At 58.6% G+C, this 57,671-nt stretch carries 53 protein-coding genes and 3 pseudogenes (1 of these 56 running past the window's edge); 29 read left to right on the forward strand and 27 right to left on the reverse strand.

Annotation, left to right across the window (positions count from 1 at the left end):
* The 3 genes from pcaG to WB650_RS00015 all read left to right on the forward strand — a co-directional run.
* Nucleotides 1-495, forward strand: a 495-nt coding sequence (gene pcaG / locus WB650_RS00005; RefSeq protein ID WP_423958949.1) for a protocatechuate 3,4-dioxygenase subunit alpha, incomplete at its 5' end; no start/stop codon positions are given.
* On the forward strand, nt 492-1,847 hold the full coding sequence (gene pcaB / locus WB650_RS00010) for a 3-carboxy-cis,cis-muconate cycloisomerase (RefSeq protein ID WP_422301279.1): 1,356 nt from the start codon (nt 492-494) through the stop codon (nt 1,845-1,847). The genes pcaG and pcaB, both read left to right, overlap by 4 nt.
* Nucleotides 1,848-1,872: 25 nt before the next feature.
* Nucleotides 1,873-3,006, forward strand: a complete 1,134-nt coding sequence (locus WB650_RS00015) for a 5-methyltetrahydropteroyltriglutamate--homocysteine S-methyltransferase (RefSeq protein WP_422301277.1) — start codon at nt 1,873-1,875, stop codon at nt 3,004-3,006.
* 13 nt (nt 3,007-3,019) lie between these two features.
* Here WB650_RS00015 and WB650_RS00020 read toward each other — a convergent pair whose 3' ends face one another.
* A complete protein-coding gene (locus WB650_RS00020) occupies nt 3,020-3,751 on the reverse strand; it encodes an SDR family NAD(P)-dependent oxidoreductase (RefSeq protein WP_422301275.1) in 732 nt (243 codons plus the stop codon).
* Between the two features lie 224 nt (nt 3,752-3,975).
* On the opposite strand from WB650_RS00020, the gene WB650_RS00025 reads away from it, so the two are divergent.
* Together WB650_RS00025 and WB650_RS00030 are read left to right on the forward strand one after the other, a co-directional pair.
* Complete coding sequence (locus tag WB650_RS00025) at nt 3,976-7,362, forward strand: ATP-binding protein (protein ID WP_422301273.1); 3,387 nt, start codon at nt 3,976-3,978, stop codon at nt 7,360-7,362.
* A 14-nt stretch (nt 7,363-7,376) separates the two neighbouring features.
* On the forward strand, nt 7,377-8,378 hold the full coding sequence (locus WB650_RS00030; protein WP_422301271.1) for an NAD-dependent epimerase/dehydratase family protein: 1,002 nt from the start codon (nt 7,377-7,379) through the stop codon (nt 8,376-8,378).
* A 26-nt stretch (nt 8,379-8,404) separates the two neighbouring features.
* On the opposite strand, the gene WB650_RS00035 is transcribed toward WB650_RS00030, so the two are convergent.
* From WB650_RS00035 to WB650_RS00070, 8 genes and pseudogenes are all read right to left on the reverse strand, one after another.
* A complete protein-coding gene (locus WB650_RS00035; RefSeq protein ID WP_423958952.1) occupies nt 8,405-10,723 on the reverse strand; it encodes a hypothetical protein in 2,319 nt (772 codons plus the stop codon).
* Between the two features lie 9 nt (nt 10,724-10,732).
* Nucleotides 10,733-11,731 (reverse strand): polyprenyl synthetase family protein, encoded by a 999-nt coding sequence (locus WB650_RS00040; protein ID WP_422301363.1) that lies wholly within the window; start codon nt 11,729-11,731, stop codon nt 10,733-10,735.
* A gap of 51 nt (nt 11,732-11,782) precedes the next feature.
* A complete protein-coding gene (locus WB650_RS00045) occupies nt 11,783-12,502 on the reverse strand; it encodes a hypothetical protein (protein WP_422301268.1) in 720 nt (239 codons plus the stop codon).
* 18 nt (nt 12,503-12,520) lie between these two features.
* Nucleotides 12,521-14,728 (reverse strand): FAD-dependent oxidoreductase, encoded by a 2,208-nt coding sequence (locus WB650_RS00050; protein WP_423958954.1) that lies wholly within the window; start codon nt 14,726-14,728, stop codon nt 12,521-12,523.
* A gap of 9 nt (nt 14,729-14,737) precedes the next feature.
* A complete protein-coding gene (locus WB650_RS00055; RefSeq protein ID WP_422301367.1) occupies nt 14,738-15,220 on the reverse strand; it encodes a hypothetical protein in 483 nt (160 codons plus the stop codon).
* 12 nt (nt 15,221-15,232) lie between these two features.
* A pseudogene (locus tag WB650_RS00060) lies at nt 15,233-15,328 on the reverse strand (hypothetical protein); the annotation flags it as partial.
* The gene (locus WB650_RS00065) at nt 15,294-15,863 is read right to left on the reverse strand and encodes a DUF1329 domain-containing protein (protein ID WP_422301264.1); all 570 of its coding nucleotides are present in this window, start codon (nt 15,861-15,863) and stop codon (nt 15,294-15,296) included. The gene WB650_RS00065 and the pseudogene WB650_RS00060, both read right to left, overlap by 35 nt.
* Before the next feature lie 175 nt (nt 15,864-16,038).
* A pseudogene (locus tag WB650_RS00070) lies at nt 16,039-17,266 on the reverse strand (FAD-dependent monooxygenase).
* A gap of 178 nt (nt 17,267-17,444) precedes the next feature.
* Here WB650_RS00070 and WB650_RS00075 point away from each other — a divergent pair.
* Nucleotides 17,445-20,816 (forward strand): adenylate/guanylate cyclase domain-containing protein, encoded by a 3,372-nt coding sequence (locus tag WB650_RS00075; protein ID WP_423958956.1) that lies wholly within the window; start codon nt 17,445-17,447, stop codon nt 20,814-20,816.
* Between the two features lie 78 nt (nt 20,817-20,894).
* Nucleotides 20,895-21,248 carry a hypothetical protein gene (locus WB650_RS00080; RefSeq protein WP_422300805.1) on the forward strand — a complete coding sequence of 118 codons (354 nt, stop codon included), beginning with the start codon at nt 20,895-20,897 and terminating at the stop codon, nt 21,246-21,248.
* A gap of 123 nt (nt 21,249-21,371) precedes the next feature.
* Here WB650_RS00080 and WB650_RS00085 read toward each other — a convergent pair whose 3' ends face one another.
* The 3 genes and pseudogenes from WB650_RS00085 to WB650_RS00095 form a co-directional block, all read right to left on the reverse strand.
* On the reverse strand, nt 21,372-22,481 hold the full coding sequence (locus WB650_RS00085; protein ID WP_423958958.1) for an LLM class flavin-dependent oxidoreductase: 1,110 nt from the start codon (nt 22,479-22,481) through the stop codon (nt 21,372-21,374).
* Between the two features lie 35 nt (nt 22,482-22,516).
* Nucleotides 22,517-22,728: pseudogene (locus WB650_RS00090) on the reverse strand (alkanesulfonate monooxygenase); the annotation flags it as partial.
* Nucleotides 22,729-23,190: 462 nt separating this feature from the next.
* Nucleotides 23,191-23,799 carry a TetR/AcrR family transcriptional regulator gene (locus tag WB650_RS00095; RefSeq protein ID WP_422300807.1) on the reverse strand — a complete coding sequence of 203 codons (609 nt, stop codon included), beginning with the start codon at nt 23,797-23,799 and terminating at the stop codon, nt 23,191-23,193.
* A gap of 150 nt (nt 23,800-23,949) precedes the next feature.
* Here WB650_RS00095 and WB650_RS00100 point away from each other — a divergent pair, with 150 nt between their 5' ends.
* The 12 genes from WB650_RS00100 (at nt 23,950) to WB650_RS00155 (ending at nt 39,596) form a co-directional block, all read left to right on the forward strand.
* Nucleotides 23,950-25,071, forward strand: coding sequence for a ferritin-like domain-containing protein (locus WB650_RS00100; protein ID WP_422300808.1), 1,122 nt, complete (start codon nt 23,950-23,952; stop codon nt 25,069-25,071).
* Nucleotides 25,071-25,556: a hypothetical protein gene (locus WB650_RS00105; RefSeq protein WP_423958960.1), complete on the forward strand. Its 486-nt coding sequence runs from the start codon at nt 25,071-25,073 to the stop codon at nt 25,554-25,556. Before WB650_RS00100 ends, WB650_RS00105 begins: the two co-directional genes overlap by 1 nt.
* Nucleotides 25,557-25,559: 3 nt before the next feature.
* On the forward strand, nt 25,560-25,844 hold the full coding sequence (locus tag WB650_RS00110; RefSeq protein ID WP_422300810.1) for an NADH-quinone oxidoreductase subunit I: 285 nt from the start codon (nt 25,560-25,562) through the stop codon (nt 25,842-25,844).
* Between the two features lie 316 nt (nt 25,845-26,160).
* Nucleotides 26,161-29,589 (forward strand): carboxyl transferase domain-containing protein, encoded by a 3,429-nt coding sequence (locus WB650_RS00115; RefSeq protein WP_422300811.1) that lies wholly within the window; start codon nt 26,161-26,163, stop codon nt 29,587-29,589.
* A 57-nt stretch (nt 29,590-29,646) separates the two neighbouring features.
* A complete protein-coding gene (locus tag WB650_RS00120; protein WP_422300812.1) occupies nt 29,647-30,138 on the forward strand; it encodes a nuclear transport factor 2 family protein in 492 nt (163 codons plus the stop codon).
* Between the two features lie 45 nt (nt 30,139-30,183).
* On the forward strand, nt 30,184-31,392 hold the full coding sequence (locus tag WB650_RS00125) for an acyl-CoA dehydrogenase family protein (RefSeq protein ID WP_422300813.1): 1,209 nt from the start codon (nt 30,184-30,186) through the stop codon (nt 31,390-31,392).
* Between the two features lie 438 nt (nt 31,393-31,830).
* Nucleotides 31,831-33,342: an aldehyde dehydrogenase family protein gene (locus WB650_RS00130; protein WP_423958963.1), complete on the forward strand. Its 1,512-nt coding sequence runs from the start codon at nt 31,831-31,833 to the stop codon at nt 33,340-33,342.
* A 67-nt stretch (nt 33,343-33,409) separates the two neighbouring features.
* Nucleotides 33,410-34,390, forward strand: coding sequence for a dimethylarginine dimethylaminohydrolase family protein (locus WB650_RS00135; protein ID WP_423958965.1), 981 nt, complete (start codon nt 33,410-33,412; stop codon nt 34,388-34,390).
* 58 nt (nt 34,391-34,448) lie between these two features.
* On the forward strand, nt 34,449-35,486 hold the full coding sequence (locus WB650_RS00140; RefSeq protein WP_422301075.1) for an arginine N-succinyltransferase: 1,038 nt from the start codon (nt 34,449-34,451) through the stop codon (nt 35,484-35,486).
* A gap of 164 nt (nt 35,487-35,650) precedes the next feature.
* Nucleotides 35,651-36,508 (forward strand): undecaprenyl-diphosphate phosphatase, encoded by an 858-nt coding sequence (locus tag WB650_RS00145; RefSeq protein WP_422301077.1) that lies wholly within the window; start codon nt 35,651-35,653, stop codon nt 36,506-36,508.
* 101 nt (nt 36,509-36,609) lie between these two features.
* Nucleotides 36,610-38,349, forward strand: coding sequence for an ABC transporter ATP-binding protein/permease (locus tag WB650_RS00150; RefSeq protein WP_423958966.1), 1,740 nt, complete (start codon nt 36,610-36,612; stop codon nt 38,347-38,349).
* 503 nt (nt 38,350-38,852) lie between these two features.
* A complete protein-coding gene (locus tag WB650_RS00155) occupies nt 38,853-39,596 on the forward strand; it encodes a DUF1614 domain-containing protein (protein ID WP_422301081.1) in 744 nt (247 codons plus the stop codon).
* Between the two features lie 52 nt (nt 39,597-39,648).
* On the opposite strand, the gene WB650_RS00160 is transcribed toward WB650_RS00155, so the two are convergent.
* Genes WB650_RS00160 through WB650_RS00230 form a run of 15 tightly spaced genes read right to left on the reverse strand, consistent with a single transcriptional unit; the run spans nt 39,649 to nt 48,278 of the window.
* Entirely contained in the window at nt 39,649-39,723 is a 75-nt protein-coding gene (locus WB650_RS00160; RefSeq protein WP_422298292.1) for an SEC-C metal-binding domain-containing protein, read from the reverse strand.
* Nucleotides 39,724-39,768: 45 nt separating this feature from the next.
* Nucleotides 39,769-40,266: an Hsp20/alpha crystallin family protein gene (locus WB650_RS00165; RefSeq protein WP_422301083.1), complete on the reverse strand. Its 498-nt coding sequence runs from the start codon at nt 40,264-40,266 to the stop codon at nt 39,769-39,771.
* A 48-nt stretch (nt 40,267-40,314) separates the two neighbouring features.
* Complete coding sequence (locus WB650_RS00170; RefSeq protein WP_422301085.1) at nt 40,315-40,926, reverse strand: HdeD family acid-resistance protein; 612 nt, start codon at nt 40,924-40,926, stop codon at nt 40,315-40,317.
* A 30-nt stretch (nt 40,927-40,956) separates the two neighbouring features.
* Nucleotides 40,957-41,802, reverse strand: coding sequence for an aldo/keto reductase (locus tag WB650_RS00175; RefSeq protein WP_422301087.1), 846 nt, complete (start codon nt 41,800-41,802; stop codon nt 40,957-40,959).
* Nucleotides 41,802-42,389, reverse strand: a complete 588-nt coding sequence (locus WB650_RS00180; protein ID WP_422301089.1) for a DsbA family protein — start codon at nt 42,387-42,389, stop codon at nt 41,802-41,804. Before WB650_RS00180 ends, WB650_RS00175 begins: the two co-directional genes overlap by 1 nt.
* The gene (locus WB650_RS00185; protein WP_423958970.1) at nt 42,386-42,961 is read right to left on the reverse strand and encodes a type 1 glutamine amidotransferase domain-containing protein; all 576 of its coding nucleotides are present in this window, start codon (nt 42,959-42,961) and stop codon (nt 42,386-42,388) included. Before WB650_RS00185 ends, WB650_RS00180 begins: the two co-directional genes overlap by 4 nt.
* Before the next feature lie 45 nt (nt 42,962-43,006).
* Nucleotides 43,007-44,053, reverse strand: coding sequence for an NADP-dependent oxidoreductase (locus WB650_RS00190; protein ID WP_423958972.1), 1,047 nt, complete (start codon nt 44,051-44,053; stop codon nt 43,007-43,009).
* 11 nt (nt 44,054-44,064) lie between these two features.
* Nucleotides 44,065-44,595 carry a redoxin domain-containing protein gene (locus tag WB650_RS00195; RefSeq protein ID WP_422303202.1) on the reverse strand — a complete coding sequence of 177 codons (531 nt, stop codon included), beginning with the start codon at nt 44,593-44,595 and terminating at the stop codon, nt 44,065-44,067.
* A gap of 22 nt (nt 44,596-44,617) precedes the next feature.
* Complete coding sequence (locus WB650_RS00200; protein ID WP_422303203.1) at nt 44,618-44,872, reverse strand: hypothetical protein; 255 nt, start codon at nt 44,870-44,872, stop codon at nt 44,618-44,620.
* Nucleotides 44,873-44,881: 9 nt separating this feature from the next.
* Nucleotides 44,882-45,529: a BON domain-containing protein gene (locus WB650_RS00205; protein WP_423958974.1), complete on the reverse strand. Its 648-nt coding sequence runs from the start codon at nt 45,527-45,529 to the stop codon at nt 44,882-44,884.
* A 28-nt stretch (nt 45,530-45,557) separates the two neighbouring features.
* Nucleotides 45,558-46,247 (reverse strand): DnaJ domain-containing protein, encoded by a 690-nt coding sequence (locus WB650_RS00210; protein ID WP_422303205.1) that lies wholly within the window; start codon nt 46,245-46,247, stop codon nt 45,558-45,560.
* Nucleotides 46,248-46,279: 32 nt separating this feature from the next.
* On the reverse strand, nt 46,280-46,843 hold the full coding sequence (locus tag WB650_RS00215) for a J domain-containing protein (RefSeq protein WP_422303206.1): 564 nt from the start codon (nt 46,841-46,843) through the stop codon (nt 46,280-46,282).
* A 15-nt stretch (nt 46,844-46,858) separates the two neighbouring features.
* Nucleotides 46,859-47,320, reverse strand: coding sequence for an Hsp20/alpha crystallin family protein (locus WB650_RS00220; RefSeq protein WP_422303207.1), 462 nt, complete (start codon nt 47,318-47,320; stop codon nt 46,859-46,861).
* Nucleotides 47,321-47,366: 46 nt separating this feature from the next.
* Complete coding sequence (locus WB650_RS00225) at nt 47,367-47,777, reverse strand: Hsp20/alpha crystallin family protein (protein ID WP_423958976.1); 411 nt, start codon at nt 47,775-47,777, stop codon at nt 47,367-47,369.
* A 54-nt stretch (nt 47,778-47,831) separates the two neighbouring features.
* On the reverse strand, nt 47,832-48,278 hold the full coding sequence (locus WB650_RS00230; protein WP_422301706.1) for an Hsp20/alpha crystallin family protein: 447 nt from the start codon (nt 48,276-48,278) through the stop codon (nt 47,832-47,834).
* Between the two features lie 281 nt (nt 48,279-48,559).
* Here WB650_RS00230 and WB650_RS00235 point away from each other — a divergent pair, with 281 nt between their 5' ends.
* The 10 genes from WB650_RS00235 to WB650_RS00280 all read left to right on the forward strand — a co-directional run.
* Nucleotides 48,560-49,852, forward strand: coding sequence for a sensor histidine kinase (locus WB650_RS00235; RefSeq protein ID WP_423958978.1), 1,293 nt, complete (start codon nt 48,560-48,562; stop codon nt 49,850-49,852).
* Nucleotides 49,849-50,490 (forward strand): response regulator transcription factor, encoded by a 642-nt coding sequence (locus WB650_RS00240; RefSeq protein ID WP_422301709.1) that lies wholly within the window; start codon nt 49,849-49,851, stop codon nt 50,488-50,490. The genes WB650_RS00235 and WB650_RS00240 overlap by 4 nt, the downstream gene beginning before the upstream one ends.
* Nucleotides 50,491-50,586: 96 nt before the next feature.
* Nucleotides 50,587-50,973 (forward strand): response regulator transcription factor, encoded by a 387-nt coding sequence (locus WB650_RS00245; protein WP_422301710.1) that lies wholly within the window; start codon nt 50,587-50,589, stop codon nt 50,971-50,973.
* A gap of 115 nt (nt 50,974-51,088) precedes the next feature.
* Nucleotides 51,089-52,288 carry a sigma-54 interaction domain-containing protein gene (locus WB650_RS00250; RefSeq protein WP_422301712.1) on the forward strand — a complete coding sequence of 400 codons (1,200 nt, stop codon included), beginning with the start codon at nt 51,089-51,091 and terminating at the stop codon, nt 52,286-52,288.
* A 185-nt stretch (nt 52,289-52,473) separates the two neighbouring features.
* The gene (locus tag WB650_RS00255) at nt 52,474-53,124 is read left to right on the forward strand and encodes a BON domain-containing protein (protein WP_423958981.1); all 651 of its coding nucleotides are present in this window, start codon (nt 52,474-52,476) and stop codon (nt 53,122-53,124) included.
* Nucleotides 53,124-53,702, forward strand: a complete 579-nt coding sequence (locus WB650_RS00260) for an HdeD family acid-resistance protein (protein WP_423958982.1) — start codon at nt 53,124-53,126, stop codon at nt 53,700-53,702. The genes WB650_RS00255 and WB650_RS00260 overlap by 1 nt, the downstream gene beginning before the upstream one ends.
* A gap of 22 nt (nt 53,703-53,724) precedes the next feature.
* The gene (locus WB650_RS00265; RefSeq protein ID WP_423958984.1) at nt 53,725-54,894 is read left to right on the forward strand and encodes a VLRF1 family aeRF1-type release factor; all 1,170 of its coding nucleotides are present in this window, start codon (nt 53,725-53,727) and stop codon (nt 54,892-54,894) included.
* 4 nt (nt 54,895-54,898) lie between these two features.
* Nucleotides 54,899-55,516 carry a hypothetical protein gene (locus WB650_RS00270; RefSeq protein ID WP_423958986.1) on the forward strand — a complete coding sequence of 206 codons (618 nt, stop codon included), beginning with the start codon at nt 54,899-54,901 and terminating at the stop codon, nt 55,514-55,516.
* A 9-nt stretch (nt 55,517-55,525) separates the two neighbouring features.
* A complete protein-coding gene (locus WB650_RS00275; RefSeq protein WP_422307644.1) occupies nt 55,526-55,879 on the forward strand; it encodes a glycine zipper domain-containing protein in 354 nt (117 codons plus the stop codon).
* Between the two features lie 500 nt (nt 55,880-56,379).
* On the forward strand, nt 56,380-57,671 hold the 5' portion of the coding sequence (locus WB650_RS00280) for an aromatic ring-hydroxylating oxygenase subunit alpha (protein ID WP_422307646.1). It continues 28 nt past the right edge of the window; 1,292 of the gene's 1,320 nt are visible here — the first part of the coding sequence; its start codon is at nt 56,380-56,382; its stop codon lies beyond the right edge, outside the window.

The following is a 57,671-nucleotide window of genomic DNA, read 5'->3' on the forward strand; positions in this document are numbered from 1 at the left end:
CAGGAATCGCTGATAACACCCAAGACTCGCGGCGAACGCATCACGATTGAAGGTCGCGTCCTCGACGGCGATAGCGCAGCCGTCAGCGACGCGATGATCGAACTGTGGCAGGCCAACGCGGACGGCCGCTACGACCATCCGGACGACTCGCAGGAAAAACTGCTCGACCCCGACTTTCACGGCTTCGGTCGCGCTGCGACTGACGAGCACGGACGATTTCGCTTTTACACGATCAAGCCCGGCCCCGTTCCCGGCCCCGCCAATCTGCTTCAGGCTCCGCACATCAACGTTTCGATTTTCGCGCGCGGACTGTTGAAGCGGCTCGTCACGAGGATCTATTTTGCTGACGAGCCGCTGAACATCACCGATGCAGTGCTGAAGACCGTCGCGCCCGAACGACGATCGACGATGATTGCGCATATCGATCAACCTGGCATCTTGCGATTCGATGTCGTGCTGCAGGGGGAGAACGAGACGGTGTTCTTCGACGTATGAGCATTCATCCGGCCGACTCTCGAATTTTTGGATCGCTCTACGGCACTGACGAAGTCCGCGAGCTGTTTTCTGACAAGGCTCATCTGCAGTTCATGCTCGATGTCGAGGCTGCCCTTGCGCGTGCTGAGTCGAAGCTTGGTTTGATTCCTGCGCCGATTGCCGACGCGATTGGCCGCGCGGCGCGGGTCGAGAACTTGCGGCTCGACTACATCGCCGATAGTACTCGCCGCGTCGGTTATCCTGTCGTCGCGATCGTGAAGGAGCTGGGCCGAATCGCAGGCGACGAAGCTGCGCGCTACATCCATCTTGGCGCGACCACTCAGGACATTCTGGACACGGCGCTCGTTCTGCAACTGCGGCGCGCGTTCGCAATAGTTCGTCGCGACCTGATCGCGATCGCGCGCGCGCTCGCCGATTCAGCGGTTAAGTTTCGCGACGTGCCGATCGCCGGCCGCACTCATCTGCAGCACGCAGTCCCAACCACGTTCGGTCTCAAGTGCGCGATGTGGGCGTCGCCGTTAGTCACTCATCTCGAGCGCCTGGATCAGGCGGCGCCGAGAATCCTGGTGGTCCAGTTTGGGGGCGCAGCGGGTACTCTGGCGGCGCTCGGCGCTGAAGGCCCAGCGGTCGTCGAAGCACTTGCGCACGAGCTCGCACTCGGCGTCCCGGACGTGCCGTGGCACGCTCAGCGCGATCGCTTTGCCGAGGCGGCCGCGCTGCTCGCGCTGATTTGCGGAAGTCTGTCGAAATTTGCGCTCGACATGACCTTGATGATGCAAACCGAAGTTGGCGAGGTGTCCGAGCCGCACGAAGAAGGTCGAGGCGGGTCGTCCACGATGCCGCAAAAGCGCAATCCAATCGCGAGCGAGTACATAATCGGGGCGACTCGTGCCGTGCAGGCGTTGGTGCCGGTGATGTTCGGGTCGATGATCGCGGATCACGAGCGCGCGACCGGACCATGGCAAAGCGAGTCGCTCGCGCTCCCGCAATGCGTGGCGCTGACCGCCTGCGCGTTGGCCCACGCGCGTTCGATTGCGGAAGGCATGACGGTCGACACCGAACGGATGCGTCGCAACCTCGAAATGACCAGTGGACTGATCATGGCTGAGGCAATCGCGACCGCGCTCGTGGACAGGCTTGGTCGTGCCGCCGCTGACGCAGCTGTTGCGCGCGCATGCGACAAGTCGATCGCCGAGCGGGTTCCGCTAGCGGAAGTCCTTCGCAACGATTCCGAGTTGCGGCCGCTCTTGACTGACGCCGAGATAGAGCGACTCATCGATCCAGCGCAATACCTTGGGTCGGCCGGCGCGTTCATCGACCGAGTCGTCGCGCGGGTCGGCGCGCTCGCATAAACACAATTCATCTAGGAGGCTTCAAATGGCCAGCGATGCACCGCACGATCCTCCTTTTCGCGCTGACCACGTCGGCAGTCTGCTGCGCCCGGCCGAATTGCTGAAGGCGCGCGCCGACCGCGCAGCCGGCAAAATCTCTGTCGAAGAATTACGCGCCATTGAAGACGCATCGATCCGGGAGGCGGTGGCGTTTCAGGAAAGTGTCGGACTTCAGTCGATCACTGACGGCGAATATCGCCGCGAGATTTTTTATTCGGACTTCTATTTCCGTGGCCTCGGCGGGGGTACGGTCGCGTACGACCCATCGTCGATCGATAAAATCTATTTCATCGACCGCGAAGGCCACAAGTTGCCGCTGTTGGTCCCGCGGGTGCAGGCGCGAATGCGCTGGCATGCCCCGATCCACGTGGACGACTTCAAATTTCTCCGTGCGGCAACCAAAAGAACGCCGAAGATCACGATTCCATCGCCGACTATCATCCACTTCCGTGCGGGCCGGGAGAATATCAGCAAGGACGCGTATCCCGACATTGATCTTTTCTGGGAGGACATCGTCGACGCATTCCACCGGGAATTGAAGGCACTGGCCGATGCCGGGTGCACGTACGTGCAAATCGATGAAACCACGCTCGCGTCATTGAGCGATCCTCGAATCTGGGAGCCGATGCGCAAGCGCGGCGACGACGCGCAGACGCTGCTGCTCGACACCTATCCAAACGTGATGAATCGCGCGTTTGCCGGACGTCCAGCGGGATTGCAGCTCTCAATGCACATTTGCCGCGGCAACAATCAGAGTCATTGGAGCGCCGAAGGCAGCTATGATCTCGTGGCGGATACGTTGTTCAACAAGATCGACGTCGACTCCTATTTTCTGGAATACGACACGCCGCGCGCCGGAAGTTTCGAACCGCTTCGGCTGGTGCCGAAAAATAAGACCATCGTGCTCGGACTGGTGTCGAGTAAATTTCCCGAGCTCGAATCGAAAGACTCACTCAAGCGCCGGATCGACGAGGCCTCGAAGTTCATCGCACTTGATCGGCTCTCGATTAGTCCGCAATGCGGATTCGCGAGCACTGCGCCCGGCAACAAGATCTCTGGAGCGGATCAGCGGGATAAGCTTGCGCTGGTGGTTGAAATCGCGAAGGAAGTTTGGGGTTGACCTGCCCTGACTTTTAGAAAAGATGACGGCCACCGTCGACTCGAATAAATTCGCCCGTCACGAAATCCGTCTCCACGAAGAACAGCACCGTCTTAGCGATCTCCTCGGCGCCGCCCCATCGCGCCAGCGGCGTTGCCTCAATCACTTGCGCATTTTCTTCGACGGTCAGATTGGGCGGCGCCAGGATGGGACCGGGCGCGATCGCGTTGACGAGAATTTCTGGCGCAAGCTGCAGCGCCAACGCCTCTGTCAGCGCTGCGACCGAAGCTTTCGAGACGTAGTACGGAATGTAGTCCTTGTAATGTGGGCGTCCGGTCACCGGCAGCCAGTCTGAAAAGTTTATTATCCGCCCCGCGCCGCCGTGCTTCATGAATGGCGCCGCGTGAATCGAATACATAAACGCGCTTTTCGCGTTCGCATCCTGGATAGCCGACCAATGTGCGCCGTCCGGATTCGGCGTTCGCTGATACACCGCTGCCATGTTGATCAAAATGTCGAGGCGTCCCAGCGACTTCAACGTCTCGTTCACGGCCGCGACGATTTCTGCCTCATTGGTCGCGTCCGCACGCAGCACGGTTGCCTTGACGCCCGCAGTGCTCGCCGCTTGCGCAGTTGCTTCGGCGGCATCGCGCGAGTCGCGGTAGGTCAACGACAGCGAGCATCCACGGTTTGCCAGGGCAGCCGCGACAACTTGTCCGATTCGTGCGCCACCTGTGATTAACGCTACCTTTCCGTTTGGATCCATAATGCCTCACGCGCCACAGCAACCAGCTATTCACGCTTTCGTTGTATATCTCAAAATGTGCCTGGCGCAGGTGCCTCTGCGCGGTTTTACACCAATCTATGTCGATGGTAGCTTCATCTTGAGATTATGTCGCTGGGGGGCGGTATCGACGCGCATCTCCAGGATTCCTCCTCGTCTCGGAATCGAATCAGGAGCTATGCGGCTGGTCGATCGAGGGGATACGAGTGGCAGAAAATGATGGCGGTTCAACCGAGCATCGAAGTCATCCCAAGTCGCGCCCAGTTACAGTCGGGCAGACTGGCATATTCGCGCGCAGCGGCGAATACTGGACCCTCGGCTACGGCAATAGCAGCTTCTCGCTGAAGGACGTAAAAGGACTCGGCTACATTCAACGGCTGCTGCAGCATCCCGGCGAAGAATTTCACTCACTGGATCTCCTGAGCAGTCCCGGAGGAAGTAGCGCTGCCGAACTCGAGAGCGCGGACAAGACTTCGCTACTCGGCGATGCGACTGTCAGCGTCGGTGGACTTGGCGATTCCGGCGAGATGCTCGACGCCAAAGCCAAGCAGGATTACCACCGCAGACTCGTCGATCTTCGCGAGGAACTCGACGACTTGCGTGAGCGCGGTGATGAGACGCGCGCCGCTCAGATTGAGTCCGAGATTGATTTTCTCCATCGCGAGATAGCTCGCGCAGTTGGTCTTGGCGGGCGAGACCGGCGCGCAGGATCGGCAGCCGAGCGCGCGCGGCTCAACGTGACCCGTGCGATCAAGTCGGCGCTCCAGAAAATTTCCGAGCATAACGGCCAACTGGGCGAATTACTGGATCGATCCATCAGGACTGGATCGTTCAGTTGTTATCTTGCCAATCCTCGTACTCCTATAACCTGGCGATTCTATCTGGATGCGGCCGCCCAGCCCCTGGCAGCCGCTGAAATCAGCGCTCCGGTTTTTTCCCGGCCCGAAACCAGCCTCGTGCAGTCGCTCGCTGAGCGCACCACATTTGTCGGCAGAGAGGCGGAGCGTTCGGTCCTGCGCCGAATGCTCGAGCGTGCACTCGGCGGCGAAGGTGGGGTCGTGATGATCGGAGGTGTGCTTGGCGTTGGCAAGACCCGAATTGCCGCCGAGTTCGCGGCCGAGGCTTCGGCTCGAGGATTCGTTACGCTGGTAGGCAGTTGTTACGATCGCGAGAATTCTCTCCCCTTCAGCCCGTTCGTCGAAATTCTAGAGTCCGCGATGGCTCAGTCGACAAGCCTGGACGCCTTCCGAACCGCACTCGGGAATGACGCGGGAGAGATGGCACGCTTGATGCCTCAGCTACGCCGCCTTTTTCCCGACATTCCGCCGCCGCTTGAACTCTCTCCGGAACAATCGCGTAGGATCCTCTTCAATGCGGTCGTGGAACTTCTAGGAAGGACTGCGGCGAGTGGTCCTATCCTGATGCTCTTCGAAGACCTGCATTGGGCCGACGAAGGTACCCTATCGCTGCTCAATCATATTGCGCGGTCGATCTCGAAACTTCCGGTTCTGATACTAGGGACCTTTCGCGATAACGAGGTCGACCCCGCCGGACCAATGGCACAAACTCTCGATGAGTTACTCCGCATCCACATGCTCGAGCGGATCAGCCTGAGAGGCCTGTCGCAGAGCGCGGTCTCTCAAATGATCAGCGCGCTAAGCGGAAAAGAGCCTCCGCAGGATATCGTGAACCTTATCTACTCGGGCACTAGCGGCAATCCTTTCTTCGTTGAAGAGCTGTTCCGCCATCTGGTTGAGCGCGGCAAGCTTATGGATGCAAGCGGGGAGTTTCGTCGCGATCTCAATATCGCCGAGGTTGACGTGCCGCAAAGCCTGCGTCTGGTAATAGGACGGCGGCTCGCCCGACTAAGCGAAGAAGCGCGAAAAATCCTCGGCCCCGCAGCGGTCATAGGTCGATCGTTCACTTTCGAGCTGCTAGAGGCCTCAACCAACATAGATGCGGACTCACTGCTGGATTCCGTCGAAGAAGTAGAAAAGTCAGGACTGATATACTCGACCTTGGGATACCCGGAGGCGAGCTTTCAATTTTCCCACGAGCTTATTCGGAATGCAGTCCTGAACGACTTATCGGCGCCGCGTCGTCAACGGCTTCATCTCAATGTAGTAAGTGCAATCGAGCGCGTTCACGCCAATGCCCTCGAGGATCAAGCCGGAAATCTCGCGCATCACCTGTGGCAAGCAGGCCGCACCGCCGATCCCGATAAGACTGTTCGGTACTTGGCGCTGGCCGCTCGACACGCACTCAAGCAGAGTGCTTATGAAGGAGCACTTCGTTACTTTCAGAATGCTCTGGAGCTGCTCAAAGTGTTGCCCTATTCACAAGAGCGAGCGCGGCGGGAACTCGATATACAAATTGACTACGGCTTGGCGCTGCTCGCCACTAAAGGTTGGTATGCCCCTGAAATGGGAAGCACCTACAGGCGTGCCCATGAGTTGTGCCAGAGCGTTGACGATGATCTCAGCCTATTCTCGGTGCTTTCCGGACTATGGAGCTATCACCTGGTTCGCGGTGAGCACACTATGGCAATCAGTTACACGGAGGAAATGACTCGTCTCGCGCCGCGCATGCAGAATGACGGGATGCTCATTCAGGCTGATTGGGCCTCGGGTTGCAGCCGATTTTTCAAGGGTCAATTCGCCGAAGCGCATGCCAGTCTCGAACGAGGTCGCGGGCTGTACGATCAGCAAAAGCACCGAGCGCTGGCGCTTCAATTCGGACAAGATCCTTGCGTGAGTTGTCACAGCTTCGACGCGATGACACTTTGGATTCTGGGCTATCCAGATCAAGCCGAGAAAAAGGCGCGAGAAGCCATCAAGCTTGCCCGCGACCTGGGATATCCATTCACCCTGACCTGGTGCCTCTCGATGATCGGGAAGTACTACTCGATGCGCCGTGACTATGCAGGCGCGGAAAGAGTAATAGCTGAAGGTCTCACGCTTACAAAAGAGTACGGATTTTCTTTTTTTGCAGAGTCGCTGATTGCGTATCGTGTGATCGGGTCGGCAGCCCAGGGAAAAATAGATCAGATGACTGCTGGCGGGGGCAGTCCAGGGGGGTTCTCTGCCGCCGGCTACGAGCTGGCGCATACCTGGGCTCGATCCGAGATAGCAGAGGCTATGGGCAATCTCGGACTCCTGGACGTAGCATCGGCATTGCTCGCCGAAGCGCGCGATTTGATGGAACGCAACGATGAGCGATACGTTGAATCTGAGATACATCGGATTCATGGTGAATTGAAGCTGAAGCAAGCGGCGCGTGGCTCTTCCACTTCAGCCATTGTAACCAAGACCGAGTCCGAGGCTGAAGAGAGTTTCCTCAAGGCTATCGAAATCGCTCGCGATCGCGGTGCGAAAACTTTGGAATTGCGCGCGGCCACCAGTCTGAGTCGCATGCTCATGAAAAACAGAAGACATTCAGAGGCACGTCGCCTGTTGCAACCGATTCATGACTGGTTCACCGAAGGATTTGATTGGCCGGAGCTCGTATCCGCGAAAGCCATTCTGGTCGATCTCAATTCAACCTCAGTGTCTGTTTCTGATACCAAGAGTCCTATTCCCACACTCGATCGCTGAAGCCGATTTACGTCGTGGCGCGACGCTCTACCATCAACGCTCTCGTTATCGGCGCATCGGGGCATATAGGTAACGCGATCGTTCGTGCTTTTCTGGATAGGAACTACCGGGTCAGCGCGTGCAGCCGTCGAAGTACTTCACCCGCAAACTTATCTGAGCTGCCGGTACGCTATCTGTCGGGAGACATTGAAACTCCGGGGCAGCTTGACAAATGGATAGCGGGCCACGACTTGGTCGTTGATGCCGCCGCACCTTATCCCCTCAATGTATTTTCGCTCCTGACCGAGGCCGGCAAGGATCCAATCTCGCATGCCGAGCGACGAACGCGACTGATGCTCGACGCGCTACGCAGGCACAAGGCTCGGCTTGTATACGTAGGATCTTTTGTTACTGGCGTGCGTCCTCGCACGAGCGCGCAGCGCTTCCAGCATCAGGCGATGCGGCTCGCGCATCCTTACTTTGAAATAAAGGAGCTGATCGAGTCGCAAATCCTTGACGCGAGTCGGCGAGGAATCCAAGTCATCATCGCTAATCCGACCTACTGCCTGGGCCCATGGGACTTGCACGATCGCCGACTTTGCACGATTCCGTTACTGCTAAGCGGGGAGATACCTTCATCCATCGGCCAGACGCTGAACGTGATCGACGTGCGCGATGTGGCTGCTGCAATCTGTGCCGCCATTGAGGGGGAACGCTACGGCGAGCCAATACAGATGAGCGGTCACGACATCTCTACCGGGGAACTGTATTCGCTGATCTGCAAGATTGGCGGTGTACCTAGCCCCAGGATGTCGACGCCGACAACTGTAGCACTTGCCGGTGCTTACGCTATGGAACTGGTGCTAGGCACGATCGGCGAGAAGACCCTGCTGCCCGCAGGAGGTATGATGATGGCCACTTTGTTCGATTACCTGGTCTCCGGCAACGAGTTACAGCAGCTTGGCATAACTCCGTGGCCTCTTACTGAGACTCTGGTGGATGCCATCAAATGGTATCGCCAGATTGGCTATTGTTGAAGCCATCACTCGGTACTGTCATGTCACTATTTCTTTTTCCCGCGCTGCGGAGTGCCTGGGGTCCGAGTATTGCCGTTTGCGATGGTCGCGTCAAATATCGTGTTGCGTCGCCAGGCGGTTCCCACACGCGAACACATTTCCTGGCCGGTATCTCCTATCATCACACCTGAGACCCAGAATGGATCGATTGGGTTCAATGTATATATCGGGTATGCGCCAGTGCTATCGCATTGCTCCGGTACAAGTCCAAGGGTTCCAACGATTGGGAAAGTTGGATAGTCGAAGACTCTGATCGACAGCGGTGCAAGCAGGCCTGTAGCCGGGTTTCCAGAAGAGTCTTTGATTCCTGTGAATTGCCGAAGCAGTGCTACCAGCGATTGGTAATTCGCCAGAGCGCAGTCTTCCGCGTCCATGACCTGTTTTAGTGATATGCTGTGAAACTCGTTTCCAGTCAGGAAGTGACTCAGCCCGAGCTGCTTCAAATAAGTTACTATTGAACCCCGAGCTGGTGTTCCCGGTGCAGAAAGAATTTCGAGCACGCGCATATCCTGTGCTTCCTGACTTCTGCCGAGTTCAGGAAAGAGCTCGGTCTCGACAGTCACTAGCGGGTCGGGTTCGGGCGACCTCGTGACTCCGACCAGCCAGGAAATATCCGGATTAACTAGTTTCGACTTGAGAGATAGCTGCCCATACACTTCGTACGACGTTACAGCATTCCAATCGGTACCTGCGAAAATATACAGCGGGATTAACGCCGGGCGCTTGATGCGAGGATTGCGCTTTTCCCACCATGACACCGGCACCGCGAAAGCCAGTTCACGATCTGAATACCTGGTGTCTTTGTCGCCGGCTGCAGTCATCCCTTCGAAGTTGGTACCTATGAGACATACGACCGAGTGTGATCCATAAGCGTCCTTGATCTGACCCGAAACTTCAAACTTGAAGAAATCATTCTGCAGGTACCTATCGACCAGGTCTTGTAGCGTGTCTTTGTTCGCTCTAAGAGGCATCACGCGGAGCGTCATTTCCGGGAAATGGTAAGGACCGCTCACCTCCTCACTTGCACCGCTTCCCAGATTCAGATACGCGATCTCTCTGCGCGGTATTTGTTTGAGCGAATCGCCACTAGACCATGTGGTGGTATTTGTGCGCCAGCATTGCGAGTAAGCCAGCCCATAGCCCAAGTCCATCTTTAGCCAGAATGGCATCGTAGGTCGCAGTGTCGATGCAGGCTTCCCTCCGATGCTCGAATATTCAGAAGTCTCAAGTCCGAGAGTCCGCACGATCGGCTGAGCTACGCTATTGAGTAGGTTGATGTAAATTCCGCCGGAAATATCACCCGCAAGCGGATCGAAAAGAGAGCCACCATCGATCGTTCTCTCGATTTGCATCCTGGATCCGACAAGGGCTTGAAAGCATGCAGCCGAGGAACTATGCACGTCGCGGATTTGCTTCATAGTGACAATGTTGAAGGGAGCTACCACAGCACCTTGATCCGAGGGCTGACGGGATGCTGCATTTTCCGGAGGTGCGCGGAAAGAACGAGGGGCAATCGAGTTCGCCAGTCCGTAAAAGCGCGACAACATCTCCTCCAGAGACTTCAGATCGCGATCGGAGTAGCCCACCGGGAAAAGGCCTGCAGTTTCGAAAATGCTGTAGGCAGCTGTTACCGAACCGGCTATTGCCCGCGGAATCGCGCTGAAAAGATCGGTCAGAGCCGAGCTTGCCGACACGAAAGCCCGGCGTTGAAAGATCTGGAGAAACTCCTCAATGTCCGAGGCTTCACCGTAGTTAGTGCCCGACGTCACGAGGCTGATGCTAGCCAGGCGGCGCGCGTTGCCCGCCTCGAAAATCGATGGGGAGGCGTCGAGCTTGATTGCAGACTTTGACCACCCATAGATCTTTCGACCACCGGATAATGAAAGTGGGTTATCCACGAATATAAATGGAAATACCATCGCCCAGTCGACGAATACCCACTCGTTCTTGTCCTTCTTGTAGCATCTAAGCGGTACGCCAAATGCCAGCTCATGCTGCGAAAACCATCCTAGATTTCTCGATGTAGTAGCCATCTCCCCGTAGTCAACGACCTGCATCAAGACCCATGGAACCGCGGGCTTGAAGTGAAGCGGTAATTCCTCGTCCAGGTTGAGATAGCTATCGCAAAATTCCTGGAGCCGGTTCATGCTGGCTTTCAGCGGAAATATCTGCGTCACCACGTCGCTGTATTTCTGCTCCAGATGCGCCGGTAGAGCTAGAAATTCACCGAGCGCCAGGTTGTATTCAGGCAGGATAGTGCCGACAGGCTTAGATCTTCGATTCGTCCGGCGCTTTTTCTTCGCCATAGATTCCCCCTAGTTCCGTTCGATCACCCACGTGGCCATTTGTTCGAGAAATCTTTTGTCGCGTGAATCGGGCAGTCCGGCGCTAACGAGTGAGTATTCGTGCAGAGCGGCGCCCGCCAATCCATGTGCTATCTGGCGCGCATACTCTGTGCATCCATACTTATCCATCAGCTTGCGTATCCACCGGACCTCCGAAGGTGCTCGTTCTTCTCTCGGCCTGCAAAGGATTTCCGATAGCCGCGCGCGCTCCTTTCTGGTTGATTCTTGTATGGTACGAATCAACATCAGCGTTCGCTTGCCTTCCCAGATATCGCCGTCAATCTCCTTGCCATAGCCGTCGTCCCCCACAAGGTTGAGCAGATCGTCCTGGATCTGAAACGCGGCACCGAGAAAAAATCCGTAACGCACGAAAGGATCCAGATCCACTGAGTCGCGGCTCCCGATCAATGCACCGACGCGAACCGGATAAATCGTCGCCAGCCAACAGGTCTTCTTCAGTACCATTTCCATGTAGTCAGCGTCGTCGATTTCAGTTGTGTTGTATCGGCGCCACCCGAGTTCCATGGCCTGCCCCTCTGCACACTCACGGGCCATTCGCTGGGTCTCTTCGATAATTCGGATGGTAAGCCGTTCGCCGATCCGGGCTCGATTGTCGAGCAACGGTTTGAAGCTCATGAGTGTCAAAGTGTCGCCGGCATTGAGCGCGAGTGGCACGCCGTGCAGAAGATGCAAAGTCGGACGGCCGCGCCGCTTCTCGCTTCCGTCTTCGATATCGTCATGGATAAGTAGCGCGTTGTGCAGCATCTCGATCGCGACTGCCGTCTGCATAGCATTCTCGAGTGGCGCGCCGAACAGACGCGCTGCCGCGATGCACATGCTAGAGCGCATCATTTTCCCGCCGCGTTGCGGATAATCACTCAGTAGATCATACAGGTAGCGCCTCGGTTCCCTGGATGGCAGGTATTTGATGAGAGCAGCGCGGGTGAGATCCCCGTATTCACGCAGCATCTCGTGGACTAGCGATGATGTGGTAGCGCTCAACGGGTTATAGCCAGTTCCTTAGTCAGCAATTCGAATGCTCAGCGTTCCTCGAACGTCGCCGCTGTTTCGATTCACGATTACGCCAGAGTAGATACCGGCAGGTTGACTGTCCAGAATTTGAAGGCGCAGTTTAATCCGGCCCGGAACCTCGTCGGGTACTAAGCTGATATCTCTCAGTGCTGGCTTGTTGGAATCGATTGCGTGCAAGCCCAGCGAAACGAGTGACTGAGCCTCGGAGTTCGGCTGGAGTTCAATTGACACCTGGACGGGTCGGACCGAGACTACTTCGATGGATACCGCCATCGTGTTGGTGTTCTTACCGTTAACAGGCGGTGGCTTGGCTTCGGGCGGCGGCGCTTGACCGTTTCGCGACGGATCTACCTTCACCAAGGTCGCCAGCGTCTCGATCCAGAGTGGAAGCATCTCAGCCTGGAACCGCAACGTGCGTTCGAGAACGTCTTGCAAATTGTCGTTTGTCGCGCGGGTCGCATAAGGCTGACTGCTGAGGCCTTGGGCGGTTCGCCGTCCCTCGGCGATATACTTGTCGATCACGCTGTACGCCAGTTCGACGCCCTTCGCCAACGGACCGCCGCCGGCTTTCCGCGGCGGATCGGCCGGGACTGGCCTGGCAGGATGAGTTCCGTTCAAGGAATCCTGACGGCTGTAGAGTTTGGAGAAATCGCGACTAGGTCCAACTCGCGCCGGATCAACGCGATGAAGTCGTTTGCGAACGCTCATGTTCCACCTGGCAAAGTCTCAAGGATGGTCGAAGGCGACTATGTCTTCAAGTGCAGGTGAAGATGAAATCGCGTGTGCCGCAAGCCTGCCGGAAATGACGGCCGCTTCGACGCATCCTGCATCCAGCCCGCACGTCGTCCAGTCGCCCGCTATTGTAAGGTTATCGTATGTGTTATCGAGTGGTGAGATTCGATATTTCTGGGTGCCGGGCAGCGAAAGGACATACCGTTCGCTGGGATTCACATTTGCCGTCCAATACTGGGAGTCAAAACGAGCTTCATCGCCGGCGCAAGCTCTACGGCCGGGTGCTTTCTCGTTAGAATCGATCAATAAGTCCCACTTGAATTTTCCCTGCTGCGTCGTCGCCTTAGGCCATAGCTGACCGATCTCACGATTGAGATAACGAATTGCGTTTTCCCGCACCTCTAATCGCCGCTGCACGAGGTAATTGTCAGCAGACACTTCGCGCGGCGATAGAGGATCTTTCAGTACGCTGCAGAAGTAAGCGATGGCCTTTGGGCTTACCTTCCACCGCTCCTCGCGGATCAGATGGCTCATGTCCGCCCAGGTCTCGAAGGGTTGCACGAATGCCGACAGCGCCAGCGGTGGGTCGTTCCATCCTAGCTGTTCCATATCTTCGCGAAGCCAGATCTGATACGCTTGGGTGTTAACAGTTTTCAAATGCTTCACCATATCGCGCCAGCGCTCATCGCGTTCTATAAGCTCTTGACACACATATGGAATAGCTCCCAATCCCACTCCCAGCACGACGAAATCGAAATCTTCGGCCACACGCAAGATCCTTGTCGCGATGCGTCTGCGGTCCCAATGCGATTCAAAATCCCGTTTTTCGCTTTCGAAACTACTGCCGTCGATCAACTGCGAGTAGTCTGGCCGCGACGGCCAACACGGTAGTCCGTCTACGTCGATCAGCGGTTCGTATTCCTTTCCGTTTCTGACTTTTGCCTGGACATCGAACTCCAACGCTTTGACGTAGGCGCGCTCTCCCGGCGCAAGATCCGCGGGATCCGCCAACCTAACTCTTTCCAAGCGATGGAAAAATCTGAAACCTACTCCCCGCTTTTTGAGTAACTCGTACATCGGCGCAAAGACTGTGTCTCCCATGCCGGCATGCATCTTCCAAAAGATCGCGCCGCGCGAGCTGAATAGCATTCGCAATGCGCCGCGTAGCGCAACTCCCGCACCGTGTCGCGGACGCTGATAGTCGCCATTCTCATAGGCGAAAACCAGATCGTAAGCTCCGCGGATAAATGGCGACTCGAGCGACTTGTCCGACGCGCCGTTGATTCGCAACCACTCGCGAAAGTCGTAGTCGTTGATCGCATCGAAACCTCGCGGATCCGAAATCAGCCCGAAGCGCAGAATCCCGCGCATCGATGCCATCGCCAAATCGATTCCTTGCCATAACACAAGCAACTCGGGGTCGTTCTCAATCATCGCCTCGATTTGACGGCGAGCACTCGATGCTATGACTTCCAGAAGCTGCGCGATCCCATCTAATGGATAAGTCAAACGCGGGGCAAGCAGCGTCTCGAGCATTTCGACTGCTTCGATCAGGCCGGCGGTCGTCGCAATCAGGCCTAACCTCAGGAGGCGTGCTATACGCTTAGCAGGATCATCAGCGGATTCGCCACTGTTCGGCATTGACTTATGCGACGGTCCCGCTTGGTAAGTGGCGCCCCCTTCGTTTGTCGAAGTTCTGCCGCTTCGGCCCGCTTGCACCGCGAGCAGCAGCGTCCGCACGATGCTGGCTGTACGCGCGAGATAGGATGTGACGGTAAATGGATCGTTCTCGTCGATAGGATCACCAGGGAGGCCGTCGCCTGGGGGGAAGTACGATAAAAAATTCCAATAGGTGCCGTTGCGCGACCGCTTGGCGAGGCCGATGAAGGGCGCTGGCGAGAATGCGTCGCGCCAATCTGCGATTCTGCATTTGCGCCGATCGCGCTTCAACTCCACGTAGCATTCGCGTATCAGCCGAAATGCATTCTCGTAGGATCCCATCCATAGGTGAAGCCCGTGTTCTTCGATTCTATCGGCTGGACCGCGCCCCGAAGCTCCTTTGCCGCCAAGTCGCCAGCCGAGTTGATAGATTGTTACCTGGTATTTGCCCTTGTGCGCGGGGCGGCTCAGTTCGAAAGCAGCGGAGATCGCAGCGCATCCGCCACCTATGACGGCAACTCTGATCGGCTTCTGTTTGGGCAAACCATTTCCTCACGCAATCGGATCCTCGGCGCTCGCGCAACCGAACGAAACATCTAATATACGCGCGAGTACGTCAACCGTGATGATGCCGGTCGGCGACCGTGCTAGATAGCACTGTGCCGACGCCCCTATCGACGTCGGCACAGCCGCCAGCCCCTTGCTATCGCAAGGTTTATTTTCGAGCGTTCTCCGACTACGGGTGACTGCTCGCGAGCTCCAGGTTCCCGGTTGTAAAGAACGCATTGTCCACAGCGCCGGCGCCAGCATTCGCCGCTCGCCAAGAAATCGATAGTCGAAGTTGGCGGGATTCGCGGAAAAGCCAAAGAGCGAATCCGAATCCACGTTGTTGGCAAAAGCCGCCACCGGACTATTTGCCACGCCCGCGAATGTCCCGCCGCCTTCACCTGCGCCAAAGGTCGGCGGTGATGCTATCGGATCCGATTGGGACGACTCGGTTTCGCGCCGCAGCCGTCGGGCCTCACGATTGTACATCCAGATGTCATCGGCTCGGTTCGGATCTATGTAACGAAATCGAAGCAACCCGTAACCGTTCATTGCTGAAGGTTCAAGGGATCGGCGGTACTTCAACCCGTCCGACATTGTTGTACTGCGCCATGTGCCCCACGATGAAGTAGTTCACCGGAGTTGAGTCGTTCCATGGAGAATAGGTGGCCATTTCCGGATAGCGAATGTCGAAGTCGTCCGAATACATCGGCCGATAGGTGTAGTTCCAGATTATCTTGGTAGCTATCGCAGGATCGTTCGCATCGAGCAAAGGAAACGGGAGACCAGCGACGTATCCGTTGAGCGACCCATCCGCACTCAGGGTGACCTGCGGCGAATACCTTTCGGTTGCGACTCGGTATGGTGGTGGCCAATCAAGCCGGCTCGAAGCGACGATACGAACCGGGACTCCTCGCGTCACCAGCACGTAGCTGCCCGGACTCAAGTACGCTTGGGCAACCGAAGCATTCGTAGTGGTAATCGTTTCGTCCGGCCGGATTGTATCCGTAGGCTGCACAGAGTCGATAGTCGCTGTGGTTGTTACACTCACCTGCGCGGCTGAACTGTAGGAAGGTAGTGCGACCATCATTGCGATGGTCAGGAGTGGGAGAAGATTTTTCCCGGTTCTCATAGGGGTTGCCTCATATTCCCAAGCATAGGTTGGAAACGTCGGTGGATTTATCGAGCCCAGTTATCAAGCAATCAATGGACCAGCTCTCGTTTGTAGAGCTAAAACGGTGAGTCAATTGAAATCGTAGCGGAATAAGCCGACAAATGTTGAGGAATCAGTCGAGCGGTCGAACGTGCTACTCTCGCGTAATAATTTTGTGCGTGTCTAGATAGGACGTGATCGGTGTCGCGCTGGCTTCAGGATCCGCTATCGCCACGTAGCCATCGGGCCTCACCAAATATGCCGCGTTGCGTCGCAACCCAATGGCTCCCATTTCAGGACGCCATGGAAAGACGTGCAGCGGTAATTTCCGCGAGTTGCACGACGAGCGAAAATCGGGCGTTTCGTTACCGTAAATGTGGACTTGCCAATCCATCGAGGTCAGCGGCTTGAAGTTATCCGCATCGACGCCGTCCATCTTCACCCAAGGCAACCGGTCGCCGCCGTGAACCTCGCCCGCGCGCCCCACGCTCAGCTTGCTCTCACGGTAGTTCACCCGTATCTGAGAAATTGTGAGAAACATAAACCGCCGCATCTGCGGGAGCTTGAACAGCGATGGAATCACGATCGGCACGAGATGCAATCGCACCAACCGCGCGAGCGCACTACGGCTGGTCACACCGGTGAAGGCTCGATCTGTAGTGGCGACGAGCCGCCGGGCGAAAGCGATCCTTTCAGGCTCGTAACTGTCCAGGATCGAAGCGTCGGCATGTCCTCGCAGCACAGCAGCGAGTTTCCACGCGAGATTCACTGCGTCGCTGATGCCAGTATTCATCCCCTGTCCGCCCACGGGACTGTGGATGTGCGCGGCATCGCCGAGAAGGAACGCGCGTCCCTGGCTGAAATGATCCGCGACGCGATGATACACGCGATAGGTCGAAAACCAGTTCACGCGCTCGACCTCGATGCGCATCCGCCTGATCACCTCCTTGCTCACATCGTCCCACGAGAGGTCATCGTGCTGATGTTCGGCTTCCTCGCCCACCGTTCCGACCAGCCGAGCGCGGCCCTCGCCTTTCAGCGGGAAGGCGAACAGAAAATCGCTGGTGTCGAGCGCTAGGTGCAGCTCGCCGTTCATCGTCGGTCCCCACAACGTGTCCTTCTCTCTTGCCCGACACCCACAGATTCGCTGCGACGGCCTTTCGCCCGCGCTCGACGACTGCTTTGGCAAGCCCGATTTGATCGTACAACTCGAGCGTGCGTGCCTGTACCGCGAGTGCCCGCGACGTCGTCCCCGGCTCCGACGTCTTATCGACGATCCTCACGCGCACACCAAATCGAGTCAGCCACAACCCCAACACCAGCCCAGTCGGCCCAGCGCCTACAATAAGAACCTCAGTGTCATGACTCGAAGGCGAATTCATCTCGAAGACAAGCCGATCTTACGACAGACTTCCCATCGAGACCACGAACGTCTGCAAGGCCCGGAGACGGAGCTACGGAGCACCCTTGATCGACCGCTCCTCCGCTTAACTTGATAGCCCCGTGCTGCTTCCGCCGTCCGCGCAGGGTGTGGTAGTAACCGAGGCCACAGGAGACCCGATGCGCTGTTCGTCCTGCAACTACGACAACCCCGCCGACGCCTCGTTTTGCGAGGGATGCGGAGCGAAGCTGGGGTTGATTTGCCCGGTGTGTAAAGCGTCGGTGAGTCCTGGAGCGCGATTCTGCAAGAAGTGTGGAACTGCGATTGACCCCACAAAAGCCGCTGCCTCCACGACCGTTTTTTCGCCTAAATCTCAAATCATAGTCACCGCCGATGGCGCGGCGCCCGAAGCAATCGACGGCGAGCGCAAGACGGTCACGGCGCTGTTCGCCGATATCAAGGGATCGACCGAACTCGAGCAGGATTTAGACCCCGAGGAGGCGCGCACGATTGTAGACCCGGCGCTGAAGCTTATGATCGATGCGGTCCATCGCTACGATGGCTACGTCGTGCAAAGCACCGGCGACGGCATCTTTGCGATCTTTGGTGCACCGGTAGCTCACGAAGATCATCCGCAGCGCGCGCTCTACGCCGCGCTCAGGATGCAAGAAGAACTAAAGCGTTATTCGGCAAGATTGCGCGAGGCCGGCAACCTGCCGATCGAAGCGCGCGTCGGCGTGAACACTGGCGAAGTAGTAGTGAGGTCGATCTCGACCGGCGGTGGTCATACTGAATACACGCCGATCGGGCATACGACCAATCTCGCGTCGCGAATGCAGGCGCTCGCGCCTACAGGCTCGATCGCAATCAGCGAGCAGGCGCGCAAGCTGGTTGATGGCTATTTTGCGCTGAAGCCGCTCGGACCGACTAAAGTCAAAGGCGTCAGCGAGCCAGTCAATGTTTACGAGGTGACTGGTCTCGGACCGCTGCGTACGCGCCTGCAACGCTCTGTGGGTCGCGGGTTGTCAAAGTTCGTTGGGCGGCAGGCCGAGATGGACGCCCTCAAGCGCGCGGCGGAGCAGGCCAAGGCGGGCCGCGGGCAGATCGTCGCCACGATGGCGGAGGCCGGCACCGGGAAGTCACGGCTCTTTTTCGAATTCAAAGCGAAGAACCAGTCGGGCTGGATGGTGCTCGAAACGTTCTCAGTGTCGCACGGCAAGGCATCGCCATATCTTCCAGTACTCGATCTCCTCCACGGTTATTTCCACATCGCGGCCGAAGATGATCCGAGGACCCGACGTGAGAAGGTAAATGGGCGGATTGTCACGCTCGATCCCGCCCTGGAGGACACCCGCCCGTATTTGTTCAGTCTGCTTGGAATCGTCGACGGTGACGATCCGCTCTCGCAGATGGGCGCACCGGTGAAGCGCCGCCGGACTCTCGATGCCATCAAACGCATCATCCTGCGGGAATCGCTGAATCAGCCGCTGATGGTGATCTTCGAGGATCTCCATTGGATCGACGAGGCGACACAGGAATTTCTGAATCTGCTGGCCGACTCGATTGGGACTGCGAAGATTCTGTTGTTAGTTAATTACCGGCCCCAATACTCGCATCAATGGGGTTCCAGGACTTACTACACGCAACTTCGGCTCGATCCGCTCGGCCAGGACTCCGCGGAAGAGATGTTGTCCGCCCTGCTCGGGAGTGGCGTGGACCTCGCGCAACTCAAGCGGGTAATCATAGAAAAGACCGAGGGCAATCCTTTCTTCATGGAGGAGACCGTCCAGGTCTTGCTCGACGAAGGCGCGCTGCTGCGCAACGGCGCGATTCACCTCACGCGGCCGATAGCAGAATTGAAGATTCCACCGACGGTCCAGGGAATCCTCGCCGCGCGCATTGATCGCCTGCCGCACGATGCCAAGGAATTACTGCAAACGCTGTCAGCAATTGGACGGGAATTTCCGCTGTCCTTGATCCGCGCCGCGTTCCCCAAGCCGGAGGAGGAGCTTAACCGGACGCTGGATGATCTCCAGCTCGGCGAATTCATCTACGAACAGCCCGCGGTCGGAGATACCGAATACATTTTCAAGCACGCACTCACCCAGGAAGTCTCCTATAACTCTATCCTCCATGAGCGTCGCAAGCATTTGCACGAATGCATCGGCGCTGCGCTTGAGAAGCTGCACTCAAGCTCCATCGACGACCATATTGACGGACTAGCGCACCACTATGGCAGAAGCGGCAACTCGCTGAAGGCGCTCGAATACCAGGAGCGGGCAGGCAGGCAAGCAGTTCAGCGCTCGGCTTATGGCGAGGCGACTCGAAACTTCACCGACGCTCTGGAATTTCTTCAGCGGCTACCGCCGAGCGCCGCACGCGACCAACGAGAATTCGTCCTGCAAACCAGCTTGGGACCGGTACTCATGGCGACAAGAGGATGGTCAGCGCAGGAAACTGAATGGGCCTTTCGTCGCGCGGAGGAACTCGCCGAGATCGGAGGTACTCCCGAGCAGCGTTTCGCACTGCTTGTGGGTTTGTTCGGAATCTTCTATGTCGGTGGCAATTTGACGGCTGCCCGCGAGTGGTTGAAGGAAATTCTGGAGTTCACCAAGGAGTACCCGCAGCCCGCGTTCGTCCTCGAGACCTGTCATCATGAGTGGTCGGCTGCGCTCTCGGCCGGAGAGTTGGACGCTGCCCAGCAGCACGTCGATCGTGGGCTGGCGCTCTACGAGGCGCAACTCCGCTCGGTTCCCATACCGCTCTATACCGCGCACCACCCCGCGGTATGTGGTCACGGCTGGGGCGCTCTCGTCTTGTGGCTGCACGGCTTTTCCGATGCCGCGCGGCAGCACGCGAACCGGTCCATTTCACTCGCGCAGGAACTTGAAGATCCCCTTTCCCTCGCCTGGGCTCTAAGCACCAGAGCACTCGTTCACCAAGTCATGCGAGAAGCGCAGCCTGCTCTGGAAGTGGCTGAGGCCGCGATAACCAAAGCTGAGGAAATGGGTTTCCTCCACGTTCTGTGGAACGCGCGAATCGCGAAAGGTTGGGCATTGGCCGAGCTTGGCAGAACAGAAGAAGGAGTGGCGCAGATTCACGAAGCGATTGCCGCCCTGTCTGCTGTCCGAGCGGAGTTGTGGCTCACACAGGATTTGGCGATCCTCGCCGAAGTCTATGCGGGTGCCAGGCGGTTCGACGAAGGTCTCAAGACGGTCGCGGAGGCTTTGGAGCTCGCACAGCGGAGTGGCGAGGCTTTCTGGGAAGCCGAGATACATCGGCTTCGCGGCGAGTTACTGATCCGGCAAGACCCTTTAGATCGTGTGGGAACCAAACAGTGCTTTGAGCTGGCGATTCAGACCGCGCGCAAGCAGGGGGCGAAATCGCTTGAGTTACGCTCGACCACCAGCCTCGCGCGATTGCTGCGCGACAGCAATCGACGCGATGAAGCGCGCACGATGCTCGCCGAAATCTACGACTGGTTCACTGAAGGCTTCGACACCGCAGACCTGAAGGACGCCAAGGCGCTGCTCGATGAACTCGGTTCGTAACTAACCGGGTCCACTGCCCCTGATCAATTCTGAAATCGGAAAATCGGAAGACTTGGACTATAAGGTGAAAAGAAGCTCATGAAATACACGCGCATCTACGCAGACAGGAATGGAGAGTCGCACTTCGAGGACGTCGAAATTGGCATGAAGCCGGGGCCCGCCAACGCCGGCACGATCTCGGAGATGATCGCGGCCAAAGGCGTGATGTTCCGGCAGTCGGGTGAATACTTCATAAACTGGCACAACGCGCCACGCCGCCAGTTCGTCGTCAACCTCACCGGCACGGTCGAAATCGTCGCAAGCGATGGAGAGAAGCGACGCCTCGGGCCCGGCAGCATCCTGCTGGCGGAAGACCTTACCGGCAAGGGGCACACCTCGCGAGGGCTGGGCGGCGAAGAGCGCATCTCACTTTTCATTCCGCTTGCGGACTAAACCTATCGACGGAGGCTCGTCCCGTGGCCTTTCGTGGCATTCAAGCCGAAACGGTCAAGTTCCAAGGCCCCGGTGGCGTGACGCTTCCAACAATCGCTAACAGTCTCGTCGACATAAATTTTCCTATCCGGCGACGCGCCCGGCGACGGCAACGCCCTTGTGTCCCTCGCGCTCAGCGATCTCGCGTCGCACGAGGGGGATCAGTTCGCGGCCATAGTCGATAGCGTCTTCAAGCGGATCGAAACCACGAATCAGAAAAGTCGTAACGCCAAGGTCGTAGTAGGCGAGCATTGATTCTGCGACTTGCTCAGGCGTCCCGACCAGCGCGGTCGTATTACCGCGCGCGCCGGTCGCCGCGGCTACCGCGGTCCACAGCCGCTGGTCGAGCACTTCACCCTCCGCGGCCGCAGCCAGCAATCGTTGCGAGCCAACGGCGCCGGGAGTTTTCGCCGGTGCTCCCGACATCGCTTGCCCGCGGATTTCACTGATCGTTTCTATGATTCGTCGAGCGCGCGCCCACGCCGCATCTTCTGTGGATGCCAGAATTGGACGGGTTGACAGGCTGAATCTCACCGTACGTCCATGTCGCGCGGCCGATGCGCGCACGCGCGCGATCGTTTTCGCTGCCTCTGCCAAGGGCTCACCCCACAGGGCGTAAACGTCGGCATGCTTTCCCGCGATTGCAATCGCCGCATCCGAGGAACCGCCGAAGTAGATCGGTATGTGAGGCTTCTGAAGCGGCTTCACGTCCGAGAACGAGCGGGTAAACTTGTAGTACTCGCCCTCGTGATCGATTGGCTTGTCCGCCGTCCAGATGCGGCGAAGGATTTCGACATACTCGTCGGTGCGCTCGTAGCGCTCGTCATGCGTGATGAAATCGCCGTCTTTGCGCTGTTCGCCGTCGTCGCCGCCCGAGATGATATGCACCGCGAGCCGGCCGCCGCTGAAATGATCGAGCGTCGCGAGCTTGCGCGCGGCGACCGTCGGCGCGACGAAGCCGGGACGATGCGCCAGCATCAGGCCGAGCTTTTCCGTCACGAACGCGGCGTACTGCGCGACGATAAACCCGTCGGCGCCGTTGGAAAAGTATCCGATGAGTATCCGGTCGAAGCCTGACTCCTCGTGCGCCTGCGCGAAGCGCCGCACGTAGTCGACATCGATCGCCGGTCCCCGCGGCGGGTGAATCTCCGATGCGGGTTGCGTGCCGATCATCCCGATGAACTCGACGCTCATGGACGCTCTCCTTCGCTGGCGGTCGAAGCTAACGCTCAGCCTGCGGCGAGCGCTTCCGGCTGCCAGGCTGGTCGCCGAATTGGCAGTTTCGGAAACAGCAACTCTGCCACATAGTACGCTTCTTCCTTCCCGGATAACCCGAAAGCACGAACGTGTCGATACCGAGATCGAGGTACTCCTCGAAGCGTCGCGACAGAGTTTTAGGATCTCCGCCCAGCGTGGTCCCTGCTCCTCCGCGAACGAGACCAGGTAGCGTCCGTCGCTGTGAGTGTTCGGCTTGTGCTCGCGATCGATGAGCAAACGGCCGCTCATGGGTGATCGCCAGTTCGCTCGCGGCGATGACGCGGCGCGGCGTGAACGATCCGCCTCGCTGGCGGTAGATGCGAATTGCAGCTCGCGCTCGACCTGGTGCCGTAGTATCCGCAGCGTCGCATCGAGCTTGTGACCGACGAAGTAATCGACTCCTTCCTCGGTGAAATCCGCCAGGCCGAAATGGGTCGGAAAGAGGGCCGCGAACAGCCCGTCGATGATTTCGCGGAGCGCTTCGCGCGACGGCATCTCGATGATCGCACCGTCGCGCATGCGCTCCTGGGATTTCCCCGGTGACGCTCGTAGTTCGGCGACGATTCGGCCCAGATCCCATCGCGCGCCCCAAGCGCTCCAACTTCACTTCACTACATCCCGGTAGCTGGCAAAAACTCGACTGCCGTTACTGTCTGAGGGTGGACCCCACCAGCGTCCGCAGGAAGTGATCGACTTTATCTGCCGGGCAGCGGGTAAATTTCAGCTGCGCGATCATGTGGGCCGAGCCGACTATTAATCGCGCATCGTCTTCGGCCTCGTCATCGATGATTCCGCGCTCGTGGCGCCAGCGACGAATGGTGTTGGCGATGATCGCTACTATTCTTTCCTGAAATTCCAGATAGTGCGGCCAGATCTCTTCGCGTATCGCAGTACTCCAATCCAGCCAGACGCGCGCATAGTCGGTATGGGTCTCGACTGAATCGGCAAACGCCTGCGCATGAGCGAGTACAATCCGGGGAGCGGCGCCGCCGCCTGAATGAATCGTTACAGCCATCTCGGTCAGAAATCGCGCGACCTCATCGAGCACCGCCATCACCAGGGCTTCGCGGGTCGGGAAGTAGAAGAACACGGTCGGGACGGATACGCGCGCCTCCCTGGCTATTTCGGCGTGATGAGCGCCCCCCAGGCCGCGACGGGCGAAGACCACGATCGCGCACTTCAGCAGTTGCGGCCGGCGCTCGGCTGGATCGAGTCGGCGCGCCCTGACACGTTTCGTCGAAGATTTCCGTTCCACTTTTTTCACCATATCAGCTATTGACAATACTATCAATATCTCCTATATTCCGAGCAACCAAACTTTCGAGCGAGGTCATCCATGTCAAATGCATCACGGGTCGAATCGCTGAGACCGTTGCCACCTTCGCCTTCGATGAATGAAGAGGCGGTGGCTACGTACGAGTCCGAGTTCAAACAGTACGCCACCAAGTGGGCCGAAATCCTCGACCGCAACGCGGAGCGGATGAAGAGGGGTTCCTACTCGTTGCATTGGATGAACACCGACAAGGCGTCGTGGGGCAAGCGCGCAAAGCCATCGTCGCGCGGACTTACCTACACCGACATCAACCACGTGCCTGGTTACGGTCTGATCCCGGAGAAGGCGACCTGGCTGAACTTCGCAGCGCGCGGCTCGGTTCGCGACGAGTACGCAGCCGAAATGCCGATCGTTGATAACTACACGCTGGTGAATCGCGACGAGTCATGGGCTGACAACGTCGTGACGCTGTACGAGGAAGCGAAGGCGCGCCAGTGGAACGCGACTCGCGACATCCCGTGGAGCGAGCTCGAACGCTTGCCCGACGATCTCGAGAAAGCGACTTGCCAGCTCTGCACCTTTCTCACCGAGGTCGAATTCGTTGCGGGCGACTTCCCGGCGAAGTGGCTCTATCGAATCCCGCAGGACTTCCTGGAAGTGAAGAGCTTCCTTGTGACGCAGTTGATGGACGAGGCGCGTCATCAGGAGGTCTTCCGCAAGCGTGCGATTGCCGGCGGCGGTCTGTTGCATGCGTCGCCCGGTTTCGAGTGGGCTCTCAAGGCGATCATCGACGCGCCAACGCATACGATGGGAACCTTCCTGTTGAACCTGCTCGGCGAAGGCTTGGTGCTTTCGATTTTCCGTTCGGGCGAGATGATCGCCAAGACTCACGTGGATAAGGAAATCTTCCGGCGCTGCCTGCAGGACGAGGCGCGTCACGTTTCTTACGGGGTGTTGGAACTCAAGAACTACCTTGATCACGCTCCCGATCGCCCGGCGGCTATCGAGGAGATGCATCGGTTTGCCGACGTCGGAGAGCAGGTGATCCTCACATCTTTCACCGAGGCCGCGCTGGTGGAGCCCGTTGCGATTCTGCTCGGCGGCGGACTCGACAAGATCGATCAAGGCATGGAAGGCCAGGGGCGGCTCTGGAAGATGTCGGTCGAGGAGTATCTGCAGCGATGCGATCGCGCGGGATTCAGCCGCCGCGAACGCTGCACGATCCCGCTGGAATCACCATGGGGACAAAACTGATGGAAGCACAGGCTATCACTGAGCAGCAGCGCGCGATTGCATTCCCGACCAGCGAGTGGTTTGAGCGACTCGCGCAGCTGATGAAAATAAACAGCACTCTGCACGAGCATCTTGGATACATCGACTGTGTTGCGCAGTTCACCGTGCTCGACGGCGGACTCGGCGGGAAGCCGTGGAGTGTGCAGGTCACGTTCGAGGAATTCGAGGCGACCGATGTGCGCGAAGCCGGCGCGGTTGACGTCGCGCGCGCCGACTTCACATTGGAGGCGTCGCTCGCGACGTGGCGCGAAATGATCGAGGTTATCGCGCGGGGTCGCGGGCGCCCCGACCTGACTCATACGCTCAACTATCTGAGCCATACCGGCACGCCGATACGCGTGTGGTCCGAAGATCCGCTGCGCAAGGATTTATTCTTCCGCTACAACCAGAGCCTGCAGGAGTTCATCAACGCGTCGGCCGCCTTTCGCACGATCTTTGAGGGCTAGCAAATGGCTCACAAGCCGGGACACTTCTATATCGACGAGACCTGCATCGGATGCGGTGCATGCGATCACGCCTGTCCCGGCAAGGTAGATGCGATCTACCGGGTGGAAGACGACTTCCTAGGACGATTCGCGATCGTGCTCGAAGAGTGCATCGACTGCGGCTTCTGCGTTCCACTGTGCCCGGTCGATTGCATTCATGACGCGCGCAAGGAAGGCATCATCGAGGGTAGTGGTGGATACACTCGCATCAAGGAACTCCAGGCATGGGCCCGCGCCCGCGCCTTATGACAGCAGCCTAATGAGGGCACTATCCGCCGCTGATGCCCGTAACCTTTCATCGATGCCTCCTGGTCGCAGCAAGCGCCGCGCGTTTCAGAGGTTCTAATATCACGGTCTGATTGCCTCTTTATGCACAGGTTAGAGAGCTGCAGACGCCTGACCCGGCTCGACCTTCTTTAGAAAGAGCATGAGCGTACTCGCGCTGCATGCGGGTCAGCTTGCAACTATGCGAGTGCCGAGGGTATTCGTCTCTTCAAACCTGCCCTTCGCAAGACCGAAGAGTAGCTAGAATCCATCCTCTGAAAGTGCTGTTGGGGAATTGAGTTTGTTCAAGCGAGTATTGATTGCCAACCGAGGTGAAATCGCGATCCGCGTCGCGCGCGCCGCGTCGGCGCTCGGGCTGGAGTCGGTCAGTGTATACGCCCCGGCTGACGCACTCTCGCTCCATATCCGCGTTACGACCGAGTCGCGCGAGATTGGCAGCTCGCGCGGGCCGTCGAGCGATCCGGTGCGCGCCTATCTCGACATCGAAGCGCTGATCGAGGCCGCCAAGGCCACTCGCTGCGACAGCGTGCATCCCGGCTACGGCTTCTTGTCCGAGAATACCAGCTTCGCCAAGCGATGCCTTGAAGAGGGTATCGCCTTCATCGGGCCGCGTCCCGAGACGCTGGCGCTGTTCGGCGACAAGACCAAGGCGCGCGCTCTGGCCCGCTCACTCGACATTCCGATCATTCCAGGCAGTTCCACAGCCTTGGCGAGCGTCGAGGATGCCTTGGCGGTCAGCAAGACGATCGGCTATCCGGTCATGCTGAAAGCGGCAGGAGGCGGCGGCGGCCGGGGTATGCGCGTCGTCGCAAGCGCCGACGAAATGTCAGCGGCGTTGGCCAGATGCCGCAGCGAAGCTCTGGCGGCGTTCGGCGACGACTCAGTGTTTGTCGAGAAGCTGGTTGCGCGGCCACGGCATATCGAGGTCCAGATCCTGGCCGACAGTCACGGAAACATCGTTCATCTCTACGAACGCGATTGCTCGGTCCAGCTTCGAAATCAGAAAGTTGTCGAGATCGCGCCGGCTCCGGGGCTGGAGGCTGGCCTTCGGCGACGCTTGCTGGAAGACGCGATTCGCCTCGCGCGCGCTGCTGGCTTTGTGAACGCCGGCACCATCGAGTTCCTGGTCAACCCGGAGCGCGCCGAACACTTTTTCATCGAGTGCAATCCCCGCATCCAGGTTGAGCACACCGTGACCGAGCAGGTTACGGGCATCGACCTGGTCGAGTCCCAATTCCGCATCGCGGCGGGCGAGTCGCTGAAAACTCTCGGGATCCCGGATCAAGCCGCGGTCAAAACGCCGCGCGGTTTTGCCGTACAAGCGCGCATCGTCGCGGTCGGGCCCGGCGTACTGACCGCGTACAAGGAGCCGACGGGTCCCGGAGTGCGAGTCGATTCATCCGCATATCTCGGCTACGCGCCGCCGCCGCAATTCGATCCGATGTTCGCCAAGCTCATCTGCCAGTCGAACTCGACGCATTCGTTCGAGTCGGCACTCGACCACACGTTGCGCGCGCTGGATGAGTTCCACATCGCCGGTCTGCCGACCAATCTTCGACGACTGCGCGCAGTCCTCTCTCATCCGGCGGTACGGGCGGGCGACGCGCGGACCAGCTTTTTCTCCGAGTATCCCGAGCTGGCCGTGCCGACTGGTGCGGAGGCCTCCGCCTCGGGCTCAGTGGCGCTGCTCGAACAGCAGGCGACGGCTCTCCGCGGCGGCAAGAACGCGCTCGGCCTGTCGGCTGCACGGATCGCATCGGACAGCTTGGCCGTGCCGAGCGGCGAGGAAGGGGTCGAAAGCCCAATGGAGGGTGCGATCATCGAGCTCCCGGTGGAGGCCGGCGCTACGGTTGAGGCCGGTGCGACGCTAATGATCATCAGCGCCATGAAAATGGAAACCGCGATCACCGCACCCTGTGCCGGCGTCGTGACCGCGATCAGGCCCGCCGAGATCGGCGCCATTGTCGCGTCTGGTCAGATTGTCGCCACGATCGCTCCGGCTAAACGCGACAGTGACGCAGCCTCGCCACGCCGCTATGGCGACGATACCTGGGCGCCAATGCTCGCCGACGTGCAGACGTTGCAGGCGATCGCCCATCACCGCTTCGCGCCGGGGTCGACCGATCCGGGCGTGGTCCGCCAGCGCTCTCGCGGCAAGCTGACCTGCCGGGAGCGAATCGATCTGCTGCTCGACGCCGGCAGCTTTCGCGAGGTCGGGAGCCTCGCAGGCTTCGCAGACTACGACGAAGATGGAAAGGTCGCGGGCTTCACGCCCGCCAACCATATCGGTGGCTGGGGCAAGATTGACCGCCGGACGGTCGTGGTATGCGCCGACGATTTCACCTCGCGCGGCGGGCATGCCGACGGCGCGATTGGCGGCAAGAGCGCGCATCTCGATCGGCTGTCGATCGACCTTCGGTGCCCGTCGATCCGATTGCTCGACGGCTCGTCAGGCGGCGGCAGCATCGCAGCCATGGTCCCCAAACAGCAGAAGGCCGGCGAGAGCAGCGCGCAGGAAAGCTCGGGCGCAATAGTCGCTGGCCGGCCCCGGGTGTCTGGCGAGGGTGGATCGTTCCTGCCGGGCCACCTCGGCAGCACTATGTACGTCGCGCAGCTTAGCCAGGTGCCGGTGGTCAATCTGCTGCTCGGCAGCGTAGTCGGCATCGGCGCTGCCAAGGCTGTGCTCGGCCATTTCTCGGTCATGGTGCGCGACATCGCGCAGCTGTTCGTGGCGGGACCGCCGGTGGTCAGGCACGCAATGGGTTACGACATCACGAAAGAGGAATTGGGCGGCTGGCATATCCATTGCCGGAACGGCTCGGTCGACAATCTCGCGGAGTCGGAGCAAGCGGCAGCTTCGATGACGAAGCGGTTCCTCTCCTACCTACCCTCGAGTGTCTACGAAGCGCCGCCTGTCCATGAGCCAAACCCAGCTGATCCGATTGACCGTCGGGAAGAAGAGCTGTTTACGATTGTTCCCCGCAAGCGCACCACGACCTTCGACATGCGCCGAGCCATCCGGTTGATGGGGGACCAAGGCTCGTTCTTCGAGATCGGGCCGCTGTGGGGTACCGACCAGATTGTTGGCTTCGTACGCTTCAACGGCTATCCCATGGGCGTCGTCGCATCTGACTCTCGGCACGTCAATGGCGGCGCGCTAACGGCCGATGGTTGCGACAAGCTCAAGCGTCACCTCGACCTGTGCGACCTGTTCCATCTTCCCCTGCTGAACCTGATCGACAATCCGGGGTTCGCGGTGGGCCTCGAGCACGAAATAGCCGGCACCATTCGCAAGGGTGGCGAGTGGATGATCGCATTCGCGCAGGTAGCAGTTCCGATCTTCACCGTCATTATGCGCCGCAGCTTTGGCGTCGCCGGCAACAACTTTGCAACGCCTCGCAGCGGCGCCAGTGCGCGCGTCGCGTGGCCCGCGGCTGACGTCGGCGGCATCCCGCCCGAAGGTGGCATCGAGGCCGCTTACAAACGCCAGCTTGCCGAGGCCGCCGATCCAGCAGCACTGCGAGCCGAGATCAATGCGCGTATCGAAAGCGCGCGGGGACCCATCGGGCCACTCAACCGGTTCCAGATGGAGGAAATGATCGACCCGCGCGACACACGGCGTTGGATTTGCGAATGGGTCGAGAATGCCTATCGCATCGTCACGCAACCCGCCTTGCTGGTGCCTCGAGCGCTGCAATTCAGGCCATAGTCCGCCGTAATGGATAATCTCTAACCAACGTAGTAAGACGGGCAAAGGAGACAGCCTATGGCCCGGAAGAACCTCGGTGATGCCTTCGGCGGCAAGATCACCACCCTGGAAGAACAGCGCGCAATCTGGCGCGACGCCCTGCACCAGGACGCCATCTGGGAGGGACCGACGTTCGAGATCCCGGTGACGCTGATTGGGTACGAGGCCGCGAGCCGTTTTATGGAATTTCTGCTGAGCGTGGTTCCGCGCTTCAGCACAACGCCGGCAACGGTGTATCCCACAGCCGATCCGGATACCACCATCGTGGAATCATCGGGCGGTGGCGATACCGTGGACGGCGGCCGCTATACGCAGCGCTATTTCACCCTGATCACCATCAGAAACGGTCAGGCTTTCCGCATGCGCGAATACGTTAATCCATTCCAGACCTACAAGAGCTTCGGGAAGGAGCGCTGGGAGCGTGTCGTCTCCGAGATTGCGGCGAAGTACAACCGGCCCTGGCCCGCGTCGCAACTCCCCGACCCAATCGTGTTGCCGCCACTCAGGTAAACGCCGTCGCCCGCCTCTAAAGCTTAATCTGAGACACTACCGCAAATGGGAAGTCACCGCTCCAACGAAAACTATCCATCCGCCGACGTGGCCGAGTCGAACAGTCTTCTGGTTGCCCCGCTGCTACCTTTGATAGCAGGGCAGGCGGCTGAGGCCGACGCCACGCGGTCCGTCGCTCCGACGGTGATCGCGGCGCTGAAGGGCAACGATGTTATGCGCATGTCAGCCGTCCGAGCCTTGGGCGGGCTTGAAAGTAGCGTAACCGCGATGGGACGAGAGCTGGAAGCAGTGGCCGCGGCCTGCGGCTCAACCGGCTGGTGTCTTTGGAACCACCTGTGTGTGTTCCATTTCTACTGCGGCCTTCTGGGTCCCGCGCATATCGGGTTGCTGCGCAGTATCACTGCCAACCGGCACTGGGTCTGCTTGCCGGCCGGCGCTGGGACCGGAGTGATTGGCAGAGTGGACGGGGATGAGGTCGTGCTGAACGGAATCGCCTCCTTTGGCTCCGGTGGCCGCTATTCGGACTATGCGGGCGTCACTTTCGTCTTCGAGGGCGAACGGCAGCCGCACTTGACCTTAGTGCGTACCGATCAGCAGGGCGTGCGCATCGACCCAACCTGGAAGGCAATGAGCCTTCGCGCCTCCGCGACTGATCACGTGCACTATGAAGAAGTGCGAGCACCTCTCTCGGGGGTGGTGCCGTTCCCGTTGCCATACAGGGTTGCCTTCCGCGATCCGGCCTACGCAGTCATCGACGATCGCTATCGCGAGGATTGGGTGGCCCTTTCCGACCTTTGGCTCGGCTGTATGGCGGTGGGAGTCGCCGACGCGGCATTGAAGGACGCGTGCATAGGCATCCAAGGCCGAATCGCTATCATGGGAGTCAAGATGGTGGAGAGACCCACCATCCACGTAAATCTCGGCCATGCCGTCGCCCTGATCTACGCGGCGCGCGCGGCAGTCTATGACTCCTGCGCCGCGACGGATGCTCGTATTGCGGCGCATCAGACTCCGACGGAGGGCGACTATTTGGAACAGCTCGGGGCCAGCATGATAGCTCTGCGCTTGTGCGACGAGGCCATGCGGCTGATCCTGCGCGTGCTGGGCGGAAATGGTCTCCGAGAGGGGCAGTCCTTCGAACGCCGCTACCGTGATTTTCAGGCGATGCCTCTGCACATCAACGCGCATCCTGATCGGGTGTCGGAACAACTTGGACGTCACGCGCTTGGCCTGGCGACCGAGAACCCGTTCTGAACCTCAGGCTACTCGTGCGAATGAGACAGTCGGTTTGTCAAACCCCGCGCGCTCAGACCGAGCCCGGCGTCCGCGGCTACTCGAGCCGACTTGGCGAGGAACTGGCGCCGAGTCAGAGCGACGTCACTTATAGACAATTCGCCACATTCACTCGACCCCAAAACATCATCCATCTCCCGTCCAACGGAATGGCGTCAATTCGATATTAATTCTCGCAGTCGCTCAAATTCCGGTTCGGATAGAATTTTTGATAGCGACACGGGCTTCGGCCGCGCCTTGTCCTCGCGCGCCGCCGGAAATCAGAGCAAGCACAGCTCTCGGATATGGAATGTCACCGCACTCGCATCGAGGCTCCGGCGGGCTGATAATGAACCAAAATGGATGCAGGTAACGTGGTTAGGTATGGATGATTGCTCTTCTTGATCGGGTGATTGTGCGATGGAAACGCCAGCGAAGATCGAAGGGACGGCGGCTCCCGGAAGGAACAACCGAGCGTTCGAATTCCTGCGCGACATTCCGAAGCAGCTGCTGATCGCCGGGAAATGGGCGCCGGCTCAAGCTGGCGGTACTTTCCACACAATCAACCCGGCGACTGAAGAAGTGCTCACGACGGTGGCGGAAGGAGACGCGCGTGACGTCGACGCCGCTGTTAAGGCTGCTCGCGAAGCATTCGAGAACGGCCCGTGGTCTCACATCACGCCCCATCAGCGAGCCAAATATCTGCTGAAGATTGCTGAACTAGTCCAGAAGCACGCCGATGAATTGGCGCACGTGATCACGCTGGATAACGGCAAGCCGATCTCCGAGGCGAGAAACGAAGTTGCCAGAACTGCAGAAGTCTTCATCTACTACGCCGGCTGGACGACGAAGATCTGCGGTGAGACCAATCCTTCCGATCCGTCTCTGTTCAACTACACCCTGCGGGAGCCGCTTGGTGTTTGCGGCCAGATCATTCCGTGGAATGGCCCGCTCTCGATGGTGGCATGGAAAGTCGCCCCAGCTCTCGCATGCGGCAATACCGTCGTTCTCAAGCCTGCCGAACAAACTCCTTTGCCCGCCCTCGCCTTCGGCAAGCTAACCCTCGAGGCCGGGCTTCCTGCCGGCGTCGTCAACATCATCACCGGCTTCGGTCCAACCGCGGGTGCAGCCATCGCGCGGCATCGGGATATCGACAAGGTCGCCTTCACCGGTTCCACCTCGGTGGGCAGAGAGATCTTGCAGGCGGCAGCCAGCAATTTGAAACGCGTTTCTCTCGAACTCGGGGGCAAGTCACCGAACATTATCTTCGACGACGCCAACCTCGAGTTGGCTGTGGCGGGTTCGGCTATGGGAATTTTCAGAAACCAGGGGCAGGTGTGCTGTGCGGGCTCGCGAATTTTCATCCAGCAGAAAATTTACGACGAATTCGCAGAACGCCTCACGCAAGTCGCATCGGGCATCACCCTGGGAGATCCTCTTCAGCCTGGCACCACGATGGGGCCGCTGGTCTCCGATGAACAGTACGAGCGTGTGCTCGGTTATCTGAACGTCGGCCAGCAGGAAGGCGCCTGCGTCCGCGCGGGCGGCGAGCGCGGACCGCAGTCCAGGGGCTACTTCGTCGCGCCGACGGTCTTCGCCGACGTCAAGAGCGACATGCGGATAGCTCGCGAGGAAATTTTCGGCCCGGTCGCTTCCCTGATTCCCTTCCGGGACGAGACCGATGCAGTGCTGCAGGCAAACGATACCATTTACGGACTCGCGGCGGCGGTATGGACCCGAAACGTCAATCGCGCCCTCGCACTCGCGCGCCGTCTCAGGGCCGGCACAGTGTGGATCAACTGTTACGGGATACTTGATCCGATCTCGCCGTTCGGCGGTTACAAGCAATCTGGTTTCGGCCGTGAGCTGGGCAAAGACTCGATCGAACTTTACACCCAGCCCAAGTCCGTCTTCATCAAGTTCCAGAAGTAGTCTAGCGATAGCGCTGAATTGCGCCGCGGGTTTTCCGACTTCAACTCATATGCCAAGAACGATCCTGATGGGCGATCCGCAATACTTCTCAGTGAAGGGCGGGGCCAACCCGCACACGCGCAACATCCTTGGGCTTAAGAAGAGAGTCGATCCGGACCGGGCCCGCCGCCAATGGCACACGATGGCGAGGACATTGCTCGCGCATGGCGCAGAGGTGCTGGTGGTAGAGCCGCACGAGCTTCTTCCCGGTCTGGTCTATCCCGCCAACGCCGGTTTTCTTTACCCGCGAGAGGGTATCCCGGCCGCATGGAAGGTGTTTCACCTCGCCAACTTACTGCCCTCCCGGGCCCCCGAGCGTGATGTCTACCGATCATTCATCCGATCGCTCGGTTTTGTCACCAACGAAATCGAGGCGCGGTTCGAAGGCGAAGCAGATTTCTTCCCAGCCGGCGCCTACATGCTGTTTACGCACGGGCCAATCGAGCGGCAGCGCTTCGTACTGACGATCGGCCTGCCGCCGTGGAAACGGTTGTACGGGTTCCGCTCGGACGATCGCGCGATCGGCGAATTAGGGCGGATCGCAGCCGGCGCGCAAATACTTTCTCTGGAACTGTGCCTTGAGGCCCATTACCACGGAGATACGGTGCTGTGCTCGTTCGGGCCTCGACGCGAGTTCGTGCTTGCTCACATGGATGGGCTGACGCGTCAGTCGGGGGAAGAATTGCGGAACGCATTTGCCTCTAATCTAGTAGAATTGCAAGCCGCCGATGCGGCACTCTATGCGGCCAACTCTTTTCAGGTCGAGTATCAGGGCAAGTACTATTTGTTCATGCCGCTGGGCGTTGGGGAAACGCTATGCCAACAGATTCGGGAGCGCGGCGTCGAGCCGGTACTGATAGATGTCAGCGAATTTCTGGCCAAGGGCGGTGGCTCGATTAAGTGCATGATCCTGGATCTCGGACCGTCGGCCGACCAGCCAAAAGGGGCCGAAGCGGCTTCGTTCCGAGCTCAGCGTAGTTACGGGCAGCTCTTTGAAATGGAATCTTGAGCAAACTCTTTTTCTCCCTGATCGCGAAACCCCATATTGCGAGTGCTAGTCTCTTCGCATGGCTTCAGCGCTTCCCTCGTTTCTCTTGCGCCAGGCCGGCCTGCAGGATCATCGCCAAATCCTCCGTCTCGCGCGCGAACTCGACTCGACTAACCTTCCGACCGATTCGGCAGAGCTGGCGGAGGTGCTCGAGCGATCAACAAAATCCTTCACGGGCGAAATCGCGAAGCGAGAGCATTCCATCTATGTATTTTGCGCGGAGGAGATAGGTAGGCGTCGAATCGTTGCGGCTTCGATGATCATCGGCAAGCACGGCACTCCGAGCTCACCGCATTACTACTTCGAGATGGATGCCGACGAGCGCTACTCGCACACGCTCCGCCGGAAGTTCCGGCATCCCTACCTGAGACTGCGCTATTCGATGGATGGGCCCTCAGAACTAGGAGGGCTGATTGTGAGTGCAGCAATGCGGGGGCATCCAGAGCGAATCGGCAAGCAGATCTCGTGGGTGAGATTCCTGTACATCGCGCGGCATCGCAGGCGCTTCCAGCGACAACTCATCGCAGAGATGCTTGCCTCCGGCGAGCCGGGACACGGAAATCGCTTCTGGGATCACTATGGACGGCTGGTCACCGGGCTCTCGTATCGGGAGGCGGATCGCATGTCAACGCGTGACAAGGAATTCATTCGCACGCTCTTTCCTGACGCGCCGCTGTACACATTCATGCTTCCGGAGCAGGTCCGCAGCTCGCTCGGCGTGGTTGGCGAGAACGCGCGCGGGGCAGTGAAGATCCTGGAGCAGGCCGGGATGCGATTCCTCAAGCAGATGGATCCATTTGATGGCGGACCGTACTATGGCGCTGAAATCGAAAATCTTGCACCGGTAAAGTCCTTCGCATGGTATCGTGCAACGAAGGTTGAATCAGCGGAAAAAGAAGGGATACGCTACCTCATATCGCGCGAGGATGCCCGGGGATTTCGCGCGGTCGCGGCAACGGCGGCGGTCGATACCCGGCGGATGATCATCCCACGCGCGATCCTCGATATCTTGAGCACGAAGTACGGCGACCGCATAGACGCCGCGCCCTTGCCATAGCTCGCGACTCGCACCGCGCAATTGCGCGACCTCGCGATCAAGAAGCGAGATATACGCGAGTGCATCACGCACTTCGCCGAGCGCGCGACCGTTTCACGTCGTTCAGGCTTACCTGAAGAAAGCCCGACTGTCAGCGGTGCGCGTTTGAGCGGATAAGGTTTCTTATGCTGTCCCATTTTCAAGCGGCTGTATTGGGCGTGCTGCAAGGTGTCTCAGAGCTATTCCCGATTTCGAGCTTAGGTCATAGCGTGATTTTGCCCGGCCTTTTGGGCTGGCCAATCGATCAAAACGCGGACTACTTTGTGACGTTTGTCGTGGCAACGCATTTCGCAACGGCGTTAACCCTCTTCATTGTATATTGGGATGATTGGGCTCGCATCGTATCCGGACTGCTCGGCTCCATATGGGCGCGGGAGTTCAGGCCTACAAATCCTGGCGCGAAATTAGGTTTGCTGTTGATCATTGGCACTGTTCCGGCAGGTGCAGCCGGGCTTGTCTTCCAAAAGCAACTGCAGGAGCTCTTCATCTCGCCGGCGGCAGCCGCGCTTTTTCTCATGTTAAATGGCGGGTTGCTCTATTTGGCAGAGCGCCTGAGAAGAACCGCCAAGCCGAGCGAAGAGTTCGACCGCATAGACAGGCGGATTGCCGCCCGGATGTCGTGGTGGCAGGCCGCGAAGGTCGGAATAGCGCAGGTGCTCGCCCTGTTACCGGGATTTTCGCGAACCGGATCGACGATTGCCGGTGGACTTTTGATCGGTTTCTCTCATGAAGAAGCGCTCAGATTCTCGTTTCTTTTGGCCACCCCGATAATTGGAGCGGCTGCCCTTCTCAAGCTACCCGTGCTCTTCCATTCGGGCAGCGTTGCGGCGATCGAGAATGCCTTGCTGGGCGCGGTCTGCGCGGCAGCCGCCGCATCCGTTTCCATTAAGATTCTGACGAGATATTTCCACACCAAGACCCTTACTCCGTTTGCAATCTATTGTGCCGCCGTCGGCTTGCTGAGCTTGATCGCGCTAGGCTGATTGCCGACACGCCTGACCGCGATTGGATTGCAAGATGAGGTCGGGATTGAACGGCTGCCTCACACCACTTCGATGAAAGCGGAGCACTTAACCAATTCGAGATGAATGAATACAAGTCCGTGAATGAAAATAAGGATGATGATCGAGCCACCTCCGATCGTTTCGATCGAGTTTTCTGGGAACGCTTTTGGCGCTTGGTCCGCCCGTACTGGGCATCGGATAGACGCGGCCGAGCTTTCGTGCTGGTTTCGGCAATGACGGTGTTGAATCTGGGCACGGTTGGGATGCAGGCGGTTTTCAGTTACGTGTCGCGCGACGTGATGAACGCGCTGCAAGCGAAGGACGCCGCACGGTTTCATCATCTCTTGATGCTATTCGCGCTTTGGATCGTGGTCTTCGTGCCCATCGCCGCCTTATACCCATACTTGAGCGGACTCCTCAGCATCGACTGGCGGGATTGGATGACGGAGAGGTTCGTGAAGGGCATGCTGCAGGGCAACGCGCTTTACTACATCATGCGCGATCGTACGGTCGACAATCCCGACCAGCGGATCAGCGAAGACGTCAACAGTTTTGGCAGCGGTGCGCTCAGCTACTCGATGACGGTGCTGCAAGCGGTCGTAACCGCAATGGCGTTTTTCGGAATCCTCTGGGGAATCTCGCGATGGCTGGCCGCAAGCTTGATCGGTTATTCGCTGGCGGGCAGCTGGTTGGCCGTGGTGATCGGCCGCCGCCTGGTGGTGATCAACTTCAATCAGCAACGTTACGAAGCCGACTACCGGTTCGCATTAGTCCACGCGCGCGACAATGCGGAAGCGATCGCGCTGTACAACGGGGCGCGCGATGAAGCTCAACAACTGCGGCAGCGCTTTGCCAAGGTTGTCGACAATTTCAAGCTGCTCATTCTATGGCAGCGCCATTTGACCCTTTTCACCGCCGCCTATGACAACGCGGCAGGCCTCGTGCCATATTTCGTGTTGGCCGGCGCCTACTTTTCCGGACGTTTTGCGTTGGGCGAATTTACCCAAGCGGCGTATGCATTTTCGGTTCTGCAGGGTTCGATGTCGCTGGTAGTCGATCAATTCCAGGCACTTACCGACTACGCATCGGTGGTTAATCGTCTGGCTGTATTCGAGGAGTCCTGTGAAAAGGCAGCCACCAAGGAGAGCGATGACCAGCGGCAAATCGAGGTGGTCGAAGATGACTCACAGATTGCTCTTAAGAACATCACCCTGGAGACGCCGGATCGGGTGCGAGTTTTGCAGCAGGATATTTCGCTCGCGGTCGCCGATGGCGACGCTCTGTTGGTCACCGGTCCGACCGGTGCGGGCAAGACCTCACTCATGAGGGCTGTCGCGGGCCTATGGAGAGCCGGCAGCGGGCGGATCTTGCGGCCGTCGGTGAATCATATCCTGTTCATGCCGCAAAAGCCTTATTTGATCCTGGGCTCGATTCGCCAACAGATTCAGTACCCACGGGCCGACGCTGTCAGCGACGAAACCCTCATGGAAGTGCTGCGGGAAGTCGACCTTGCCTATCTCCCCGGCCGGTTTGGCGGTCTCGACGCCGAGCTCAACTGGGCGGACTTGCTGTCGGGCGGCGAGCAGCAGCGTCTGGCTTTCGCGCGGCTCCTCCTCAGTAGACCGCGCTTTGCAATCCTCGACGAAGCAACCAGCGCGCTCGATATTGCCTCTGAAGAGCGCTTGTACTCGCGCCTTGCGAGCCTGCCCATCGCCTTCATCAGCATCGGGCACAGGCCCAGCCTGCGCAAATTCCATAAGCAGGTGATCGAGCTGTCCCTTGGCGTCGAGTCCACAACCGAAAGTGCGCTGCTTTCCTGAAGGCAGGGCTCGGGTCGCAGGTACTGGCTGAACCAAGGCACTGAGCAAATCGACAAGGACATTGCTGACATCGATGCCCTGGGAGCGCAAAGCTGATTTCGAATGAAGCCCCGCCACGCTGCCGCGCTCGGGCTTGTGATTGCCGTTGTTGGTGCAGGCTGTGCGCGGCCCATTTGTGAAGCCAATGATTCGCCGCGAGGCGTTCGTAGCGATGGTGCAACCCACCGACTTGTGGAACGGCGATGATTCGTCCGTTCTGTGGCGACTGGATCGGTCGCCAGTGCAAGACAGTCTTTGTCCAGTGAAAGATGCGTCCGGGTGCCGTGGCCAGTAGGGAGCTATTTCGATCGTAGCCGGTTCCGTTCGCACGCGGCGAACGAGGTCCAAGCACTCCCGTCGAATCGAACCAATGACTCTCTCGAAGTAGGCGTTCTGCTTCATGCGGCAACTTACGGTCCAACATTTGCGTGTTGGGCTAGGTACGACATCAGGAGGTCAATCGCATGTTGTTCGCCCCCTTTCTTTTCATCTACGTACTCATTTGCGTGGCCCTTTTGGCCGGGCTTTTCATCCTGATCGAACTCGAGGTGATCAGTTATGCATTTTTGGTTCTAGGCCTTTCGCCCAGGGCTGCGATTCTGGCTTTGTTCGCGAGTCTCATAGGCAGCTATATCAACATTCCTCTCTACGCCGTCCCGTCCGATGCTATTCCGACCGCGACCACGGTGAACAATTTCGGCGTGCTCTATCAAATTCCCATGCAATACGCCGGCTCGAGTACCACGGTCGCGATAAATGTCGGTGGTGCGCTGATTCCACTATTTATCTGTGCCTATGCGTTGTTCCGATGGCCATCGGCCCTCCTGCCGTCAGTACTGGGAACGGCACTCGTCGCATACGTGGCTCATCAGTTTGCCTACCCGGTGGAAGGACTCGGGATTGCACTTCCATTGTTTATTCCGCCGCTTACGGCAGCGATCGTCGCGGTTTTGATTGGCAAAGCCATGGGAGCGAGGGACAGCCTGCACGTGATCGCGTACGTCAGTGGCGTCCTCGGCACGCTGATCGGAGCTGATCTGACCAACCTGAACAGAATCGCCGAGCTCAGGACCCCGGTCGCGTCAATTGGTGGCATGGGAACTTTCGATGGCGTGTTTCTTACCGGGATTGTGGCGGTACTACTTGCTGGCGCTGGCCGCAGACGTGCGGTTGAGCCCTATGAAGAGGTTGTGATCAGTCGCGAGTAACGTGACCGAGGCTCGGCGGAGTCAGCGAATGGCGCCGACTCCGCCGAGCATTTCACTTTCCCTTGCCACAGCAATCTCTGTAGAGCTTCAGGGATCCGCACGGGCATGGTTCAATTGGGTGTGGCATTGCAACACCTCCTGTAACGGTTAGTTCCCCAAATTCGAGACTCAGCTACTTATTCTTTGAGCTGGCGTTGCTGCCGTTGCCGCCGCCATTCCCGCTTTGAACCTGAACCTTCTTGGTCGAGGTTTCCTTTGGAATTGGCACAGTCAATTCGAGGATTCCGTTTTTGTAAGATGCCTTAATCCCTTCGCCGGTCGTCCCAGGCGGGAGCGTGATCGAGCGTTCCATTTCCTCGTGGCTGATCTCCCGCTGCAGAAAGTCGCGACCCTTCTCCTCATGCTGATCTTCACGAGCGCCGCGAATCGTCAGCATGTTTCCATTGACCGTCACTTCGATGTCTTTCGGATCCATACCCGGCATCTCCGCCCGCACCACCATCTTGTCGCCCTCGACGTACGACTCGATCGCCGGTTCTTTCAGCAGCGCGTTAAGACGCTGCATCGAGCGCGGTGTTCCTCCGAGGAACCTGTCAATTAGATCGTCGAACTCGCGCCGTACATTCTCCAATGCCGGCGCCGCATGCCTTTCCTGAAGTGCGTTCGCCATTGTGTTTACCTCCTGAGCAAAGTTTCAAAAAAATCGGCACGTGGATTGTCAAGTCGCGAATGATGGCTTCTGCGACTGATGCAATGCGCCGCTGTGTCTCAAAAGCTTGAAGCTTAGTCCTATCAACAGGACTCCGAAGACGACGGCCCAGACTGCGATCAGCCACAGCAGCCCGATTGCTGCCGCGAACGGATTCAACATCAAGAGGAACGCAAAGATGACCGAACAGATGCCGCTCAGCAGCAGCCAGAGCTCACCCTTCATCACTTTGCGCAGTTCGATTGCCGCGACGATTTCAAGCGCACCGGTCGCGAGGCTCCAGGCCGCAATGTAGATAAGCAGGCCGAGGGCGGTGACCGCGGGCAAGCGGAAGGTCAACACGCCGACGAATACACCGAGAATTCCTTGCAGCATCGGGAGCCAATGATTTTCCATATGACGCCAATTCGCCAGCGTGGCGCCGATAATGAAGGCCCCATCCACGAGTGCATACGCGCCGAAAAAGATCACCAGCACCGCTAATGTGATTCCGGGATACGTGAAGGCAATCACACCGAATGCGATGGCGAGCAGCCCTCTCAGCAGGAATACCCACCAATATCGCGCCATTGTCGATGCAATATCCTCGACTACAACTTCTTCGACTACCAGTTCTGCCATGTCACTCTCCTTTGATGATTAGTGACGCCTCTAAAGCACCGGGAGGCGCTGCCGGATTCCGATCGGAAATGCTTCGTCGATCATCGCAAGCTCGCGCCCGTTCAACCGTAGATCGCCGGCGCCTGCATTTTCTTCGACGTGCTCCGGGCTCGACGCCTTCGGGATCGTGAAGAGCGAGGGTCGCCTGACCAGGAACGCGAGCGCGACCTGGCGCGGGGTTGCGTTGTGCTTGGCGGCAATCGCGCTCAACACGCGACCGGCTGACGTGTGCGGGCCCGGAAAAGCCCCCGAATGGCCGAACGGGCTGTAGCCGACGACAGATACGCCGTGCCGTTCGCACCAGGGAAGCACGGCGTGCTCAATCGATCGTTCTCGCAAGTGATACAGGACCTGATTGCATGCGATGCGGGCCGGGCCGACGATGCTCCAGAGCTCATCGAGGTCGCCTACGTCGAAATTGCTCACACCCCACGACAGGATCTTCCCGTCGCGCTGAAGCGTCTCGAAGCCGGCGACCGTATCTTCCAAGGGATATGGTCCGCGCCAATGCAGCAAGTAGCAGTCGAGCCTGTCGGTCCGGAGCCGGTAGAGCGATCTCTCGCAAGCGGCGACGGTACCCTCAATCGAGGCGTTCTCGGGCAGCACCTTCGATACCAGGAAGACCTCATCGCGATGACCGGCAATCGCGCGACCAACTAATTCCTCGGCGTCGCCAGAACCGTACATCTCGGCTGTGTCGATATGCGTCATGCCGAGGTCGAGGCCGCGGCGAATCGCAGCGATCGCGCGATCAGGAATACCGGTGTCGATGTACCAGGTGCCTTGGCCGATAACCGGCACCTCATGCCTGGTGGCGCCGAAGCGATGATATTTCATCATGCCCTCAAGGCAGTGATTTGTTCGATCGCCGCCAGCATTGAGCCGAGATCGCGAGGGCCGTCGTAGCGCAATCCGTTGATGAAGATCGTCGGAGTGCCATTGACGCCGCTGCGAACTCCGCTGAGAAAATCTTCCCGCACGCGCGCGGCGTAGCGGTTCTCAGCCATGTCGTTGACGAACTGATCCAGGTTGCAGCCGACCTCGGCCGCGTAGTCGATCAGATCCTCGTCTTCAAGCGCATCCTGATGTTCAAACAAACAATCATGCATCTCCCAGAATTTTCCCTGCGCGCCCGCAGCCTCGGCCGCTTCTGCGGCGTGCAGGGCGTAAGGATGCGCCTCGGCCAGCGGGAAGTGGCGGAACGCGAACAGTAGGGAGCCCGCCAGTGCTTGCCGCAATGCCCTAAGGACGGGCTCAGCAGCAGCGCAGTAGGGACATTCAAAATCGCCGTATTCCACAACGACGATTTTCGCGTTCCACGGACCGATAACATGATCGCGTTTGCCGACTGGTGGGGTGAGCATGACGTGTCTCCTGTTTGTTTGAATAAATCCTGCGCCGATTAAGTTCGCGCCGGCGATCAAGCGTGAGTCTGGCGAGAATGTTCGCTTGCTGTGGCGGCTTGGCCGAACAACTTGATCATCTCGCGGTTGAACGCTGGAATGTCGTCGGGCTTGCGACTGGACACGAGGTTCCTATCGACCACAACTTCCTGGTCCATCCATTCCGCACCGGCATTCCGAAGATCAGTCTTGAGTGACGGCCACGATGCGATCCGGCGTCCTTTCGCGGCTCCGGCCTCAATCACTGTCCATGGGCCGTGGCAGATAGCGGCGACCGGCTTGCCGGCGTCGAAGAACTCCTTTATGAATGCGACCGCTTTCGGAATTATTCGTAGAGCGTCGGGGTTCATGACGCCTCCGGGCAGCAGCAGCGCGTCGAAGTTTCGCGAAGAGGCTTTGTCCAGTGGCACATCGACCGGTATCACCTCGCCCCAATCCGTGAATTTCCAGGCTTTGACGCGTTGGTCCTTGGGCGAAACGACGCGCGTCTCGGCGCCGGCTTGATTGAGAGCCTTGCGCGGTTCGAGGAGTTCAACCTGCTCGAAACCGTCGGTGACCAGTATCGCGACTTTCAGTCCTTTAAGATTTTCCATTGTAAACCTCAGGTCGTAAAAAATTTCTCAAGTGACCACATATGTTCAGGTCTGATGAGTTCGCAGCACGATCTTGCCAAGCACGTGACCGGCTGCCAGCCGTTCATGTGCCTTCGCCGCATCGGCGAGGGGGTAAGCAGCAGCAATCGGGACCTGAAGCTTGGCCGCTTCGACGGCGCGTCCCAGGCGATCGAACTCGTGAACGCCCGGAACGGCGTCATAGGGGATGACCTGCATTTTGGGCCGCTTCTTTGGCTCCGGGTCTATTCCGTTTGGATAGGCGAGGCGGCCACCGGGTCGGAGCGTATCGAGGCATCGCTCCAGAGCCTCACCACCAGCCAGGCCAAGCACGGCATCGATGCCGTCGGGTGCGAACTCGCGTGCGGCGGCGACGATATCGCTGTGGCGTCCGTCCATCACCATGTCCGCTCCGAGGCGGCGGGCGAAATCCATGCCGTCCTGGCCCGACGCGGTCGCAAGCACTCGCGCCTCGCGCAGCTTGGCGAACTGCACGGCCAGACTTCCCACGCCGCCAGTCGAGCCGTGTATGATGATGGTTTCGCCTTTCTTTAGATGTAGTGCGTCGTCGATGCCCTGGAGCGCGGTGAGCCCGGTGGTCGGGATTGCGCCCGCGTGCTCGAGGTCGAGCGTCTTCGGTATATGAGCAGTCATTTTGGCGGAGACCACTACGTATTCAGCGTAAAAGCCGCCCTTGCGGTTTTCGAACGCATACGAATACACGCGATCGTCAAGTTTGAAACGGCGCACCCCTGAGCCAATCGCCGCAATAACCCCGGAGCCATCGGTGCCAAGCACCAGCGGGAACTTTTTTCGACTGCTTGCGAGGCTGCCATCGCGCATCTCAGCGTCCCACACTCCGACGCCTGCAGTATCGACTGCGATCAGCACCTCTCCCGCGTCGGGCATCGGCGTCGGCAGAGTGTGGAGCGTGAGGACCTCGGGTCCGCCAAAACGATCAATCGCGGCAGCCTGCATAGTCGCGGGGATGTTGGATTCGGCTATTCGGCTTCGCGAATGATCGCGGGCCACTGGATGCGTTTTTGTTTTTCGTGCTGCCGTGGTGGTAGCCATTGGTGCTCTCCTTAAGAGCGTGACGCTTCGCGGGTTGACGCCTGCTGCCGAGGCGCGAGACCTTCAAGAGCGGTGAGAATACCGTCGGCGCCGGGATTCACTCCGATAGGTGACAGGTAGCTCCATCGGATCGTTCCCTCGGAATCGATCACGAACAATGCGCGCTCGCATACGCCGTCCTGGTGCCGATACGCGCCGTAGCTCTGTGCCGTCTCTCCTTTAGGGTGGAAATCAGCGAGCAGCGGGAAGTGCAGTCTGCGATCCTTGGCGTACGCGGCATGACACCAGGCGCCGTCGACCGAGATACCGAGCAGCGCGGCGCCGAAGCGCCTGAACTCCGGCAATACCTCGTTGTACAGAGCCAACTGATCGCCGCACACAGGGCTCCAGTCCGCGGGGTAGAACGCGAGGATCACAGGCGCGCCGCGAAAATCACTCAACGAAACGGATTGGTCCGGCGTGCACTTCAGGGTGAAGTCCGGCGCCTTGGTTCCGGGTCCCAGAACCGATTTGCCATTGTTGGTGGTCTGATCGTTTTTCATCGGTGGCTTTCCTCTGTGTGATTTAAGTGCCTGGCTTTTCAGCGTCGTGCGCGTGATCGATTGCCTTCTGAACGCGGCGGTTGAGCCGCGCGTAATCCAAAATAACTTTTCCGGAATGCACCGATTTGACGGCGTCGAGCGGAACGACGAACTCGCCAGCATTCTCGATGTAGACCACTAGTTGGCTGCCGTCCGGCGCAACCTCACGCACCGCGCCGAACTCCTCGCCGCCGTCGTAAATGTAGGTTTGATATCCAACTTTAATTTGCTCGTTCATCGCGAAAGCTCACGGTTTGACGGTCAGCTTGTTTTCAACCTCGGTGACGCCCGGCGTGCGCCAGGCTGCCGCTTCTGCTTCGCCGCGCTCGGCGAACGAGCGGACAGTGCCGGTGAGAATAACCTTGCCGTTGAGGCTCTCGACCGAAATGCGGTTCGCGTCGATTTGCGCGCTTCGCTTGAGAGCTTCTTCGATCTTTGCTTTGACTTCCCTGGGCGATGCGCTCGGCGTGATGGCGATCGAATTGGTGATGCCACGGACGCCCGCGAGCTCTCGCGCGAGGTTCTCGGCCTCCGTTTTCGGAAAGTGGTGATTGACGGTTCCCCCCAGCGTCACCCAGCCATTTGAAACGGCGACTTTGATGCTGTCGGCGGGGATCCGGTTGTCCATCTTGAACGCCAGTCTTAAGTCCTCGGCGATGTCGGCGTCGGTCCGCTCGTGCATCAGCTCGACCTCGATCTCGTTGGCGATCGCCACTACTCCGGCGACACGTTTCGCGACACTCTCGGCGCGCCACTTTTCGCCAAGCGTCGGGACACGACCCGTCAGCGTGACGACACCGTTCTTGGCCGTTACCGCAATGTCGCGCGCGTCGACGCTGGGATCTTCCTCGAGCTCGCGTTCGACGTCGTGGCGCAATTCAAAGTCGGTCTTCATATGGATACCTCTGGCGTTTGTCTCGGCCTCATTGCGGTGCGACGTCAAGATGAAGCCGTAAGTAAAAGTTGTGGATGCCGAGGCCGCGCAAGGGAATTTCGATCTGCTGATGAGGTTCGAACATCGCGGGAATCTGCACCGGTATCGATTCCTTTTCTTCGACCACGCCTAGCTCATCGCAGACCTGGCAGGGTAAGCCGTTGTCTTGTCCGGACCCGTGGCACGCCGGGCATGGATAGATGGCGGGAGCTTCGATCATCGCGACGCCGCCGCGGGCCGCGTCCTCCGGCGTGAGCGTGAGCTGGACGTCGATCGCCTCGGCGCGCTTTTGCCGCGGCGGCCGGGCTCGAAGAAAGTTTTTCAACACCTGCTCCCGGACCAGATCGAGAGAAGGCCACGAAATCCGGGAATTGCTCAGAAGGTGGGCGGCGGTCGGAAGATCAGAATCGAGTGGCGAATTCAAATCGGGGAGCGCCCATGTGCGCCTGCTGGTCACGGCTGGTCCCGCGTCGCTCAAGCCTCGAGCGTAGTCGTCTCTTCGGTCGGGGTCCGACAAAAGGTGATATGCCTCGACGATTTCCTGGTAGAACGGAGTGCCGTTAGCCCCGACGCTGTCCGGATGGTAGTGCCGCACCAGCTCGTAGAATGCGTGTCTGAGCCCGTTTTCGTGTTCCGTCACGCGGAGGCCCAAAGTCAGGTAGTAATTTCTCTTCAGCAACGCTTTACCTCCTTCGTCGACGGCGCCTTCAATCACACGACGACCACCCTCAGCTGCAACATCAGGTTGTGAATTCCGATCCCGCTTAGATCCATCTCGAATACTTCGCCGTCGTGGGTATCGCGCGGAATCTCAAACATCACTTGCGAGCGGCGGCTGAAGAGGCTCACCGGCAAATGGCATCCGAAGCGCGCATCCTCGCGATGCAACGTCGCGTCAAGACCAAGACGGCGGTAGGGTCCGTCACTTTTGCGGCGATACCCGTGAAAGTTCTGCGAAATGTGGTCGCGCAACTCTTCGAGAGAAGGCGTCATGGAAGTGAAATCATCAGGAATCGTGACCGGCGGTTTCCATCGCGGCGTCTCGGCCGCGAAAGTCCGCCGGCCAGTCAACAGCTCGATATCGTGCGCGCGACGCCGATCCGGATTGCTCAAGACGAGGTAGGCATCCTGGGTATCCCGGTATTGCTCCGGATCGGGACGCGCGCCAACGTTGGGATCGACGGTAAACATGATTCGCCGGTATGCGAGCAGAATCTCAGCCGGATCGGCTCGCATCGGGACCGCCAGTCGCTGGTAAAAGTTGCTCTTGCGCACGAGCGATCACCGCGGTTACGTAGCTCGAACTTCGATCCGCTTCGCCTTTGCATCTTCGGCCTTCGGAAGAACGATGCGCAGCAGCCCATTTTTGAATTTGGCGCGGGCGCTGTCCGCGTCGATTCCCGGCGGCAGGGGAATCACCCGCGTGAATTCGGTGACACCCCTCTCCAGGCGGTAGTAGTTGCTGCCGCGCTCCTCATTCTCGAGGTTTTTCTGGCCGCGCAGGATCAGTCGATTGTCCATGACCTCGATTTGGACGTCGTTCTCGTCGAAGCCCGGAATCTCCGCGACGACTACGACTTCATCGTCTTTATCTTCGAAATCCACCGGCGGACCGAAGGCCATGCTCGACAGTTGCTGTCCATCTGTTGTGCCGTCTTTGCGCCGACGCCTCCATCGATCGAGCATGGAGTGAATGTCCTCTCGCAAGCGGCTGATCGATCGCTTCACAGGTTCAGGGATTATCTGGGCCATATAGCTGACCTCCCGATCTGACTGTTCGGGGCGTTCCGCCCCGGTATCAGCTCACCTTGACGTCGATTTTCTTTGGCTTCGCCTTTTCCGATTTCGGGAGATTGAGCGACAACACCCCGTATTTGAGTTCCGCGTTGATTTTGTCGGTTGCGATGTCTTCGCTGATCTCGAACTGCCGGAAGAAACCAGTCAGCTCGATCTCGCGATATATCGGTTCTCCCTTGACGAGATGCTGCGCCTTGCCCTGGATAGTCAGCGTGTCCTGATCGACACGAACTTCGAGGTTCTCCTTGGGAACTCCCGGCATATCGGCCAGCAGGACCAGCGAGTTCTGAGTTTCATAGATATCCACCGGCGGAGGCGCGTAGCGCTCGGCTGCACGCGTCATCTCCGAGGAGCTGCCATTCGTCTGTGACCCATTTGATCCATTCATAGCGGGTACTGTTTTCTCTGGCATGGCTGTTATCCTCTTGCGCACTTTTGGCGATTCAGTTGAGCGGGCTCAGGAGACCTACACTTGAATCTGCCTGGGTTTTGCTTTTTCGGATTTGGGCATCGTGATGAGAATCAGCCCGTTCTTGTATTCCGCGCTGATCTTGTCCTCGTCAATTTCGACCGGCAGCGTGATGGTGCGCACAAATTTGCCGGTCGCGCGCTCCTCGCGATGGAACATTTCGGGCTTGATCTCGCTCGGCAGCCGCCTTTTTTCGCCCGAGATAGTCAGGTCGTTGCGCACGACGGTGAGGTTCAGAGACTCCGGATCGATTCCGGGAGCCACCGCCTCAACGTAGAGATTGTCCTTGTCCCCGTGAAGGTTGATGAGCGGATAGGCGCGCGCGAGCCGGCCCGGCAGAAACGCCTTGCGCAAAAACGGCTCCGTCGGGACGAAATCGTCGAACGCGCGATCTATCTCGCGATGAAGCATGTCCATTTCGTCAACTGCGGTTGATTGATTCATAGATGCACTCTCCTTGTGAGCGGCTAGTCTCTAACTTGCGGTATGGATAAGCTGGGGGGTAGCAAACACCGCGCCGAAGGAGATCGTCGCAGTCCGTTAATCTTCGGATCGCAGAAGTACCCGCGGTCTGGGGAATTTGCTCTGCGGCGGTGGGGTAGAAGCCACACCGGCCCGCAAGTGCCAATTCGATCTGAATGGGCTGAGGAAGTCGCGGACTTCGGAGCCGCCATCGCCGCCGGCTAATTAATCAAAGCGGCCCTCAAACACTGAGGGGAACCATCATGAGTGAATTCCTGAGCAAGCTGTTCTCGTCGGATTTCATGCCGCACGGTGACTGCTATCTGTGGAGGCCGGAAATTGTCTGGTTGCACGCGACGTCCGACACGCTGATTGCGCTGTCGTATTATCTGATTCCGATCGTCCTGATTTATTTCGTCCGCAAGCGGACGGATCTTCCGTTCAACTGGATATTCGTGATGTTTGGAGTCTTCATCCTGGCGTGCGGAACTACGCACGTGATGGAAGTGGTGACGCTCTGGGATCCCGTGTACCGGCTCTCCGGAGTCATCAAAGCTTTCACCGCAGTAGTATCAATCGCGACGGCGGTGATGCTGGTGAAGTTGATTCCTAACGCGCTGGCGCTTCCCAGCCCAACGCAGCTTCGGACGGCCAACCTCAATCTCGAAAATGAAATCAAACACCGGCGCCGGGTCGAGGAGGCGCTGCATCAGGCGCACGATGAATCGGAAGCCAAGGTCCAGGAACGCACCGCCCAACTTGCCAGTACCAATGAAGAACTGCGCAAACAAATCGTCGAACGGCAACATGCGGAGGAGGCATTGCATACCGCGCAGAGCGGGCTTGCGCATGTGACTCGGGTCACGTCGATGGGCGAGCTGATGGCGTCGATCGCGCACGAAGTGAATCAGCCACTCTCCGCTATCATCACCAATGGCAGCGCGGCCCAACGCTGGCTCGCGGGCGAGACACCGAACCTGGAAGAAGCCCGGACGTCGATAACCCGGATGATCAGGCAGGGAAACCGGGCGAGTGAGTTGATTAAGGAGATTCGCGCGTTCGTAAAGAAATCTCCTCCGCAGAAGAGCCGAGTGGAAATCAACGATGTCATTCGCGAGACGGTGACGTTAGTGAGCAGAGAGAGTCTACGGAACAACGTGGCGCTGCTAACCGATTTAGGCACCGACTTGCCGGCGCTGACTGCGGATCGTGTGCAACTGCAACAGGTGCTGCTGAATCTGATGATGAACGGGATCGAAGCCATGAGCGCGATCGAAAACCGGTCCCGGCAACTCTCGATCAGGTCGGAGCCACAAGAGAACCCGGACGGCGTGCTGGTCGCGGTGCGGGACAGCGGCATGGGAATCAGTCCGCAGAATCTCGAGAGATTGTTCGAGACGTTCTTCACCACCAAAGCCGAAGGCATGGGCATGGGACTCGCGATCGGACGTTCAATCGTGGAGGCGCACGGCGGCAGGCTGTGGGCCGAAGCGAATCCGGACCATGGCGCGACATTTCGATTTATGATTCCGACTGTCGGTGAAGCCTCACCATGAGCAAGCAGGAAATGAGCAAGCCGGAATCGATCGTCTATGTAGTCGACGACGACGAGTCGGTGCGCGAGGCGATTGAAAATCTGATCCGCTCGGTGGGCCTGCACGTCGAGGCCTTCGCGTCCGCGCAGGATTTTCTCCGCAGCAAGCGGCCCGACGTTCCAGGATGCCTCGTGCTCGACATCCGGTTACCGGGCTTCAGCGGTCTCCAACTCCAGCGCAAGCTGGCCGATGCTGATATCAAGATCCCGATCGTCTTCATGACCGGTCACGGCGACATCCCGATGACCGTGAAGGCGATGAAGGCCGGCGCGGTCGAGTTTTTGACCAAGCCGTTTCGCGATCAGGATCTGCTCGACGCGATCCAGCAGGGGATCGAGACCGATCGCTCGGCGCGGCGTGAACGAAGTTTGACCGACGATTTGCGCGAGCGTTACGAGTCGCTAACTCCGCGCGAACGGGAAGTGATGCGGCTGGTTGTCTCAGGCCTGCTCAACAAACAGATTGCCGGCGAGCTCGGGACCAGTGAAATCACGGTCAAGACTCAGCGCGGCCAGGTCATGCAAAAGATGGGTGCGGGTTCGCTGGCGGATCTAGTCAGGATGGCGGAAAGACTCGGAGTGCGGGCACCTAAGGATTAGAACTCAGACACCAACGTATAATAGACGCCACAGCGCATTGCGCGGTACTTTTTGTTCATGACGAACACAAGTACACGCTCAACAACGGAGGCGGACATGAAATCCGTACAGCCAGCGTTGTTTGCGATTGTCGACGATGATGAATCGGTCCGCGACGCGGTCGGGAGCCTGTTCCGATCGATGGGATTCCAGGCCGAGCCGTTTGCAGGCGGCCAGGAGTTCCTGGGATCGCCTAAGCTGCGCGCCTTCCGGTGCTTGATCCTCGACGTGCAGATGCCGGGAATGGACGGTCTGGAACTGCAGCAGCGATTGGCCGCGGCATCTTTCCCAATTCCGATCATCTTCATCACTGCGTATAACGACGAAAACGCGCGGTCGCGCGCGCTGCGAGGCGGCGCTGTGAGCTTCCTTACCAAGCCATTCAGCGAAGATGCGCTGCTGGGTGCAGTGCAATCGGCGATAGAAGTCGAAGTTCTAAACTAGCGGAGAGAAATTTGTGGCGACACGCGGCGCATCGAAATTGATGCGACCCTGGAAGGATCTATGTGATTTGAGGAAATAGGTTCTCTGAACGTTCCTCACCTCGAGGTGAATTATCATGGCACCACAAGAACTTAACGTGCAAAAAGACCGGACGACGGCAGAAGCTGGAGAAGAATTGCTCGCGTCCTCGGCCACAAACTTCGATCCCGTCGACGTCGCGGGCCAACTCCTCAGCGGGCAGGCGGATAACGCCGTCGGCAAGGTAAAGCCTTTCCCGGAATCGTTCGCACACAAGGTCGCAGAACAGCCTCCTCCTGCCTGGCAGGGTATGGTGGGAAAGAGCTCGGCGCTAAACACCGCTTCTGCGTTGGTGCAAAAGGCTGCGCGCTCCGAGGCCAGTATTCTGCTGCATGGAGAATCCGGCACCGGCAAGGAACTCGCAGCGAAAGCGATCCATATGAGCAGTCGCCGCGCGGACCAACCCTTCGTCGCGGTCGATTGTGCCGCGTTGCTTGAAAACCTGCTCGAAGCCGAACTCTTTGGCTATGAGAAGGGAGCGTACACCGGAGCGATTGCGGCGAAGCCCGGCCTGATGGAGATGGCCGATGGCGGGACGCTGTTCCTCGACGAAGTTGGAGAGCTGCCTCTTTCGTTCCAGGTAAAGCTGCTGCGCGCACTGCAGGAGAAGGAGCATCGGCGGCTCGGTGGCACCAAGGTGATCAAGTTCGATGCACGGATCGTCGCGGCAACCAACCGCGATTTGCACAAGAGCGTGAAAGAAGGGGAGTTCCGCGAAGATCTCTTGTTTCGGCTGAACGTCATTCCGATTCGCATACCACCGCTGCGCGAGCGTCAAGGCGACGTGCAACTGCTGGCCAGTTGGTTTCTGAAGATCTACTGCGAGCCAGACTCAGGCGCAACGAAGACTTTCGATCCCGAGGTGCTTCGCGCTTTCGAGTCATATTCCTGGCCCGGAAATGTGCGCGAACTCCAGAACGTGGTCAGACGGATGTGCGTGATGGTTGATGGTCCGACCATAACGATGCGCGAAGTTCCCAGCGAACTCTTATCGACGCCAGATGACGCATCAGGCGTGTTCGCGGAGACTGCCGCCGGCATCGAGTCATGCGAATTAGCGTTCAGCGCCGCCAAGACTCAATACCTGAATCTGTTCGAAGCGTCTTACTTGAAAAGCACGCTCGATCGCCACGCGGGCAACGTCTCCAGAGCTGCGGAAGCTGCGCGAGTAGATCGGAAGACGTTCTACCGCCTGCTTCGAAAGCATCGCATGGAACCGGAGCGATTTCGCCAGTAGTGCGCCTTTCGTGAGCCAAAGTCGGCGGTCCCGCGGATGTGGACCGCCGACTACAGTAGTGTGGCGCGCAGGCCACAGACGTCATTTTCCGCCTGCTTTCTAAATCGTTTTGCAACAACGGTGAGCGGGTGTCGGACTATGGCATGAAATACGCAGGGCCCTGTGGATGTAAGAGGGCCTCGCTTGTGAAGACTGACACTGAACTGAAGCGCGACGTCGAGCGGGCGCTTGACTGGGATCCCAGCATCGACGCCCGCGAAATAGCGGTCACGGTTAAAAACGGCGTCGTCACTCTCACGGGGCACGTATCTAGCTACGCAGAAAAATGGACCGCGGAGCGCGTGGCGAAAAATGTCGCTGGTGTAACAGCCTTGGCCAACGACATCCGGGTCAAGCTGGACAATCAACGAACCGACGCTGAGATAGCAGAATCCGCGAGGGCGGCACTCAAGCTCGATAGCAGAATACCCGCCGACCGCGTGAAAGTGATCGTGTCGAATGGCTGGGTCACGTTGGAAGGAACGGTTGATTACTACTACCAGAAAGCGGCGGCCGAGAGTCAGGTTCGTTACATAGTAGGGGTAAAGGGCGTCACGAACGCAATCGAGGTCGTGCCGCCGATAGCATCGCCCGCAGACGTCAAGACCAGGATCGAAGAGGCGCTCAAACGAACCGCGCAACTCGATGCCAAAAACATAACTGTCGAGACCAGGGGCAGCAAGGTAATCCTGACCGGCACTGTACATTCATGGGCTGAACGCCACGAAGCCGAGTTGGCTGCGTGCTCGGCGCCGGGAGTCTCGGAAGTCGAAAACCATCTGATCGTTGTGACCTGATGATACTTACAAGGCTCACTCACTACTGGTGGACATATGTAGTCCGCGGCATTCTGGCCATTGCGTTCGGCATGGTCGCCGCTGGGTGGCCTCGATTAACCGTCGGGGCTCTGACTATTGCTTTCGGAGCATATGCCCTGGCCGATGGGTTATTTCTGTTTGGCTGCGCGATCGGCGAATGGCGTCACGTAAACGATCCCTGGCTGATGCTCCTTGAAGGGATCATAGGAGTCCTTATCGGCGCTATCGTGACAATCTACGCGCCTGCACTCATAGGGCTAGGCCTGCCTATCTGCGTCGCCGCCTGGAGTCTCGCTGTAGGCGTGTTCGAGACTGCCACGGCTATTCTGCTCCGCCGGGAAGCGGAGAGTGAGCTATGGCTGTTGACGACTGGCATCGCCGCGATCGCGTTTGCGGTGCTGCTGGTGTTCCTGATGGGCTTTCCGGCCGCCGAAGCATTCGTATTGCGATGGCTGATTGCAACCTATGCGATTTTCTTTGGAGTCCTATTGATGGGTTCAGGTATCAGTCTGCACGAGCTGCTGATGGACCTGGAGCTGGGAGTCATTGGAGATTGAAGATCGGGAGGGGATCCAGAACGTGTTGAGCAAAAACGATATTCAGTTCATCAAGGAATCTATCGCTCCACACACCGCGCCGGTGCTGTCTCTCTACTTCGATGCTAACCCCGCGGAACCGACTAACCAAAAGCGCGGATGGTTGGTGCGGGTCAAGGATTCGTTGAAAGGTCTCGACCTCCCACGAGAGCTCGCGCCAAAGGTTATCAAGGAACTTGATTTGATAATTCCTGCGGCACGCACGTATGTCGTCTTCGCAGACAATAATGATCTCATGAAGATCTACGCGCTCCAGGTGGATCTGCCGGTGGTCGACCTAGCTCACAGTCGAATCGAGGTTCGATGGGGCAAGCCCTACGTCTTCCCGCTGGTGTATGCCATCGATGAATATTCGCGGCAGGGAGTCGTATTGCTCGACAAGGCGAAGTGGCACTTCTACACGTTGCATCTCGGCGAAATCCACGAAGTCGCCGACGCGTTCCTCGATATACCGCGGGACCACTCACGCAAGGACGAGAAAAGGCCGGCGATGCGCTTCGAGCAAGGTCTGGTCTTACGGGGCGGTGCGGAAGGCGATCACTTCGAACGACACATAGAAGCTTCAGTCCAACGCTTCTACAAGCACAATGCAAGTGTTCTCGAGAAATTGGTCGCTGCCTGGCATATCGATGAGCTGATCTTCATGGGCCCGAACGAAGACACTCGCTTCTTTGAGAGCTACCTTCCGAAGGCGCTTCGCCAACGGGTTATAGGATACGCGCCATCGCTTCCCAAGCCGGCTCCATCGGCGGGTGAAGTGTTACAGAAGGTCGCGCCTATCATCGAGGAGAAGATGCAGGCGACCGAACAGGCGCTTCTGGACGAGATTCGCGATGTTGGCAGATGGACAATCCCTACCGTCCTTAATGATCTGCAGATGGGCAGGCTCCATCTGCTGGTAGCTCCCTGGAAGGTAGAAAGCGACGTGTTGCGTTGCGCTCGAGGACTGGTGGTTGAAGACCAGGCCGCGGCAAAAGCGTACTGCCCGGGACAAGCTACCCAAGAGGTAGCCTTGCGTGACGTGCTGCCTGACCTTGCGGTAGCTCACGGCGCGCGGCTCGAGTTTGTTCATGGCGAATCTGAATCACGTTTGCTCAACGAGTTCGGCGGACTGGCCGGACTTTCACGATGGAGAAGAGTCAAGGAGGACTAACATGATGAAACCTGAAACCCGGCTATATGCCCTGCTGACACTTATCGGTGCCATAGTAGGAGGCGCCATGACCCAACTCGGCGCGAGTGCTGCGGTGGCGTCGGGGCATGTGCGGACGCTGAGCGCCGAACAGTTTGTGCTTCTCGATCGCGACGGAACCCAGCGCGCGGTGATGAAGGTGGCGTCGGACGGGACCACCCACCTGGCGATGTACGACGGTTATAAACGCGATCGCGCGGATTTCCGCGTGACTAAGGATGGAGCCGCCGCGATAGGCTTTTACGATCAAAGCGGATCGCCACGCGTGCTCGTAGGCGCATCTATTGACGGCAGGAACGGCCTCGCAATCTACAGCACCGGCGGCAAGCAAATCGCGAGCTTGGCCGTCACGGAAAATAACGAGGCCAGCCTGACGTTGTACGACCCTAAAACTGGAATGGCGCGCGCCGGCCTGGGCACCGGTCCCAATGGTACACCTGCGTTGGCGCTGTTCGATCAGAGCGGCACCGACCGCGCCGAAATTCACGTCAGAGCCGACGGCAAGGGCGGACTCGTGCTCGTCGACGAGAACAACAAGGCCATCAGGCTGCCCGAACTCTCAACAACAACGGCGCAGCGCTAGGAGGATCCAATGAACTCTTTTGTGAAAAGAGCATTAGCAGTCGTACTCGCGGCGATGATGGTGTTGGCCGTAGTTGGATGTGAGGGCGAACCTTTATCAACCCGCGAGAAAGGCACATTCGTTGGAACCGGACTCGGTGCCGCGACCGGCGCGATCATCGGAGCCGCCACCGGGAATCCTTTGGCTGGTGCAGCGATCGGCGGAGTGCTGGGCGGAGGAACAGGCTTCCTGGCCGGAAACGCGCTGCAGAACGAGGAGCATCACCAGAAACAAATCGACGAGGAACTGAGCGAGCAGCAGAGGGAAATTGAGCGGCAACGCCGCGAGATCGAGGAGCTCAAGCAAATGGCGGAGCTTGAGTGAGTAGCGTCTTGGCGGCGATTCTCTCGACGGACTAATGCGCCTGCCGTAATCGCATCAGTGGCACGTCAGGTACCTAATGATGCGGTCATCGAGGCGTTCGGACACGTAAAGTATCCCGGTTACTCCGCTGACATTGTTGCGCTGGGATCAAGAGAAAGGCGAGATGCCACGCATTCGCCTGAACAACGATGCCCCACCGAGGGAGGCACCAGCGCGTGCCCCTAGGCATGGAGATGCGCCATCTGTCGTTGTGGCGTCCGCATCGTTCCGGCTGCCCTACGGAGGAGATCCGTGAAGGTTTCTGCTGCCATGTTTGACCTCGCGCCCCCCGCGAGGTGCTCAAACCATCGCGCAAAATTCCATTGAAAGCGAGCGCCGAATTGACAGTCTCCGCAGATCGTTGTCGAAGGGCGTTCCGTTTTGGTTAGAAATTTAGTAGAGACGGTGAAGCGAATCACTCGAGCAAATCTCCTGGCGACATCGCGCTCACGGAGGCCTACATGACGCCACAATCCATCGACTACGATGCGCTGGTCAGCGAGGACAGGGTCCACGGCCGGGTCTATCTCGATCCCGATATCTTCGAGGACGAGATCGCCAGGATCTTTCATCGAGGTTGGGTCTACGTGGGGCACAGCGGCGAGATTCCGGCGGCAGGTGACTACAGGCTGAAGAAGATCGGACGCGCACCCGTGATCATGGTGCGCGATGATGGTGGCGAGGTGCGCCTATTGCTAAACAGATGCCGCCATCGGGCCGCTACTGTATGTCAGATCGCACAGGGCAACGCGAAGTTTTTCCGATGCGCGTATCACGGCTGGACTTATCGGAACAACGGCGAGCTCAGCGCCGTCACCTATCAGGACGGCTATGGTGGAACGTTGCGCAAAGAAGAGCTGGGCCTTACCAACGTTCCACGAATGGGAACCTATCGCGGCTTTGTGTTCGGCAGTCTCGCGGCGGACGGAATCTCGCTCGATGAACATCTTGGTGCGGCCAAGGATCAGATCGACTTGTTTGTCGATCTGTCGCCCGAAGGCGAGCTCGACGTGCGCGCGGGCGTGAACAAATACAGCTATACGGGCAACTGGAAGCTGCAGATCGAGAACGCGATCGACGGCTATCATCCGAACCTGGTACATCAGTCGACTTTCGAGATCATTCGGAAGCGGACCAGGAGCACGATGGATGTGTTTAACGGCAATTCGATCGGCGAGACGCGCGATCTGGGCAATGGTCATGTGATGCTCGATTTCCGCAAGTACAATCGGGCCGCGGCTCGCGGGCCGAGGGTCCTGCCAACAATCTCCGGCCGAGGCCCTGGATATAAGGATGCGATGGTCCAGCGCTACGGAGCCGCGCGCGCTGAGGAGATTATCAATGCGGGTGGCACTCATCTGTTGGTGTTCCCGAACTTGATTCTTATTGGCGTGCAGATTCGCGTGGTCCAGCCCGTAAGCACCGAATACACAGAGGTCTACCTGTATCCGACGCTTCTAAAGGGCGTTGCACCGGAGATGAACATCGCGCGTCTGCGCGGTCATGACGGATTCTACGGTCCTGCGGGCGGAGTTGCTCCTGATGATATCGAGATGTTCGCGCGGGTGCAGGATGGGCTGCGTGCGGAAGTCGATCCGTGGCTTCTGTTCTCGCGCGGATTACATCGTGAACGCCGCGACGCCGACGGCAGCATCGTCGGACAGATGACCGATGAAGTTCCACAGCGCGGTATATGGTCCCATTGGAAAAAGGTGATGACGGGCGAGTCTGAACTTTCGCATCATCGGGTGGA

The organism is Binatus sp. (SeqCode) (genome assembly GCF_049584895.1).
In the GTDB taxonomy this organism is placed as follows: domain Bacteria; phylum Desulfobacterota; class Binatia; order Binatales; family Binataceae; genus Binatus.

What these genes read in the sequence shown, in the direction of transcription:
- WB650_RS00245 (WP_422301710.1), top strand. Translation starts at nt 50,587, where the DNA reads ATGAAATCCGTACAGCCAGCGTTGTTTGCGATTGTCGACGATGATGAA.
- WB650_RS00175 (WP_422301087.1), bottom strand. Translation starts at nt 41,802, where the DNA reads ATGAAATATCATCGCTTCGGCGCCACCAGGCATGAGGTGCCGGTTATC.
- WB650_RS00085 (WP_423958958.1), bottom strand. Translation starts at nt 22,481, where the DNA reads ATGAGCGTCGAGTTCATCGGGATGATCGGCACGCAACCCGCATCGGAG.
- WB650_RS00015 (WP_422301277.1), top strand. Translation starts at nt 1,873, where the DNA reads ATGGCCAGCGATGCACCGCACGATCCTCCTTTTCGCGCTGACCACGTC.
- WB650_RS00235 (WP_423958978.1), top strand. Translation starts at nt 48,560, where the DNA reads ATGAGTGAATTCCTGAGCAAGCTGTTCTCGTCGGATTTCATGCCGCAC.
- WB650_RS00220 (WP_422303207.1), bottom strand. Translation starts at nt 47,320, where the DNA reads ATGGCCCAGATAATCCCTGAACCTGTGAAGCGATCGATCAGCCGCTTG.
- WB650_RS00110 (WP_422300810.1), top strand. Translation starts at nt 25,560, where the DNA reads ATGGCTCACAAGCCGGGACACTTCTATATCGACGAGACCTGCATCGGA.
- WB650_RS00105 (WP_423958960.1), top strand. Translation starts at nt 25,071, where the DNA reads ATGGAAGCACAGGCTATCACTGAGCAGCAGCGCGCGATTGCATTCCCG.
- WB650_RS00155 (WP_422301081.1), top strand. Translation starts at nt 38,853, where the DNA reads ATGTTGTTCGCCCCCTTTCTTTTCATCTACGTACTCATTTGCGTGGCC.
- WB650_RS00205 (WP_423958974.1), bottom strand. Translation starts at nt 45,529, where the DNA reads ATGAAGACCGACTTTGAATTGCGCCACGACGTCGAACGCGAGCTCGAG.
- WB650_RS00020 (WP_422301275.1), bottom strand. Translation starts at nt 3,751, where the DNA reads ATGGATCCAAACGGAAAGGTAGCGTTAATCACAGGTGGCGCACGAATC.
- WB650_RS00185 (WP_423958970.1), bottom strand. Translation starts at nt 42,961, where the DNA reads ATGGAAAATCTTAAAGGACTGAAAGTCGCGATACTGGTCACCGACGGT.
- WB650_RS00035 (WP_423958952.1), bottom strand. Translation starts at nt 10,723, where the DNA reads ATGGCGAAGAAAAAGCGCCGGACGAATCGAAGATCTAAGCCTGTCGGC.
- WB650_RS00200 (WP_422303203.1), bottom strand. Translation starts at nt 44,872, where the DNA reads ATGAACGAGCAAATTAAAGTTGGATATCAAACCTACATTTACGACGGC.
- WB650_RS00065 (WP_422301264.1), bottom strand. Translation starts at nt 15,863, where the DNA reads ATGAGAACCGGGAAAAATCTTCTCCCACTCCTGACCATCGCAATGATG.
- WB650_RS00225 (WP_423958976.1), bottom strand. Translation starts at nt 47,777, where the DNA reads ATGCCAGAGAAAACAGTACCCGCTATGAATGGATCAAATGGGTCACAG.
- WB650_RS00190 (WP_423958972.1), bottom strand. Translation starts at nt 44,053, where the DNA reads ATGGCTACCACCACGGCAGCACGAAAAACAAAAACGCATCCAGTGGCC.
- WB650_RS00145 (WP_422301077.1), top strand. Translation starts at nt 35,651, where the DNA reads ATGCTGTCCCATTTTCAAGCGGCTGTATTGGGCGTGCTGCAAGGTGTC.
- WB650_RS00170 (WP_422301085.1), bottom strand. Translation starts at nt 40,926, where the DNA reads ATGGCAGAACTGGTAGTCGAAGAAGTTGTAGTCGAGGATATTGCATCG.
- WB650_RS00040 (WP_422301363.1), bottom strand. Translation starts at nt 11,731, where the DNA reads ATGCTGCGTGAATACGGGGATCTCACCCGCGCTGCTCTCATCAAATAC.
- WB650_RS00130 (WP_423958963.1), top strand. Translation starts at nt 31,831, where the DNA reads ATGGAAACGCCAGCGAAGATCGAAGGGACGGCGGCTCCCGGAAGGAAC.
- WB650_RS00120 (WP_422300812.1), top strand. Translation starts at nt 29,647, where the DNA reads ATGGCCCGGAAGAACCTCGGTGATGCCTTCGGCGGCAAGATCACCACC.
- WB650_RS00260 (WP_423958982.1), top strand. Translation starts at nt 53,124, where the DNA reads ATGATACTTACAAGGCTCACTCACTACTGGTGGACATATGTAGTCCGC.
- WB650_RS00240 (WP_422301709.1), top strand. Translation starts at nt 49,849, where the DNA reads ATGAGCAAGCAGGAAATGAGCAAGCCGGAATCGATCGTCTATGTAGTC.
- WB650_RS00270 (WP_423958986.1), top strand. Translation starts at nt 54,899, where the DNA reads ATGAAACCTGAAACCCGGCTATATGCCCTGCTGACACTTATCGGTGCC.
- pcaB (WP_422301279.1), top strand. Translation starts at nt 492, where the DNA reads ATGAGCATTCATCCGGCCGACTCTCGAATTTTTGGATCGCTCTACGGC.
- WB650_RS00075 (WP_423958956.1), top strand. Translation starts at nt 17,445, where the DNA reads ATGCGCTGTTCGTCCTGCAACTACGACAACCCCGCCGACGCCTCGTTT.
- WB650_RS00135 (WP_423958965.1), top strand. Translation starts at nt 33,410, where the DNA reads ATGGGCGATCCGCAATACTTCTCAGTGAAGGGCGGGGCCAACCCGCAC.
- WB650_RS00150 (WP_423958966.1), top strand. Translation starts at nt 36,610, where the DNA reads ATGAATGAATACAAGTCCGTGAATGAAAATAAGGATGATGATCGAGCC.
- WB650_RS00140 (WP_422301075.1), top strand. Translation starts at nt 34,449, where the DNA reads ATGGCTTCAGCGCTTCCCTCGTTTCTCTTGCGCCAGGCCGGCCTGCAG.
- WB650_RS00230 (WP_422301706.1), bottom strand. Translation starts at nt 48,278, where the DNA reads ATGAATCAATCAACCGCAGTTGACGAAATGGACATGCTTCATCGCGAG.
- WB650_RS00125 (WP_422300813.1), top strand. Translation starts at nt 30,184, where the DNA reads ATGGGAAGTCACCGCTCCAACGAAAACTATCCATCCGCCGACGTGGCC.
- WB650_RS00250 (WP_422301712.1), top strand. Translation starts at nt 51,089, where the DNA reads ATGGCACCACAAGAACTTAACGTGCAAAAAGACCGGACGACGGCAGAA.
- WB650_RS00275 (WP_422307644.1), top strand. Translation starts at nt 55,526, where the DNA reads ATGAACTCTTTTGTGAAAAGAGCATTAGCAGTCGTACTCGCGGCGATG.
- WB650_RS00080 (WP_422300805.1), top strand. Translation starts at nt 20,895, where the DNA reads ATGAAATACACGCGCATCTACGCAGACAGGAATGGAGAGTCGCACTTC.
- WB650_RS00045 (WP_422301268.1), bottom strand. Translation starts at nt 12,502, where the DNA reads ATGAGCGTTCGCAAACGACTTCATCGCGTTGATCCGGCGCGAGTTGGA.
- WB650_RS00165 (WP_422301083.1), bottom strand. Translation starts at nt 40,266, where the DNA reads ATGGCGAACGCACTTCAGGAAAGGCATGCGGCGCCGGCATTGGAGAAT.
- WB650_RS00055 (WP_422301367.1), bottom strand. Translation starts at nt 15,220, where the DNA reads ATGTACAATCGTGAGGCCCGACGGCTGCGGCGCGAAACCGAGTCGTCC.
- WB650_RS00195 (WP_422303202.1), bottom strand. Translation starts at nt 44,595, where the DNA reads ATGAAAAACGATCAGACCACCAACAATGGCAAATCGGTTCTGGGACCC.